At 71.4% G+C, this 53976-nt stretch carries 55 protein-coding genes, 3 pseudogenes and 1 riboswitch (2 of these 59 running past the window's edge); of the genes and pseudogenes, 19 read left to right on the top strand and 39 right to left on the bottom strand.

Annotated features, from left to right (window positions below; translation table 11 throughout):
• Nucleotides 1-74: the 3' end of a GNAT family N-acetyltransferase gene (locus tag ACN6LB_RS03215; protein WP_445024455.1), read on the top strand. The gene continues 1363 nt to the left of window position 1, outside the view; only the last 74 of its 1437 coding nucleotides appear in the window; its start codon lies beyond the left edge, outside the window; its stop codon occupies nucleotides 72-74.
• Nucleotides 75-143: 69 nt separating this feature from the next.
• Here ACN6LB_RS03215 and ACN6LB_RS03210 read toward each other — a convergent pair whose 3' ends face one another.
• A complete protein-coding gene (locus ACN6LB_RS03210; RefSeq protein ID WP_445024454.1) occupies nucleotides 144-1427 on the bottom strand; it encodes a trans-sulfuration enzyme family protein in 1284 nt (427 codons plus the stop codon).
• Nucleotides 1428-1487: 60 nt separating this feature from the next.
• On the opposite strand from ACN6LB_RS03210, the gene ACN6LB_RS03205 reads away from it, so the two are divergent.
• On the top strand, nucleotides 1488-2069 hold the full coding sequence (locus tag ACN6LB_RS03205) for an Lrp/AsnC family transcriptional regulator (RefSeq protein ID WP_356141424.1): 582 nt from the start codon (nucleotides 1488-1490) through the stop codon (nucleotides 2067-2069).
• A 32-nt stretch (nucleotides 2070-2101) separates the two neighbouring features.
• Complete coding sequence (locus ACN6LB_RS03200) at nucleotides 2102-3793, top strand: DUF885 domain-containing protein (protein WP_445024453.1); 1692 nt, start codon at nucleotides 2102-2104, stop codon at nucleotides 3791-3793.
• 55 nt (nucleotides 3794-3848) lie between these two features.
• On the opposite strand, the gene ACN6LB_RS03195 is transcribed toward ACN6LB_RS03200, so the two are convergent.
• Complete coding sequence (locus ACN6LB_RS03195) at nucleotides 3849-4268, bottom strand: GNAT family N-acetyltransferase (protein WP_445024452.1); 420 nt, start codon at nucleotides 4266-4268, stop codon at nucleotides 3849-3851.
• 28 nt (nucleotides 4269-4296) lie between these two features.
• On the opposite strand from ACN6LB_RS03195, the gene ACN6LB_RS03190 reads away from it, so the two are divergent.
• Nucleotides 4297-5208, top strand: coding sequence for an ATP-grasp domain-containing protein (locus ACN6LB_RS03190; protein ID WP_445024451.1), 912 nt, complete (start codon nucleotides 4297-4299; stop codon nucleotides 5206-5208).
• On the opposite strand, the gene ACN6LB_RS03185 is transcribed toward ACN6LB_RS03190, so the two are convergent.
• From ACN6LB_RS03185 to ACN6LB_RS03175, 3 genes are all read right to left on the bottom strand, one after another.
• Nucleotides 5177-6022 carry an SDR family oxidoreductase gene (locus ACN6LB_RS03185; RefSeq protein ID WP_445024450.1) on the bottom strand — a complete coding sequence of 282 codons (846 nt, stop codon included), beginning with the start codon at nucleotides 6020-6022 and terminating at the stop codon, nucleotides 5177-5179. The genes ACN6LB_RS03190 and ACN6LB_RS03185 overlap by 32 nt on opposite strands.
• A 92-nt stretch (nucleotides 6023-6114) precedes the next feature.
• Complete coding sequence (locus tag ACN6LB_RS03180; protein WP_445024449.1) at nucleotides 6115-6630, bottom strand: Imm21 family immunity protein; 516 nt, start codon at nucleotides 6628-6630, stop codon at nucleotides 6115-6117.
• A 54-nt stretch (nucleotides 6631-6684) separates the two neighbouring features.
• Nucleotides 6685-7242: a rhodanese-like domain-containing protein gene (locus ACN6LB_RS03175; RefSeq protein WP_356141436.1), complete on the bottom strand. Its 558-nt coding sequence runs from the start codon at nucleotides 7240-7242 to the stop codon at nucleotides 6685-6687.
• Between the two features lie 161 nt (nucleotides 7243-7403).
• On the opposite strand from ACN6LB_RS03175, the gene ACN6LB_RS03170 reads away from it, so the two are divergent.
• Nucleotides 7404-7850 carry an Lrp/AsnC family transcriptional regulator gene (locus ACN6LB_RS03170; protein ID WP_356141438.1) on the top strand — a complete coding sequence of 149 codons (447 nt, stop codon included), beginning with the start codon at nucleotides 7404-7406 and terminating at the stop codon, nucleotides 7848-7850.
• Between the two features lie 20 nt (nucleotides 7851-7870).
• Here ACN6LB_RS03170 and ACN6LB_RS03165 read toward each other — a convergent pair whose 3' ends face one another.
• The 3 genes and pseudogenes from ACN6LB_RS03165 to ACN6LB_RS03155 form a co-directional block, all read right to left on the bottom strand.
• Entirely contained in the window at nucleotides 7871-10870 is a 3000-nt protein-coding gene (locus tag ACN6LB_RS03165) for an AAA family ATPase (protein WP_445024448.1), read from the bottom strand.
• Nucleotides 10867-12030 carry an exonuclease SbcCD subunit D gene (locus tag ACN6LB_RS03160; RefSeq protein ID WP_445024447.1) on the bottom strand — a complete coding sequence of 388 codons (1164 nt, stop codon included), beginning with the start codon at nucleotides 12028-12030 and terminating at the stop codon, nucleotides 10867-10869. The genes ACN6LB_RS03165 and ACN6LB_RS03160 overlap by 4 nt, the downstream gene beginning before the upstream one ends.
• 203 nt (nucleotides 12031-12233) lie before the next feature.
• Nucleotides 12234-12377: pseudogene (locus tag ACN6LB_RS03155) on the bottom strand (electron transfer flavoprotein subunit alpha/FixB family protein); the annotation flags it as partial.
• 464 nt (nucleotides 12378-12841) lie between these two features.
• On the opposite strand from ACN6LB_RS03155, the gene ACN6LB_RS03150 reads away from it, so the two are divergent.
• Nucleotides 12842-13417, top strand: a complete 576-nt coding sequence (locus ACN6LB_RS03150; RefSeq protein ID WP_445024562.1) for a calcium-binding protein — start codon at nucleotides 12842-12844, stop codon at nucleotides 13415-13417.
• 180 nt (nucleotides 13418-13597) lie between these two features.
• On the opposite strand, the gene ACN6LB_RS03145 is transcribed toward ACN6LB_RS03150, so the two are convergent.
• The 4 genes from ACN6LB_RS03145 to ACN6LB_RS03130 form a co-directional block, all read right to left on the bottom strand.
• Entirely contained in the window at nucleotides 13598-15037 is a 1440-nt protein-coding gene (locus tag ACN6LB_RS03145) for a GH1 family beta-glucosidase (RefSeq protein ID WP_445024446.1), read from the bottom strand.
• A 281-nt stretch (nucleotides 15038-15318) separates the two neighbouring features.
• Nucleotides 15319-16290: an aldo/keto reductase gene (locus tag ACN6LB_RS03140; RefSeq protein ID WP_445024445.1), complete on the bottom strand. Its 972-nt coding sequence runs from the start codon at nucleotides 16288-16290 to the stop codon at nucleotides 15319-15321.
• 154 nt (nucleotides 16291-16444) lie between these two features.
• Nucleotides 16445-17461: a LacI family DNA-binding transcriptional regulator gene (locus ACN6LB_RS03135; protein ID WP_445024444.1), complete on the bottom strand. Its 1017-nt coding sequence runs from the start codon at nucleotides 17459-17461 to the stop codon at nucleotides 16445-16447.
• Nucleotides 17462-17890: 429 nt separating this feature from the next.
• Nucleotides 17891-18232: a hypothetical protein gene (locus ACN6LB_RS03130; protein WP_445024443.1), complete on the bottom strand. Its 342-nt coding sequence runs from the start codon at nucleotides 18230-18232 to the stop codon at nucleotides 17891-17893.
• A 438-nt stretch (nucleotides 18233-18670) separates the two neighbouring features.
• Between ACN6LB_RS03130 and ACN6LB_RS03125 the strand changes: the two genes are divergently transcribed.
• Nucleotides 18671-18856 carry a hypothetical protein gene (locus ACN6LB_RS03125; protein ID WP_445024442.1) on the top strand — a complete coding sequence of 62 codons (186 nt, stop codon included), beginning with the start codon at nucleotides 18671-18673 and terminating at the stop codon, nucleotides 18854-18856.
• 136 nt (nucleotides 18857-18992) lie between these two features.
• Here the strand turns inward: ACN6LB_RS03125 and ACN6LB_RS03120 are convergent, their stop codons facing one another.
• The 8 genes from ACN6LB_RS03120 to ACN6LB_RS03085 form a co-directional block, all read right to left on the bottom strand.
• The gene (locus tag ACN6LB_RS03120) at nucleotides 18993-19619 is read right to left on the bottom strand and encodes a YigZ family protein (protein ID WP_445024441.1); all 627 of its coding nucleotides are present in this window, start codon (nucleotides 19617-19619) and stop codon (nucleotides 18993-18995) included.
• 82 nt (nucleotides 19620-19701) lie between these two features.
• A complete protein-coding gene (locus ACN6LB_RS03115) occupies nucleotides 19702-20247 on the bottom strand; it encodes a SixA phosphatase family protein (protein WP_445024440.1) in 546 nt (181 codons plus the stop codon).
• A complete protein-coding gene (locus tag ACN6LB_RS03110; protein WP_445024439.1) occupies nucleotides 20244-20924 on the bottom strand; it encodes a hypothetical protein in 681 nt (226 codons plus the stop codon). The genes ACN6LB_RS03115 and ACN6LB_RS03110 overlap by 4 nt, the downstream gene beginning before the upstream one ends.
• 95 nt (nucleotides 20925-21019) lie before the next feature.
• Entirely contained in the window at nucleotides 21020-21340 is a 321-nt protein-coding gene (locus ACN6LB_RS03105) for a DUF190 domain-containing protein (RefSeq protein ID WP_445024438.1), read from the bottom strand.
• 79 nt (nucleotides 21341-21419) lie between these two features.
• Nucleotides 21420-22439 carry a phosphotransferase family protein gene (locus ACN6LB_RS03100; protein ID WP_445024437.1) on the bottom strand — a complete coding sequence of 340 codons (1020 nt, stop codon included), beginning with the start codon at nucleotides 22437-22439 and terminating at the stop codon, nucleotides 21420-21422.
• A gap of 93 nt (nucleotides 22440-22532) precedes the next feature.
• On the bottom strand, nucleotides 22533-23441 hold the full coding sequence (locus tag ACN6LB_RS03095; RefSeq protein ID WP_445024436.1) for an ABC transporter ATP-binding protein: 909 nt from the start codon (nucleotides 23439-23441) through the stop codon (nucleotides 22533-22535).
• Entirely contained in the window at nucleotides 23438-24451 is a 1014-nt protein-coding gene (locus ACN6LB_RS03090; RefSeq protein WP_445024435.1) for a FecCD family ABC transporter permease, read from the bottom strand. Before ACN6LB_RS03090 ends, ACN6LB_RS03095 begins: the two co-directional genes overlap by 4 nt.
• Nucleotides 24448-25455, bottom strand: a complete 1008-nt coding sequence (locus ACN6LB_RS03085) for an ABC transporter substrate-binding protein (RefSeq protein ID WP_445024561.1) — start codon at nucleotides 25453-25455, stop codon at nucleotides 24448-24450. The genes ACN6LB_RS03090 and ACN6LB_RS03085 overlap by 4 nt, the downstream gene beginning before the upstream one ends.
• Before the next feature lie 83 nt (nucleotides 25456-25538).
• A riboswitch (cobalamin riboswitch) is annotated at nucleotides 25539-25723 on the bottom strand.
• A gap of 122 nt (nucleotides 25724-25845) precedes the next feature.
• Between ACN6LB_RS03085 and ACN6LB_RS03080 the strand changes: the two genes are divergently transcribed.
• Together ACN6LB_RS03080 and ACN6LB_RS03075 are read left to right on the top strand one after the other, a co-directional pair.
• Entirely contained in the window at nucleotides 25846-26256 is a 411-nt protein-coding gene (locus tag ACN6LB_RS03080; RefSeq protein WP_445024434.1) for a CoA-binding protein, read from the top strand.
• Between the two features lie 78 nt (nucleotides 26257-26334).
• Nucleotides 26335-26775 (top strand): GNAT family N-acetyltransferase, encoded by a 441-nt coding sequence (locus ACN6LB_RS03075; protein ID WP_356141473.1) that lies wholly within the window; start codon nucleotides 26335-26337, stop codon nucleotides 26773-26775.
• Between the two features lie 3 nt (nucleotides 26776-26778).
• Here the strand turns inward: ACN6LB_RS03075 and ACN6LB_RS03070 are convergent, their stop codons facing one another.
• The 3 genes from ACN6LB_RS03070 to ACN6LB_RS03060 all read right to left on the bottom strand — a co-directional run bounded on the left by ACN6LB_RS03070 (nucleotide 26779) and on the right by ACN6LB_RS03060 (nucleotide 28943).
• On the bottom strand, nucleotides 26779-27648 hold the full coding sequence (locus ACN6LB_RS03070; RefSeq protein ID WP_445024433.1) for an alpha/beta fold hydrolase: 870 nt from the start codon (nucleotides 27646-27648) through the stop codon (nucleotides 26779-26781).
• A gap of 124 nt (nucleotides 27649-27772) precedes the next feature.
• Entirely contained in the window at nucleotides 27773-28327 is a 555-nt protein-coding gene (locus ACN6LB_RS03065; RefSeq protein WP_445024432.1) for a YbaK/EbsC family protein, read from the bottom strand.
• A 43-nt stretch (nucleotides 28328-28370) separates the two neighbouring features.
• Entirely contained in the window at nucleotides 28371-28943 is a 573-nt protein-coding gene (locus ACN6LB_RS03060; protein ID WP_356141479.1) for a helix-turn-helix domain-containing protein, read from the bottom strand.
• A gap of 93 nt (nucleotides 28944-29036) precedes the next feature.
• On the opposite strand from ACN6LB_RS03060, the gene ACN6LB_RS03055 reads away from it, so the two are divergent.
• Nucleotides 29037-29894: an EamA family transporter gene (locus tag ACN6LB_RS03055; RefSeq protein ID WP_445024431.1), complete on the top strand. Its 858-nt coding sequence runs from the start codon at nucleotides 29037-29039 to the stop codon at nucleotides 29892-29894.
• Nucleotide 29895: 1 nt separating this feature from the next.
• Here ACN6LB_RS03055 and ACN6LB_RS03050 read toward each other — a convergent pair whose 3' ends face one another.
• On the bottom strand, nucleotides 29896-30693 hold the full coding sequence (locus ACN6LB_RS03050; RefSeq protein WP_445024430.1) for an acyltransferase: 798 nt from the start codon (nucleotides 30691-30693) through the stop codon (nucleotides 29896-29898).
• Nucleotides 30694-30811: 118 nt separating this feature from the next.
• Here ACN6LB_RS03050 and ACN6LB_RS03045 point away from each other — a divergent pair, with 118 nt between their 5' ends.
• Nucleotides 30812-31345 carry a gamma carbonic anhydrase family protein gene (locus ACN6LB_RS03045; RefSeq protein WP_445024429.1) on the top strand — a complete coding sequence of 178 codons (534 nt, stop codon included), beginning with the start codon at nucleotides 30812-30814 and terminating at the stop codon, nucleotides 31343-31345.
• A gap of 80 nt (nucleotides 31346-31425) precedes the next feature.
• Here ACN6LB_RS03045 and ACN6LB_RS03040 read toward each other — a convergent pair whose 3' ends face one another.
• The 4 genes from ACN6LB_RS03040 to ACN6LB_RS03025 form a co-directional block, all read right to left on the bottom strand.
• A complete protein-coding gene (locus ACN6LB_RS03040) occupies nucleotides 31426-32082 on the bottom strand; it encodes a DedA family protein (RefSeq protein WP_356141488.1) in 657 nt (218 codons plus the stop codon).
• Nucleotides 32083-32209: 127 nt separating this feature from the next.
• Nucleotides 32210-33787: a carboxylesterase/lipase family protein gene (locus tag ACN6LB_RS03035; RefSeq protein WP_445024428.1), complete on the bottom strand. Its 1578-nt coding sequence runs from the start codon at nucleotides 33785-33787 to the stop codon at nucleotides 32210-32212.
• A complete protein-coding gene (locus tag ACN6LB_RS03030; protein WP_445024427.1) occupies nucleotides 33784-36261 on the bottom strand; it encodes a beta-glucosidase in 2478 nt (825 codons plus the stop codon). The genes ACN6LB_RS03035 and ACN6LB_RS03030 overlap by 4 nt, the downstream gene beginning before the upstream one ends.
• 427 nt (nucleotides 36262-36688) lie before the next feature.
• A complete protein-coding gene (locus ACN6LB_RS03025) occupies nucleotides 36689-37126 on the bottom strand; it encodes a DUF4442 domain-containing protein (protein ID WP_445024560.1) in 438 nt (145 codons plus the stop codon).
• 86 nt (nucleotides 37127-37212) lie between these two features.
• On the opposite strand from ACN6LB_RS03025, the gene ACN6LB_RS03020 reads away from it, so the two are divergent.
• The 3 genes from ACN6LB_RS03020 (at nucleotide 37213) to ACN6LB_RS03010 (ending at nucleotide 40795) form a co-directional block, all read left to right on the top strand.
• Nucleotides 37213-38193 carry a hypothetical protein gene (locus ACN6LB_RS03020; RefSeq protein WP_445024426.1) on the top strand — a complete coding sequence of 327 codons (981 nt, stop codon included), beginning with the start codon at nucleotides 37213-37215 and terminating at the stop codon, nucleotides 38191-38193.
• 65 nt (nucleotides 38194-38258) lie between these two features.
• A complete protein-coding gene (locus ACN6LB_RS03015) occupies nucleotides 38259-39317 on the top strand; it encodes a hypothetical protein (RefSeq protein ID WP_445024425.1) in 1059 nt (352 codons plus the stop codon).
• Between the two features lie 140 nt (nucleotides 39318-39457).
• Nucleotides 39458-40795: an MFS transporter gene (locus ACN6LB_RS03010; protein ID WP_445024424.1), complete on the top strand. Its 1338-nt coding sequence runs from the start codon at nucleotides 39458-39460 to the stop codon at nucleotides 40793-40795.
• Here the strand turns inward: ACN6LB_RS03010 and ACN6LB_RS03005 are convergent.
• The 3 genes and pseudogenes from ACN6LB_RS03005 to ACN6LB_RS02995 form a co-directional block, all read right to left on the bottom strand.
• Nucleotides 40757-41602 (bottom strand): spermidine synthase, encoded by an 846-nt coding sequence (locus tag ACN6LB_RS03005; RefSeq protein WP_445024423.1) that lies wholly within the window; start codon nucleotides 41600-41602, stop codon nucleotides 40757-40759. The genes ACN6LB_RS03010 and ACN6LB_RS03005 overlap by 39 nt on opposite strands.
• Nucleotides 41603-41723: 121 nt before the next feature.
• Entirely contained in the window at nucleotides 41724-42902 is a 1179-nt protein-coding gene (gene tuf / locus ACN6LB_RS03000; protein WP_356138717.1) for an elongation factor Tu, read from the bottom strand.
• Nucleotides 42903-43282: 380 nt separating this feature from the next.
• Nucleotides 43283-43977, bottom strand: a pseudogene (locus tag ACN6LB_RS02995) (DNA alkylation repair protein).
• 49 nt (nucleotides 43978-44026) lie between these two features.
• Here ACN6LB_RS02995 and ACN6LB_RS02990 point away from each other — a divergent pair.
• Nucleotides 44027-44824 carry a TVP38/TMEM64 family protein gene (locus ACN6LB_RS02990; RefSeq protein ID WP_445024422.1) on the top strand — a complete coding sequence of 266 codons (798 nt, stop codon included), beginning with the start codon at nucleotides 44027-44029 and terminating at the stop codon, nucleotides 44822-44824.
• Between the two features lie 3 nt (nucleotides 44825-44827).
• On the opposite strand, the gene ACN6LB_RS02985 is transcribed toward ACN6LB_RS02990, so the two are convergent.
• The gene (locus tag ACN6LB_RS02985) at nucleotides 44828-45997 is read right to left on the bottom strand and encodes a thiolase family protein (RefSeq protein ID WP_445024421.1); all 1170 of its coding nucleotides are present in this window, start codon (nucleotides 45995-45997) and stop codon (nucleotides 44828-44830) included.
• 122 nt (nucleotides 45998-46119) lie between these two features.
• Between ACN6LB_RS02985 and ACN6LB_RS02980 the strand changes: the two genes are divergently transcribed.
• Entirely contained in the window at nucleotides 46120-46581 is a 462-nt protein-coding gene (locus tag ACN6LB_RS02980) for a winged helix-turn-helix transcriptional regulator (protein WP_356138726.1), read from the top strand.
• Between the two features lie 46 nt (nucleotides 46582-46627).
• Here ACN6LB_RS02980 and ACN6LB_RS02975 read toward each other — a convergent pair whose 3' ends face one another.
• The 3 genes from ACN6LB_RS02975 to ACN6LB_RS02965 all read right to left on the bottom strand — a co-directional run bounded on the left by ACN6LB_RS02975 (nucleotide 46628) and on the right by ACN6LB_RS02965 (nucleotide 49610).
• A complete protein-coding gene (locus tag ACN6LB_RS02975; protein WP_445024559.1) occupies nucleotides 46628-47248 on the bottom strand; it encodes a cupin domain-containing protein in 621 nt (206 codons plus the stop codon).
• 140 nt (nucleotides 47249-47388) lie between these two features.
• Entirely contained in the window at nucleotides 47389-48324 is a 936-nt protein-coding gene (locus ACN6LB_RS02970; RefSeq protein WP_445024420.1) for a PmoA family protein, read from the bottom strand.
• Nucleotides 48321-49610: a Gfo/Idh/MocA family protein gene (locus ACN6LB_RS02965; protein ID WP_445024419.1), complete on the bottom strand. Its 1290-nt coding sequence runs from the start codon at nucleotides 49608-49610 to the stop codon at nucleotides 48321-48323. The genes ACN6LB_RS02970 and ACN6LB_RS02965 overlap by 4 nt, the downstream gene beginning before the upstream one ends.
• 384 nt (nucleotides 49611-49994) lie before the next feature.
• On the opposite strand from ACN6LB_RS02965, the gene ACN6LB_RS02960 reads away from it, so the two are divergent.
• A complete protein-coding gene (locus ACN6LB_RS02960; protein WP_445024418.1) occupies nucleotides 49995-50870 on the top strand; it encodes an undecaprenyl-diphosphate phosphatase in 876 nt (291 codons plus the stop codon).
• A 311-nt stretch (nucleotides 50871-51181) separates the two neighbouring features.
• Here ACN6LB_RS02960 and ACN6LB_RS02955 read toward each other — a convergent pair whose 3' ends face one another.
• The gene (locus tag ACN6LB_RS02955; RefSeq protein ID WP_445024417.1) at nucleotides 51182-51433 is read right to left on the bottom strand and encodes a carbamoyltransferase N-terminal domain-containing protein; all 252 of its coding nucleotides are present in this window, start codon (nucleotides 51431-51433) and stop codon (nucleotides 51182-51184) included.
• Nucleotides 51370-51783 carry a hypothetical protein gene (locus ACN6LB_RS02950; protein ID WP_445024416.1) on the bottom strand — a complete coding sequence of 138 codons (414 nt, stop codon included), beginning with the start codon at nucleotides 51781-51783 and terminating at the stop codon, nucleotides 51370-51372. The genes ACN6LB_RS02955 and ACN6LB_RS02950 overlap by 64 nt, the downstream gene beginning before the upstream one ends.
• Before the next feature lie 291 nt (nucleotides 51784-52074).
• Between ACN6LB_RS02950 and ACN6LB_RS02945 the strand changes: the two genes are divergently transcribed.
• Nucleotides 52075-52467: a hypothetical protein gene (locus tag ACN6LB_RS02945; protein WP_445024558.1), complete on the top strand. Its 393-nt coding sequence runs from the start codon at nucleotides 52075-52077 to the stop codon at nucleotides 52465-52467.
• A 5-nt stretch (nucleotides 52468-52472) separates the two neighbouring features.
• Nucleotides 52473-52910: pseudogene (locus ACN6LB_RS02940) on the top strand (nucleotidyl transferase AbiEii/AbiGii toxin family protein); the annotation flags it as partial.
• A 223-nt stretch (nucleotides 52911-53133) separates the two neighbouring features.
• Here ACN6LB_RS02940 and ACN6LB_RS02935 read toward each other — a convergent pair.
• Together ACN6LB_RS02935 and ACN6LB_RS02930 are read right to left on the bottom strand one after the other, a co-directional pair.
• Nucleotides 53134-53712: an ABC-three component system middle component 2 gene (locus ACN6LB_RS02935; protein WP_445024415.1), complete on the bottom strand. Its 579-nt coding sequence runs from the start codon at nucleotides 53710-53712 to the stop codon at nucleotides 53134-53136.
• Between the two features lie 40 nt (nucleotides 53713-53752).
• Nucleotides 53753-53976 carry the 3' portion of a serine/threonine protein kinase gene (locus ACN6LB_RS02930; RefSeq protein WP_445024414.1) on the bottom strand. 514 nt of this gene lie beyond the right edge of the window, so the window shows 224 of its 738 coding nt (coding positions 515-738); its start codon lies beyond the right edge, outside the window — the gene reads right to left on this strand; the stop codon is at nucleotides 53753-53755.

Below are 53976 nucleotides of genomic sequence, written 5' to 3'. Positions count from 1 at the left end.
GGCTGGACAGCGTCTCCGCCGCCTCGCACCTGTCCTGCGAAGCGCCGTGCGGAGAGCAGGGCGGACGGGAGTAGGCAGACGGCGCGCCGGGGTCCGGGGACCACCACCCCGGACCCCGGCCATCCGTCTCGGCGGCCTCGCCCTCAGAGGCCGGAGGTGCTGAGATCCTCGAACTCGGCCCCAAGGACGGCACCCGGCCCGCCCAACGCGGTGTCCAGGTCCGCCCAGAGATCCTCGACGTCCTCCAAGCCCACGGACAGGCGCAGCAATTGGTCGCTGACTCCCGCGTCGCGACGGTCCCGGGCGTCGACGATGCGGTGGCTGATGGACGCCGGATGCTGGATCAGGCTGTCGACGCTGCCGAGGCTGACGGCCGGGGTGATCAGGCGGACCCCGGCGATGACCTCGTGGGGGTCGCCGACGACCTCGAAGGCGAGCATGCCGCCGCCGATGCGCGGATAGTGGACGCGGGCGACGCGCGGGTCGGCGGCCAGCCGGCCGGCCAGTTCCGCCGCGTTCGCGGAGGCGGCGCGCACCCGGACCGGCAGCGTCGACAGGCCCCGCAGCAACAGGTATCCGGCCAGCGGATGGAGAACTCCCCCGGTCGCGAACCGGACTTGGCGCAGCTGCCGGGCGAACTCCTCGTCGCAGGCGACCACTCCCGCCATCACGTCACCATGTCCGCCCAGGTACTTGGTGGCGCTGTGCAGCACCAGCCGGGCGCCCTGCTCGGCCGGGCGCTGCAGCACCGGCGTGGCGAACGTGTTGTCCGCGAGGAGCGGCACGGAACCGCAGGCGTGTGCGACAGCCCGCAGGTCGAGTTCGGCAAGCGTCGGGTTGGCCGGGGACTCCACCATCACCAGGCCCGTGTCGGGGCGCAGCGCGTCCGCGATGCCGGCCGGGTCGACCCAGGTCACCTCCGAGCCCAGCAGCCCTGCCGTGAGGAGATGGTCGCTGCAGCCGTACAGGGGGCGTACGGCGACGACATGGCGCAGGCCCATCGCGTTGCGTACGAGCAGCACGGCGCTCAGTGCGGCCATGCCGCTCGCGAAGGCGACCGCGCTCTCGGTGCCTTCGAGCCGTGCCAACGCCGTCTCGAAGCGGGCCACTGTCGGGTTGCCGAGGCGGCCGTAGACGGGCGGGCCCTCGGGTTCGGCACCCTCGGCCGCGAACGCGTCGATCCGCGCGGCCTCGCCTCGGCTGTCGTAGGACGGGTAGGTCGTCGACAGGTCGATCGGCGCCGCGTGCAGGCCCTGCCCCGCCAGGTCCTCGCGGCCCGCGTGCACCGCCTCGGTGGCGAGGGCCCGGACGGGGAACGCGCCCCGACCGCTCTGGTCCCGCCGACCGTTCTGGCCGTTCTGGCCGGTTCTGTTCACATCACCCTGTGCGCCATATGCGCCGTATGCGTCATAGCTGCCGGAGTTCATGGGCAGAAGCCTGAACACCGGCCGGGGTTCGAGCGCCGGGTGCCGTGTTACGTTCGGGCCATGGCCGAATCCGTCGTACTCGATCCGGTGGATCTTCATCTTCTACGGCTGCTGCAGAACGACGCGCGGACGACGTACCGCGATCTCGCCGCGCAGGTCGGCGTCGCCGCCTCGACCTGCCTGGACCGGGTGACCCGGCTGCGTCGCGCCGGGGTGATTCTCGGCCATCAGCTGCGGCTCGACCCGGCGAAGCTGGGCCGGGGCCTGGAGGCCCTGCTGTCCGTGCAGGTCAGACCGCATCGGCGCGAGCTCGTCGGGCCGTTCGTCGAGCGGATCAGGGCGCTGCCCGAGTCACGCACCGTCTTCCACATCACCGGTCCCGACGACTACCTCGTCCATGTCGCGGTCGCGGACATGGCGGATCTGCAGCGGCTGGTCCTCGACGAGTTCACCTCGCAGCGCGAAGTGGCCCGGGTCGAGACACGGTTGATCTTCCAGCAGTGGGACTGCGGCCCGCTGCTGCCGCCCGCGCGCGAGGCGCACCGCGCACCGTACGTGCCGTCCTCGGCACCGCATCGCGAGAGCCCCGCATCCACGCGGCCGGACCCGCACGCGGCCATGCCCTCAGCTGAATCCTGCTGACGCGGCCCCCGTCCTCGTATGAGGATGGCCGCATGTCAGAGACGAAGAGCCCGCTGCCCCGCGAGGTCGCCGACACTTATGTCGACGAACTCATCGCCCTCGATCCGATCACCGGCACGTACCTCGGCGTGAAGGAGAGTTCGAGCAGGTTGCCCGACACCTCGCCGGCGGGCCAGGAGGCTCTCTCGGAGCTGGCGCGGGTGACCCTCACGCGGCTCGACGAGGCCGAACGGCAACCGGGCGCGGACAGCGACATCGAGCGCCGGTGCGCGCGGCTGCTGCGCGAGCGGCTCACGGCCGAACTCGCCGTCCACGAGGCGGACGAGGGCCTCCGGGCGGTCAGCAACCTGCACTCGGTCGCCCACTCGGTGCGCTCGATCTTCACTGTGACGCCGGCGAACACGGACGAGGACTGGGCCGCGATCGCCGAGCGGCTGCGCGCGGTGCCGGCAGCGCTGGAGGGCTACCGCGCGTCCCTCGCCCTCGGCCTGGAGCGCAAGCTCCCCGGAGGCCCGCGGGCGACCGCGACGTTCATCGGGCAGCTCACCGAGTGGTCGGACCCGGAGGGCAAGGGGCGCGGCTGGTTCGAGGACTTCGCCTCGGCGGGTCCCGAGGAGCAGCGCGCCGAACTCGACGAGGCAAGCCGCGCGGCGACACGTGCCGTCGTGGAGCTGCGCGACTGGATGCGCGACGTGTACGCACCCGCCATCGAGGGCTCGCCGGACACGGTGGGCCGCGAGCGGTACGCGCGCTGGTCGCGCTACTTCAACGGTACGGACCTCGACCTGGACGAGGCGTACGCGTACGGCTGGGCCGAGTACCACCGTCTCCTCGCCGAGATGAAGGCCGAGGCCGAGAAGGTGCTGCCGGGCGCCGCGACGCCGTGGGTCGCGCTCGCGCACCTCGACGAGCACGGCACGCACATCGAGGGCGTCGACGAGGTCCGCGCATGGCTGCAGGGCCTGATGGACCAGGCGATCGAAAAGCTCGACGGCACGCACTTCGAACTCGCCGAGCGGGTACGGCGGGTGGAGTCCCGCATCGCACCGCCCGGCAGCGCGGCCGCCCCGTACTACACCCCGCCGTCGGAGGACTTCGCGCGCCCCGGCTGTACGTGGCTGCCCACCATGGGCGAGACCCGCTTCCCCGTGTACGACCTGGTCTCGACCTGGTACCACGAGGGCGTTCCCGGCCATCACCTGCAACTCGCGCAGTGGGTGCACGTCGTCGAGGACCTCTCCCGCTACCAGGCCACCGTCGGCCGCGTCAGCGCCAACTGCGAGGGCTGGGCGCTCTACGCGGAGCGGCTGATGGACGAGCTGGGCTTCCTCACGGACGCCGAGCAGCGCCTTGGCTACCTCGACGCACAGATGATGCGCGCGGCCCGTGTGATCGTCGACATCGGCATGCACCTGGAGCTGGAGATCCCGGCCGACTCGCCCTTCCACCCGGGTGAGCGCTGGACCCCCGAGCTGGCCCAGGAGTTCTTCGGCTCCCACAGCAGCCGCCCGGCGGACTTCGTGGAGAGCGAGCTGACCCGCTACCTCTCGATGCCCGGCCAGGCCATCGGCTACAAACTCGGCGAGCGGGCCTGGCTGCTGGGCCGCGAGAACGCGCGACAGCGCCACGGCGACGCCTTCGACGCGAAGGCATGGCACATGGCCGCCCTGTCCCAGGGGTCGCTGGGTCTCGACGACCTGGTGGACGAGCTGTCCCGGCTCTGACGGTACAGCGCGTACCGGCCGGTCGTACGGCTTGTGCGGCGTACGGCGGCTGGGCTCAGGTCAGTTCCATGAGCCCGGCCGCCGTGTCCCGGAATCCGCAGCTCGCGTAGAACGGCTCCCACTCGGCTTCGTAGTCGACGTGCAGCCATTGCGCGCCGCGAGCGCGCGCCTCCTCGGCCGCCGCTCGCACCAGGCGCCGGCCCAGGCCCCGCCGCCGCTCGTCGGGATGGACCGTCGTGTCCAGCACGAAGGCGTGCAGGCCGCCGTCACCGACGACGTTGACGTATCCGACGAGTCTGCCGGCGGCGTCACGGGCCGCGATCCACACCAGGCTGCGCGCCAGCACCGGGCCGAATGACGTGGTCCGGTGCCCCGGCCAGGCGGCGGCGAACAGGTCGTTGAGTTCGCTGTCGTCGAGCGGCGGGCTGACCGCGGTCGTCGTGGCGTGGTCGGGTGCGGGCGTTCCATGGCTCATTCGGGCATCCCACCACGGAGACCACCTCATGATCACCCGATTTCTCCTCTGCGCCGATCCCCTGCGGCCCGTCCGCCCCGACCCGGCCTTCACCGAGGACGCCGCGGCCGTACGAGCGGTGGGTGCCGGGCTCGCCCTGCTCGATCACGACGCTCTGCTCGCCGGAAATGCCGAGGAGGCGGTACGTCGGGTGCCGCGGGACTCGGGCGCCTACTGGTACCGGGGCTGGATGATCCCGGCACTGAAGTACGGGGAGTTGGAGGCGGCCCTGCGGAATCGGGGCTGCGTGCTGCGGACTTCGGCCGCACGGTACCGCAGGGCGCATGAACTGCCGGGCTGGTACGGGGTGTTCGAGGCGCTCACGCCGTCCAGTGTCTGGCTGTCGGCGGCACCCGGTGAGCCGCCGGCACCTGCGCAGCTGGCCGAACTCGCGGCACCGCTCGGCTCGGTGGCCGCAATCGTCAAGGACTACGTCAAGTCCCGCAAGCACGAGTGGGAGGAGGCGTGCTACGTACCCGACGTCTCCGATCCCGCCCGGCTGTCAGCCGTCGTGCGGCGTTTCTTCGCCCTCCAGGAGGACTCGCTCGCCGGTGGCCTGGTGGTGAGGGCGTTCGAACCCTTCGTACGGGGTGGTGAGGCTCGGGTGTGGTGGGTGGACGGTGAGGCCGTCCTCGTCACCGCACACCCCGACACCCCTCACGACCGTCCCGCGCCGGTCCTCGACGCCGTGCGTACGGCGGTCGCCGCGCTCGACTGCCGTTTCGTGACGACCGATCTGGCGCTGCGCGAGGACGGGCTGTGGCGGGTGGTGGAGGTCGGTGACGGGCAGGTGAGCGGGCTGCCGCGGGGCGCGGACGCCGGACGACTCCTCGAAGCGCTCGCCGGCGCCCGCACCGCGGCTTCGGACGTCAGCGACGGAAACCGCCCTCCGAGTCGATGACCTGCCCGGTGACCCATCCCGCCTCGTCCGTGGCGAGCCAGGCGATCAGACGGGCGGGGTCGTCCGGCATCCCCCAGCGGCCGGCGGGGAACATCGCGGCGACGGCCGCGTGGTCGTCGCCGGTCAGGTAGCCCGTGTCCACCGGACCGGGGTTGACGGTGTTCACGGTGATGCCCCGCTCGGCGAGCGTGGTCGCCAGTGACCGGGTGATCGAGGCGAGGGCGCCCTTCTGCAGCGCGTACGCGATCTCGCCGGGCATGCCTCCCGCGATGTCCTGACCGGAGGTCATCATCACGACACGGCCTCCCGGGGTATCCGGCGGCAGTGCGGCGCGCAGCCGGGCGTGGGCCTGGACGAGGAGGAGCACCGAGCGTGCGTCGACCGCCCAGTGTGCGTCGAGCATGGTGGCGTCGATCGTGTCGAGGGTGCCGTCGGATCCGCTGAGCGCGTGGTTGGCGACGAGGATGTCGAGCCGCCCGCCGAGCGCCTCCGCGGCGGTTTCGACCAGCCGGGCCGGGACCGCCGGGTCGGTGAGGTCGCCCGGCCCGTCGACGACCCTGGCCTCGGGGTCGCCCAGCACCTCGCGCACTTCTGCGGCCACGGCCGTCGGGCTGTCGGCGCCCCAGGGCATGGCGACGTCGTGCGGCACATGGTGGTGCAGATACACGCTCGCGCCGTACGCGGCGAGGCGTCGGGCCACGGCGAAGCCGATGCCGCTGCGCCTGCTGGCGCCGGTGACCAGGGCGGTACGCCCGCGCAGCGGAAGCGGGTCGCGGCGGAGCTCTTCGGGGGCAGGGGGCGGGAGTTGGGGCATGGTCGGTCATGATGCCCGGGTGGCGCGGGGCTCCGCACGTCCATTTCCGACAGGGTGGGCTCGCCCGAGCTTCCCGGCCGAGCCGAGCCCGGTCAGTCCGTGAGCCGTCGCAGCTGTACGAGCCCGAGCCAGGTCTCCGGGCGGGGCTCGACGTAGGCCGCACGCACCGCGTACGCGCCCGCGGCCAGCGGAACCCTCAGATGGTCCGTGCGGGTCGAGGCGTGTCCCGGGCGTGCCGCGTCGAACAGGACCACGGCGCCCGGCACACTCCACCGCACCTCCGGCTGCCATGCCGCCGAGGCGAGCGCGGCCGGGACTCCGGACAGCACGTCCGCCTCCGACGCGGCCGCACACCACCGTACGAAGGTGGAGTGCTCCGGCAGGAACGACGTCGAGGCCGGATCGTCGCCGAGGACCAGGGCCCTGCTGTCCCCGACGGGCACGAGACCGATGGAGCCGTCGACCTCGCAGGCCCGGTCGTAGTCGGAGGACAGGTCGTCGCCGTCCGCCCCGGCCCAGAACGGCAGCACGACCTCCGGGACCGCTATGAGCGGTCCGCCGCCCGACTCCACCCACTTGACCGTACCCGCGTCCGCGTATCTCGCCATGGGCCGAAGCTACACGCCGCAAGGACCTTCGACGTCCGGGTCCGGCCGACCGGTTCAGCAGCCGCAGTCCTCGGCGTCCACCGGCGCGGTCAGCGGGTCGGCGTCGCGCCGCTCGCGGCCCTCCCAGGTCTCGAACTCGAAGCCCTCACGCACCCAGTACTCGAAGCCGCCGAGCATCTCCTTGACCTGGAAGCCGAGTTCGGCCAGGGCGAGAGCCGCGCGGGTGCCGCCGTTGCAGCCGGGGCCCCAGCAGTACGTGACGACCGGCACCGACTTGTCGAGGAGTTGCTCGGCCTGCTCGGGGATGAGCGCGGTGGGCAGGTGGACCGCGCCCGGCACATGTCCCTGGTCCCAGGACGCCGTGGAGCGGGAGTCGAGGACGACGAAGCCCGGGTCGCCGCCGGCCGCAAGGGCGCCGGCGACGTCGGACACGTCGGCGTGGAAGGCGAGGCTCGCGGCGAAGTAGGCGGCGGCCGCGGCCGGGGACGCCGGGGCGACGCGCAGCACGGGGTTCACGGCGGTCGTCGTACCGCTCGCGCCGGAGACGGTGCTCGACGTGCTGCTCGCGCCGGTGACGGCGGTCGAGGTGCTGCTCGCGGTGCTCGTGGTCATGGTGGCCTTCCCTCCCGGTCCCGCCGCTCCCGGTGCGTTGTGCCGCACCGGACGTTCGGAACTTCCTGACCAGAAATCTACGTCCGGTGATCCACTTCAAGAAGTGGCGATCCACGGGATCACTCTTGATCGGCCGGGGATTTCCCTGTTATCTCTCGGACATGACCGCGTATTCCCCGGACGCCACCGACTGGCGCATCCTCGATGTCCTCCAGCGCGAGGGCAGGGCCAGTTTCGCCGAGCTGGCCCGTGCCGTCTCGATGTCCCCGAGCGCGGTCACCGAGCGGGTGCGCCGCCTGGAGGAGGCAGGTGTCATCCAGGGGTACGCCGCCGTCGTGGACCCGGAGCGGCTCGGCCTGCCGATCCTCGCCTTCGTCCGGCTGCGCTATCCGACCGGCAACTACAAGCCCTTCCACGATCTCGTCGCCGTGACGCCCGAGGTCCTGGAGGCGCATCACGTGACGGGCGACGACTGCTTCGTCATCAAGGTCGCGGCACGCTCGATGAGCCACCTGGAGGAGGTGTCGGGCAAGCTCGGCGCGCTGGGGTCGGTGACCACGAGCGTCGTCTACTCCTCGCCGCTCCCCCGCCGCCCGCTGGGCCACTGACGCAGACCCTTCCGGCCGCGTCAGCGCACGCCCCGCTGCCGTACGACCGACCCCGTTCGCTCCTTGACGATCTCCAGCTGTGCGTGGATGCGGCGCCGCAGATCGGCGACATGGCTGACGATGCCGACGCTGCGGTCGCGCTCGCGCAGCGAGTCGAGCACGTCGAGGACCTCGTCGAGGGTCTGGTCGTCGAGGCTGCCGAAGCCCTCGTCGATGAAGAGCGTGTCGAGCCGCACACCGCCGGCCTCGTCGGTGACCACGTCCGCGAGGCCGAGGGCCAACGCGAGGGAGGCGAAGAAGGTCTCGCCGCCGGACAGCGTCGCGGTGTCGCGCTCACGGCCGGTCCAGGCGTCGACGACATGAAGCCCGAGGCCGCTGCGCCCGCGGCCGGCACGGTCGGCGGAGTGGACGAGGGTGTAGCGCCCGGACGACATGCGCTGCAGCCGTACGGTCGCGGCGGCGGCGACCTGCTCCAGGCGGGCGGCGAGTACGTAGGACTCCAGGCGCATCCTGCGCTCGTTGTCCGCGGAGGTGCCCGCGGCGAGGGCGGCCAGCCGGGCCACGCGGTCGTACTCCTCGCGCAGCGGGCCCAGCCGTCGTACCGAGGCGGCCGCCTGCGCGGAAAGCCGGTCGAGGTCGGTGCAGCGGCGGGCGGCCGCGTCCTGTCGGGAGGCGGTGTCCTGCAGCCGTCGGGCCGCGGCCTCGGCCGTCCGCTCGGCCTCCGTCAGATCGGCCAGTGGCTGCTGGGCGGCGGCTGCCGTGTCGGCCTCGGCGAGCACCGCGTGCACCGCTGCCTCCTCCGACTGCCAGACGTCCAGGCGTCGTTGGAGATCACGGTGCGCCGCGTCGTCGAGGAGCGCGGCCGACGCGGCCGCCGGTGTGTCGAACCCGGCGCGGAAGGCCGCGTCGGCAAGCCGGGCGTCGGCGTCCTTGAGACGCTCGGCGGTCACTTCGGCGGTCCGGACGGCGTCCGCGGCGTCGGTGAGCCGTGCGGCCTCCCGCTCCAGCTGCGCGGCGCGCGCGGCCACGCTGTCGGCGGCGCCGCGGGCCTGCGTCAACACCTGCTCCAGGGAGGCTCGTTCCCCGTCGATCGCTTCGCGACGGGAGACCCGGGCGGCGGTGCGCAGGGCCGCCTGCTGCCGGGCGGCCACGCGTCGCTCCTGTTCGAGCTCGGCATGGGCTAGGCGCTCACGAGCGGCGTGCAGCCCGGACGCGGCAGTGCGCGCTCGGGCGTGCTCACGCTCCAACTCCTCGACGTGCGCGGCGAGTTGTTCCGTCGAGGCGTCAGCGGCCTCCGCGGTGGCGGCGGCCAGCGCCTCGCGGACGAGGCCGAGCCGCTGCTCGTGCTCGGCGCGCTCCTCGTCGGCGCGCTGGTAGGCGGCGAGTGCCTGCTCCTCCGCCTCCCGATCGATGTGCCCGTCGACCTTCCGTGCGGGCGCGGGATGTTCGGTGGCGCCGCAGACGGTGCAGGCCTCGCCGTCGGTGAGAGAAGCGGCGAGTTCGGCGGCGATGCCCTTGAGGCGCTGTTCCTTCAGGTCCAGCCAGTGGGCGCGGGCGTCCGTGGCGCGTTCGCGTGCCGCTAGCACGCGCGCGTGGGCGTCCTCCGTGTCGCTTGCGAGCTGGTCGCGCAGTCGGGCCGCCGCGAGGCGCGCTCCGGCGGGGTCGCGTTGGACGGCGAGCTGCTCGGCGCGGGCCGCGGCCTCCTGCGCGGACTCGATGTGTGTCCGCAGGCCGGCGCGAGTCTCCTCCCATGCGGCGAGCCAGCCCTCGGCGTCCTGGAGCGCCTCCTCGTCGGCTCGCTCCTGACGGTCCAGGGAGGCCCGCTCGGTGGTGAGTTCGGTGAGGCGGCGCTCGGCGCGGCGCGCCGACTCCAGGCCGCCCAGCTCCTCGGCCGCCCTGCGGGCCGCCGCGGCGAGCCCGGGTGCGCCCGCGTCGCCGAACTCCGGGGACAGCGCGGCACGCGCGCGTACCTCCTCGGCGGCCGCGCTCCGGTGCTCGGCCTCGGCGGTTTCGCGCAGGTCGAGTGCGGGAGCCACCGCCTCGGCCTTACGGGCACGCTCCATCCGCTGCTGCGCCTCCCGGTGGGCGTCGGCCCGCTCCTCCAGGCGTGCGGCGCGCTCCCGCGTCTCGGTGAACCGGCGCTGCAGTCGGGCCAGTTCGCGGACTTCGTCGAGGTCGCGGTCGGCCTCGGTGTGCGCGGCTGCGGCGGCCGTACGGACGCAGTGGGCGACGGTGAGCCGCTCGCGGGCCGTGCTGCGGGCGACGGCGGCCCAGGACAGCACGGTCTCGGCGACGCCGGGGTCGCCGGGCGCGAGGTCGGGCAGCGGTGCCTCGGCCGTGTCCCCTGCGGCCTGCTGCATGCGGTGAGCGTCGGCGAGCAGCGCCGTGTCCCCGTCGCGCACCTCGGTCTCGGCCGCGCGCCGCCGCTCGGCGAGGCGCTTTTCGACCTCGGCGAAGCGGTGGGTGTCGAAGAGCCGCCCGAGCAGCTTGCCGCGGGCCTCGGCGTCGGCCCGCAGGAAGCGGGCGAAGTCGCCCTGGGGCAGCAGCACGACCTGGCAGAACTGCTCGCGGCTCATGCCGAGCAGTTGGGTGATCTCCTCGCCGATCTCCTGATGGGAGCGGCTGAGGTCCTTCCAGGCGCCCGCCGGGGCGTCGTACTCGCGCAGCAGGCTCTGCGCCTTGTCGGTCGTCGTGCCGGTGCCGCGCTTCTTGGGGCGTTCCCAGGGCGGCTGCCGGGTGACCTCCAACCGGCGTCCGGCGACGGTGAGTTCGAGGCGGACCTCGGTGCGCGTCGCGGGGGTCGCGTGGTCGCTGCGCAGGGTCAGGCCCTGACCGCTCTGACGGGCACCGGGCACGGCCCCGTACAGCGCGAAGCAGACCGCGTCCAGGACGGACGTCTTGCCCGCGCCGGTCGGGCCGTGCAGCAGGAAGAGGCCTGCCGCCGACAGTTCGTCGAAGTCGACGGTCTGTGCCCCGCCGAAGGGGCCGAAGGCGTTGATGTCCAGCCGGTGCAGCCTCATCGGCTGACCTCCCGGGCGGCCTCGTCGGCCCGGACGGCGTCGAACGCGTCGCGCAGCACCGCTTGTTCGTGGGCGTCGGGGCCCGCGCCGCGCACATGGGTCACGAAGTCCTCGGCAATCTGCTGGTCGTTGCGGCCCTCCAGGCGCCGGGCGTAGGAGAGGTCCGGGTCGTCGGGGGCGCGGTCCGGGTCGAAGACGAGGCTGATGGCGTGCGGGAAGCGCTCGGCGAGCCTGGCCATGGGCTCGGCGGGGCGCACCGGGTCCGTGAGGGTCGCCTCGACCCAGGCGTCCTCGTGCCGCTCCAGCGCGGGGTCGGCGAGCAGGTCCTCCAGCCGTCCCCTGATGCGGGCCAGCGCTCTCGGCACGGGGCAGTCGACCCGCTCGGCGCTCAGCGAGCCGTCCGGGCCGAGGTCCACGAGCCACATGGACTTGCGGTGGTCGACCTCCGAGAAGGAGTACGCCAACGGGGAGCCCGAGTAGCGCACGCGCTCGGTGATGGTCTGGCTGCCGTGCAGATGCCCGAGCGCGGCGTAGTCGACGCCGTCGAAGACACCGGCGGGCACGGAGTCGACTCCGCCGACGGTGATGTCCCGCTCGCTGTCACTGCTCTCGCCGCCGGTGACGAAGGCATGGGCGAGGACGACGGAACGGGTGCCCGGCGCGCGCAGGGCCAGGTCGGCGCGGACCCGCTCCATGGCGGCGGTGAGCACCGCCTCATGGCCCGCCTTGTCGACTCCGAGCTCGTCCTTCACCAGCGCCGGCTCCAGATACGGCAGTCCGTAGAAGGCCACGTCACCGTGGGCGTCGGTGAGCACGACAGGGGTGCCGCAGGCCGCGGCGTCGGTGCGCAGATGGATGCCGGCCCGGTCGATGAGGCCGGCGCCGACGCCGAGCCGGCGCGCCGAGTCGTGGTTCCCGGAGATCATCATCGTGGGCACGCCGAGGTCGGCCAGCCGGTGCAGGGCGTCGTCGAAGAGCTCGACGGCGGCGAGAGGCGGCACCGCCCTGTCGTACACATCACCCGACACGACCACCGCGTCCACCGCGTGCTCGCGCACGGTCGCGACAAGATGACCGATGAACTCGGCCTGGGCACCGAGCATGTTCACCCGGTGAAACGCCCGGCCGAGATGCCAGTCGGAAGTGTGCAGCACTCTCATGAAACCGCTCTGACCTGCACGTGTACCCCCCGCGATGCCCCAACAACCAGCACCGACCAGCCCGGACGCATCGGTCGGCACCCACCACGCTAGCGCCTGGCGGCACCTGATTTCCCACCGACCTCACACTGCCGGTCGACGCCGGTCGGCAATCCGCTGGAAATGTCCGTCACTCCGTCACCGGAAATGTCCCTCGACTCAGCTCACCCTCGCTTGACCTCCTCGGTCACGGCGGGGAGCACCGTGCGAAGGTCGCCCACGACACCGAAGTCGACCAGATCGAAGATCGGAGCCTCCTCGTCCTTGTTCACCGCGACGATGGTCTTCGAGGTCTGCATGCCGGCGCGGGTTGGCCCGGCTGTGCTCCCCGATCGGCCTGGACCTCGGTGCGCGCACACCCGAGGAGACGGCGGTGTCCATCACCGCGGAGATCATCGCCCACATCAGCGGAGGCTCGGGCCTGCCCCCTGTCCCAGGGCACGGGCCCGATCCACCACACCGTGCCGCGGAGGCGGCTCTCCCCCGCCAGTTGACAGGCGAGGAGGACGGCACGTGCTGGTCGGCGGCCCAGGAGCCGAGGATGCGCAGCCGTTCACGGGCGCACGGTGAATCCCGAGTCCGGATCGGCCAGGATCGCCCGGGCGGCGCCGCCACCCTGCGCACGCGTGGCCAACGGCGACCGCGATGGCCTTCTTCTCGCTCATGTCAGCAAGTGAGGGCAATCCGTTCCGCCTCGTGCGGTCGAAGCAGGGGCAGTACCAGCCATCGCCCCGGCACCGGATGGCCCGGGGCAGATCCGAGAGGACAACGCATGCGGATACGTAGCTCGCTTGCCGCCGCGCTGGCGGTGGCAGCCTTCACCCTCGTCCCCGCCACGACACCCGCTCTGGCCGCTCAGGAGCCGAGGACCCAGGCGGGAGCGACCTGCATGGGCCAGGTCGCGAATGTCGTCGGCACGGAAGGCGACGACTTCGAGACGGGCACCCCGGGCAACGACGTGGTCGCCCTGCTCGGCGGCAACGACACCTACGCCGACGCGGGTGGCAACGACCTGGTGTGCCTGGGCTCCGGAAACGACATCATGGGGGCGGACGTCACGTTCGTCACCAACTCCGACACGGTGGACGCAGGCCCCGGCAACGACCAGGTGTTCGGCTTCGACGGCAGTGACGTCGTCCTCGGCGGCGACGGCGCCGACGAACTGCACGGCGGCAACGGCACGGACGACCTGCGCGGCCAGGCAGGCGACGACGACCTGTTCGGCGAGGGCGCCAACGACGTTCTGCGCGGCAACACGGGTGACGACTCGGCCGACGGTGGACCCGGGACGAACGATCAGTGCGCCGCCGAAGCAGAGGCCGCCTGCGAGGCGGACCCGTCCACCTAGGGGGTGTTGTGAAAGTCCCGCACAGCACCCACGGCGCCCGGCACGCACCCTCGCCGCACCGGCCGAAGACCCAAGTACGTCCAGTACGAGGACCTTCGTCCGGCACGCCGAGGGCACGCACCGAACACCGCGAGCACCGCACAGGACTTTCAAAACACCCCCTAGGGCTGTCGCAAGATGTCAGTGCGAGGACGCCGCCCTCGGCTGCTGGGCGTGATGCTTCCTCAGCAGTTCCTGGTACCACAACGCACTGTCCTTGATGGTGCGGCGCTGGGTCTCGTAGTCGATGTGGACGATGCCGAAGCGCTTGGAGTAGCCGTATCCCCATTCGAAGTTGTCCATCAGTGACCATACGAAGTATCCGCGCAGATCCACGCCGGCGGTCAGTGCCCGGTGGGCTGCGGCGAGGTGGCGACGGATGTAGTCGACGCGTTCGGGGTCGTGGACGGCGTGGCTGCCGTCGGCGCGGGCGGTGAGGTGGTCCTCGAACGCCGCTCCGTTCTCGGTGATGACCAACGGCTGGCCAGGGAACCTGGCGTGCAGGTCCAGGAGGAGTTCCTCCAGGCCGTCGGGGTCGATGTTCCAGCCCATGGCCGTGTGTGGGCCCTCCTGCGCGACGAACTCGACCTGGGGCGAGCCGGGCCAGGGTGATCCGCCCATGTCCTTGTGACCGTCGTTGTTCTGACGAGGCGTCTCACCGTCCCAGAGCCGAACCGTGGTGGTGGCGTAGTAGTTGACGCCGAGCAGGTCCAGGGGCTGGTGTATCCGGGCCAGGTCGCCGTCTTCGACGAACGCCCAGTCGGTGACGGCGGCGGTGTCCTCGATGAGGTCCTGCGGGTAGTGGCCTCGCAGCAGGGGTTCGGTGAAGGCCCGGTTGGCCAGTGCGTCGATGCGTCGTACGGCCTCCTCCCCGCCCTCGCCCTTGCCGCGCAGGACATGGAAGTTGAGGGTGATCGAGTACTGCGGATCGTTGGTGGTGACCGCCCTGAGCTGCTCGACCGCCAGACCGTGGGCGAGGTTGAGGTGATGCACCGCGGTCAGCGCCGCGGCGCCGTCGGTGCGGCCGGGAGCGTGGGCGCCGGAGCCGTAGCCGAGGTAGGCGGAACACCAGGGTTCGTTCAGGGTCGTCCAGACCGCCACCCGGTCGCCGAGGGCTTCGCCGACGATGCGGGCGTAGTCGGCGAAGGCGAATGCGGTCTCGCGGTTCGTCCAGCCGCCCTCGTCCTCGAGGACCTGGGGCAGGTCCCAGTGGTAGAGGGTGGCGATCGGAGTGATTCCCCGGTCGAGCAGGCCGTCGACGAGGCGGCTGTAGAAGTCCAGGCCCTTGGAGTTGGCCGGGCCCCGGCCCGTGGGCTGGATGCGTGGCCAGGCGATGGAGAACCGGTAGGCCCGCAGGCCCAGGGACGCCATGAGGTCGAGGTCGGCGTCGAGACGGTGGTAGTGGTCGGCCGCGATGTCACCGGTGTCGCCGTTCCACGTCTTGCCCGGGGTGTGGGAGAAGGTGTCCCAGATCGAGGGACCGCGCCCGTCCTCGTCGGCGGCGCCCTCGATCTGGTAGGCGGCGGTCGCGGAGCCGAGGAGGAAGTGCGCGGGGAAGGACAGGTGCTGGGCTGTCGGCATGCGGATTTCTCTCTGCTGGGCATCGGCCAGGAATCAAGGAGATGTTAACGTTAACAAGACGCCCAAGCCGTCGGCCCGACGAACCCCGCTTCCCTCCCGCCTGCCTCGGAGTGCGCCCCGTGCCGACCTTCTCCAACGCGGCTTCGGCCCCGAGGGTCCGGGACGCATCGTCGCTGCGGGCCGGCGTCGGGGGGCGCTCCGGCCGGCGAGGAGGACGAGGGCCTGGGCGGAGGCGGAGCCGGGTGTTCAGCCTTGGGCGGCTGCCACGCGGCCCCGTCGAATCAGCCGTAGAAGTTCTTCTGCCAGCGGTGCTTGGCCAGCAGTGACAACTCCTGGACGGTCAGCGGTGGCGCTTCGGTGATCGCCGCGTTGCGTTCCACGTTCGTCAGGGACCGCATCCCGACGATGACAGTAGAGATCGCCTGACCGGCGAGAGCGAACCTCAGGGCCGCGGAGGGAAGTTCGTCGGCGCCGATCCGCAGCTCGGCGAGGATCGCCTCCACACGCTCCTCGACCTCGGCGGGACGGTCGTCCCTGAAGTACCAGTTGCGCCAGTCGCCCTCGGGAAAGGTGACGCCCTTGCGGATCCCTCCCGTAAGGGCCCCTTCGTCAAGGGCGACTCGGACGATCACGCCGACGCCGTACTCCTCACAGGCCGGCAACAGGGCGTCGGACGGCGCCTGTTCGAAGACGTTGTAGATGACCTGGACCGTGTCCAGGACCCCGGTGCGCAGCACCGTGAGCACGTTCTCGGGCTGGTGGTCCTTGACGGAGATCCCGAAGGCCCTGATCTTGCCCTCCTGCTTGAGGGCGTCCACGGTCTCCAGCCAGTCGCCGCGGCCGGTCCACTCGTCCTCCCAGGTGTGCAGCTGGAGGAGGTCGACGTGGTCGCGGCCGAGTTCGCGCAGGCTGGTCTCCAGGCTCTCGCGCAGGTGCGCACCGGGGAAAGCCTCCATGACGTCGATTCCGCTGGGCGCCAGGGAGACGGGCACCTTCGGCCCGGCCTTCGTCGCCACGTGCACGCCGTCCCCGCCGCCCGGCAGTTCCTTGAGTGCGCGGCCGACGACGCGTTCGCTGCGGTCGTAGGCCCGGGCGGTGTCGATGAAGGTGACGCCCAGGTCGATCGCGCGATGCAGGGCGCGTACGCCGGAGTCGTCGTCGGCGCCGACCCAGGCGCCCTGGCCAAGTCCCCAGGCTCCATAGCCGATCTCGGAGACGGTCAGTCCGGTGTGGCCGAGTTCCCGATGACGCATGTGCTGTTCGTACTCCCCGGGTGAGGCCCCTGGTGAGGAGCCGTTCCTGTGTGCTGCCCGACAGCACCACGACTTGCCTGCCCGACGCTACAGACGGTGGTGGTCACGGCGACAGCACGGAGGGACAGCGAAACTTTCGAATCCGTGGCGTGCCTCAGGAGCCCGCTCGGGGCGCGGCGGTGCTGCGCCGTACGACGAGGCGCGGGGCGATCTTCTGGTGCTCGGACGTCTCCCCGCCCAGCACCCGCACCAGCAGCTCGATGGCACGCCCGCCGAGGTGGGCGAAGTCCTGCCGGACCGTGGTCAGGGCGGGGACCAGGTATCCGGCGCCCTTCATGTCGTCGAATCCGACGACCGACACATCCTGCGGCACCTTCACGCCTCGCTCGGCGAAGGCGGCCAGCACTCCCATCGCCATCTGGTCGTTCCCGGCGAAGACCGCGGTGGGCAGGCCGGTGTCGCCCGCGCAGAGTTCACGGGCGAGGCGGAACCCGCTCTCCGCGCTGAAGTCGCCTTCCAGCAGGGGCCCTTCCACTCCCGCGTCGGCGAGTTCGGCCTGCCAGCCGGCGACCCGGGCCCGGGCGTCGAAGGTGCGCAGCGCACCCGTGAGGTGGGCGATGTTCCGGTGCCCGAGGCCGAGGAGGTGGCGAACGGCCAGACGGGCGCCGAGTTCCTGGTCCACCTCGACGAAGCTCAGACCGGGGTCGGGCACGCTGCCGGACATCACCACCACGACCGGCACCCCGATCGCGAGGCGGGACAGTGCCTCCACGGCGACGGGCCGGTCGGCGACCACCGCGATCGCCTCCACCGACTGGTCGGTGAGCCGCTGCAGGGTCTCCACGAGGTCGCCTGTGGTGCTCTCCCCCTGCCGACTGGCCAGACTCACCCAGTAGCCGGCCTGCTTGGCGGCCGTCTCCACGCCCAGGAGGATGCGCGGCAACTCGAACAGGTCCGACCCGACGATCACCACGCCGATCGTCGAGGAACGGCGGCTCTTGAGGGCCCGGGCGACGCTGTTGCGTCGGTAGCCCAGTTTCTGGATCGCCGCCTCGACCCGGGTCCGGGTCTCCGGACGGACCGAGGGGTGGCCGTTGATGACACGGGACACGGTGATGTGCGAGACGCCGGCCTCCCGGGCCACGTCCATCATGCCTGGCGGCCGGTCCATGTCACTCGTCCTCTGCCTAAACCCCAGCAGGCGGCCTCGCGCCCACCGCCGATCCTGCCACAGGCCCTGGGCCCCATCTCGTTACGGCCGGGCAGGCACGAAGACGGCTCAGGAGTCCCCACTGCCCTCAACTGGAGCTCTTCGCCCACCGGTCGTTCATGAGGAGCGACCCCCTGGAAGGGATCAGATTGACCAGCACCGCGAAGTCGACTGCAGACAGACTCGACTCCGTCTGCAGCAAGCGTGCACGAGCTGAGGTGCGGTCGCGGCCCGCCTGCCCTGCGCCGGACCTCCTGCCCCGGCGATGGACCCGCGGCCGGCACCCGTCCAGGGGCGTCCCCGGTGGGAAAGGGGTGACCTCTGCTGACGGGTGGGACTCCTCTGCCCCCGCCGTGGGGGCGGGGGCAGACTCCGGCTGAGCAGAGTGCGTCAGTGCTCGTGACGCGGATGGACGTGGAGATGGACCCACGGCAGAACCGCAGCCAGCATCAGGCATGCGACCTCGAACTGCCAGGGTGACGCCGTCGCGAGAAGTGTCAGCGCCTTCGCCATCAGATAGGGACCGATGACCGATCCGGCAACTCCGGAGAAGGCGTTGAACGTCCGAAGCGCCTGTCCGGACTCCCTGTCCGGCACGGAGACCGTCAAGGCCGGGCCGTCCGGAGTCGTCGTGATCGACACGTAGGCGGAACCGGTGGGTTCCCCGGTGTCGAGTACGAGGACTTCGTCGTCTTCTTCGTTGCTGTGAGTCGGCGGGTCGTTGAGGGGCATGGCCGGACCTTTCCGGCCGGTTCAGAGTGGGTTGTCGTGTTACGTGGGAACCGGCCTGATCGGCTGCACGGCGCCACCTCCATCTCGGGTTGAGGGCGGACACGGACCTCCTGGCGGCCCACCGCTCCCCGAACCCCCGTGGGTCCGCGGCGTCCGCCGGAGCCGCAGCTTTCGCTGCGTCTTTCCCCCGATCGCCTCCTGCGGAGCGCGGTGCCGCAGCCCCGTGTCTGCGGTGCCCGCCCTTCCCAGTGAGGCAGGACCCACGGTAGCAAAGGTGGTGCGTTAACGCACCAATTTGGTGGCGTTCTGTTGCGTTCCATGGCAGACTTGCAGATCAGAACGCCAGCGCGGGCAAGACGAGAAGAGGAAGAGGAGGGGCTGCGCATGGGAGGACAGCCGGTTCGTTCGTTGCGTCATCCTGAGAGTGAGCGGTACTCCGTGACACTCGTTCCACCGGCCGTGCAGGCGGTAGCTGAGCTCACCGAGGCGACCGGGCTCAGCAAGGCGGACGTGATCAACCGCGCGGTGCAGATCTACGCCTATCTGGAAGCGCAGCGGGCGCAGGGGCACGAGATCCTGCTGCGGGATCCGCAAGGGGCCCTGGAACGGGTTCACATCCTCTGAAGGCGGCCCCGTCGGGAGGGCATCAGGCCAAGAGGCGAACCCCGCCTGAACTGGCACTTCGCGAAAGCCCAACGGCTGGGTCCGACATCACCGGCGGATACTCCCGTATCGGTCCGCCGCGTATCCCCGCTGTCCGTCAAGCGTCCCCGTACGCCTCTCCGCCCAGTTGGAACCCGGCCGTCCCGGCCGTCGCGTCCGCCAGCCATGACCTGAAGGACTCCACGTCCGCGTCCGGCAGCCCGATCTCGATGGTGACCGCCTCTGCGTACCGCACGTCCCGCACCTCGCGTCCGCTGGAACGCAGGTCGTTCTGCACCTTGCCCGCGCGCTGATGGTCGACGGTCACCGTGGCGAGCCGGAAACGCCTGCGCGTGATCGTGCCGAGGGTGTCCAGCGCCTCGCCGACCGCGCCGCCGTACGCCCTGATCAGTCCGCCCGCGCCCAGCTTTACGCCGCCGTAGTAACGGGTGACGACGGCGACGACGTACCGCATGTCGCGGCGCAGCAGCATCTGGAGCATCGGGACGCCCGCCGTGCCGCCCGGCTCGCCGTCGTCGCTCGCCCGCTGGACGGCGGCGTCGGCGCCGATGACGTACGCGAAGCAGTTGTGCGTGGCGTCGGAGTGCTGTTTGCGGATTCCCGCGATGAAGTCCTGGGCCTCCTGCTCGGTTCCCGCCGGGGCGAGGGCGCACAGGAAGCGGGAGCGGTTGACCTCGGTCTCGTGCACGCCCGCGCGGGCCACTGTGCGGTACTCGTCCTGCATCGGGCCAGCGTATGCGCTCCACGCGCGCGTGCCGCCCGTCGGCCTTCCCTGGGGGCGCCCCCGGAGGCCCACCGGCTCGTCCTCAGGAGGGCTTCTTCCCCCTCGGCACGGTCATGCCGGTCAGCAGCGCCGTGCCGGGGGCGAGCAGGTCCCATGTGCTGCCGCGCCAGGAGAGGAACGCGGTCGCGGAGGTCGGGAACTTGGTGCGGACGTCGTCGAGCGCGTCGTCGAGGCTGTCCCCGGCCAGTTCGAGCACGAGTTCCTCCAGCCCCGGATTGTGCCCGACCAGCAGCAACGTCCCGACCTGGTCCGGCACTTCGTGCACGGCCTCCAGCAGCTCCGGTACGTCGGCCCCGTACAGCCGCGGATCGAACCGCACGGCCGGCGGGGTGCCCCACTGTGCCGCAGCCAGCTCCCACGTCTGCCGGGCGCGGACGGCGGTGGAGCACAGCGCGAGGTCCGGCAGACAGTCCGCCTCGGCGAGGGCGCGCCCGGCGGCGGGCGCGTCGCGTCGGCCGCGCGGCGCGAGCGGGCGCTCGTGGTCGCTCACGCCCGTGGGCCAGGCGGACTTGGCGTGCCGCAGGACGACGAGTCTGCGCAGCGGGCCGGTTCCGGCGCGGGCGATCACCGCACCGTCCCGATGTCGCGGGTGAGTTCGAGGCCGAGGAGGCGGTCCGCGTAGGCGTACGTCTCGAAGCGGGCCCCTTCCGGAACGTCCTCGGCCCGCTCCACGCGTCGCAGCACGTCCAGTACGGCGGGTACGTCGAGGTCGTCCTCCCAGGCGGCCCGCAGCTCGTGCCGCACTTGCTCGGGGACCGGCTTCGACGGCCGGGTGGCCCAGGTGGCGACAGCCCTGCGCCAATGGCCGAGCGTCTCTCGGGCGTCGTCCAGGCAGGCGCTGTCGAGGTCGACGGGCTCCTGGCGCGGGCGGGCGAGCAGCGCCATGCGCAGCAGGGACGGGTCGGCGGTGCCGGTCACCGGGGCGACCTCCACCCGGATGCCGTCCGGCGCGGGCTCGCCCGGCGCGAGGACGTGCAGCACCGGGCCCGGGCCGAGGATCCCGCCCTCGGCCCGGCGGATGCCGAGTGCGTCGGCCCGCGCCCGCAGCTCCGGAGGCGGATCGGCGACCGTGACGACGGGTGTGCCGCCCAGTTCGAGGGCGCGGGCGAGAACGTCGGCGACCAGAAGCACCCGCAGGGCGGACGTGTCGCCCTGCGCGACATGCGCCACGACACGGGTCAGGCTCCGGCGGGCGTTCACGGCGTCGGTGGGCTCGCCCGTTCGGGCGTCAGTGATACGTAGCACGGGGTGAGCGTAGGCGGGCGGGCGGCGGAGCGCAGGGAGGTGGACGCCATTCCGGACAGAGATCCGGAGTTCGCGGCACTCAGGAGCTCGCCGCCTCACGGCCGATGGATCCGCACCCGGTCAAGGACGGCGACCGCGTACGTCTCGCCCAGAAGGTCCGCCACGCCGGACAGAAAGGACCTGAGCCGTTCCTCGTCGTCGACGATCACGACCGCGCAGGGCCCCTTGGCGGTGAGGTGCGCCGACTTCGGGTGTCCGGCGCCGAAGCCGGTGAGGCCGTGGAAGACGCTCGCGCCCAAGAGGCCTTCGCGCCGGGCCCGGTGGACGAGTTCGACGTAGGCGGGCCGGTGGTGCCAGAGCACGGCCGCGTCGAGATGGACGGTGAGACGGGCGGCGACGATGTCGGAGTCGGCCATGGGATCACCCCTCGGGCGCCGCGCGGACGCCCCCTTCGGACGGTACTGCGCGCACGCCCCGCTCGGGAGGCGCGGGTCGTCAGCCGGCCTGCACCGCGGAGAGGTTGTCCAGCTCGGCGTCCAGGAGCCCGCTCACGTACCGCGTCCGCTCCTGTTGCTCCGGCCCGGAGAATCCTCTGGGTGTCGTCTCGACCAGCATGATGAGGTACAGGTAGCTGCGGTAGAGGGAAAGCCGCAGCCGGGTGGCGGAGTCGAAGACGAGGTGCCCACCGGCCCCGCGGTATCCGCTGAGGTACGGCTCGTCCTGTTCGATGTCCTGGAACAGTCCCAGCGACACCAGCTCCGCCACGGGGTCCCCCCAGAAGGCGCGCTCACCGTCGACGAGGCCGCTGATCCCGGTCCGTCCGCCCGGCGTCCGGTCGACCAGGATGTTGCCGTCCCACAGGTCGAAGTGGACGAGGACCGGGACCACCACCTCGTCGAGGACGTCCGCCCGGGCGCGGATCGTCCGCCTGATCCGCTCGGTGGAGCGGGGCAGGACGGAGGCGAAGGTGTCCGCGTCGGTGAGCACCGCATCGACCATGGACAGAAAGGCGGTTCGCCAGTCCGGGGCCAGGTCACCGAGCTGCGGATAGCCGTATCCGGGGCCGGTGACCTCGTGCAGCGCGGCGACCATGCCGCCGAGTTCGGCACGCATCCGGATCCGGTCGTCGTCAGTGATCCGCTCGCGCTCGGCGAACCAACTGCCGCCCGGCAGTTCGGACATGAGCAGGAAGTCGCTGCCGATCACCTTCCGGGTGAAGTCGGCGTGCACCACCTCGGGCACGGGCGCCTTCCCGGCCGTGGCGCGGTAGAACATCTCCTCGGTGCGCATGATGCCGGGCTCGTGGCTCAGCGTCGGCGCGTCCGGGTGGGGCGCGACCTTGAGGACCAGGCCGGAGTGCTCCGCGGTATCGGCCAGTCGCAGGCGATAGGCGGTGTTGAAGGTCGCGTCCGAGAGTTCCGTGCAGGCGCGTATCAGCGCGGGGTCGATCCCGGACGCCGCGAGCACGTGGTCGAGCTGCTCCCGATCGAGTTGTCGCCGGTGGTGATTGAGCACCGTGTCACCTTCCCGTGAACCAGGTCTACGCCTGAGGAAAGCTATACGGGAGCGCTCCCATGCTCAACCTCCCCGTTCACCGGAGCGCCGCGTTCACCGGAGCGTCCCCAAGTAGCGTACGTACGGCCGGTCTTCGGCACCGGAGACGGTGACGGCGGCGCGCACCCCGTACACCTCGGCGATCAGCTCTTCGCTGAGCACGTCACGCGGCGTGCCACGGGCGACCACGCGGCCCTCGCGCAGGACGACGAGGGCGTCGCAGTACATCGCCGCGAGGTTGAGGTCGTGCAGCGCGACCACGCTGGTGAGCGGGAGGCCGGTGATCAGGGCGAGCAGGTCCAACTGGTGCTGGATGTCCAGGTGGTTGGTCGGCTCGTCCAGGAGGAGTTCGCGCGGTTGCTGGGATAGCGCGCGGGCTATCTGCACCCGCTGCCGCTCACCGCCCGACAGGGTGTGCCAGGACTGCCCGGCCCGGTCGGCCAGGCCGGTGCGCTCCAGGGCGGTGCGGACGGCCTCCTCGTCGGCGGCCGAGGCGGGCGTCCATGCGCGGCGGTGCGGGGTGCGGCCGAGTCGTACGACATCGAGGACGCTCAACTCGACCTGGGTGTCCACCTGTTGTTCGACCACGGCGACGCGGCGGGCGATGTCGCGGCGGTGCAGCTCGGGCAGCGGGCTGCCGTCGAGAGTGACGACCCCCGAGGCCGGGGCGAGCACCCCGGCGAGCAGCCGCAGCAGAGTGGATTTCCCGGAGCCGTTGGGGCCGAGCAGACCGACCGTGGAGCCCTCGGCCGGGGCGAGGCTGACACCGTCGAGGATGAGCCGCCCGTCGACCTCGCGCGAGACGCGGTCGGCCCGGAGCCCGGTGTCCTCGTGCCGCCCGAGATCCGTGATCTGCGGCCCGGAGTTCTTGATCTGCCCTGCGTCGGTGATCTGCCCTGCGTTCGCCCTTGGCTTGGCGTTCGTCGTTTGTCCGGCGTCCGTCGTCTGTCCGGAGTCCGTCATCGCGCGCTCCTGGACCGGTACAGCACCAGTACGAACGCGGGCACCCCGATCAGTGAGGTGACCACGCCCACCGGCACCTCCTGCGGGTCGAGGACCGTACGGGCGAGGGTGTCCACCCACACCAGGAACACCGCCCCGGCCAGCGCGGCGACCGGCAGCAGCCGGGCGTGGCCGGATCCGACCAGGGCGCGGGCCGCGTGCGGCAGGACCAGGCCGACGAAGCCGATCGCGCCGGCCGAGCTGACCAGGACGGCGGTGAGCAGAGCCGTGACGCTCAGCAGCACCAGCCGGGTGCGGGCGACGGACACGCCGAGCGCGGCGGCCGCGTCCTGTCCGAAGGCGAAGGCGTCGAGCGTGCGGGCGTACCCCGCGCAGACCAGCAGGGCGACGCCGAGCACGCACGCGCCCACCCACACGTCCGTCCAGCCGGCGCCGCCGAGTGAGCCGAGCAGCCAGAACAGCACCCCGCGGGTGGTCTCGGCGTCGGCGGCGGTCATGACGACGAAGGAGGTGAGGGCGGAGAAGAGCTGCATGGCGGCGACGCCCGAGAGCACCACGCGGTCGGTGGTGCCGCCGAGCGTGTGGCTGAGCAGCAGGACGAGCGCGAAGGACAGGACCGCTCCGGCGAACGCGCCCGCGGACACCGACACGGCCCCGCCCCCGACGCCGAGGACGACCACGGCGACCGCGCCCGTCGACGCGCCGGACGACACCCCGAGCACGAACGGATCGGCGAGCGGGTTGCGCAGCAGGGACTGCATCACCGCGCCGCACACGGCGAGGCCCGCGCCGCACACGGCCGCGAGCAGCGTGCGCGGCAGCCGGAGCTGCCACACGATTCCGTTCCGGATCGGCGAGACGTCCGTGCTCCCCCACCCGAGGTGGGCCGCGACGACCGACCAGACGTCGCCGACCCGGATCTGCGCGGGTCCGATGGTGATCGCGACGGCGATGGACGCGCACAGCGCGGCGAGCCCGGCCGCCGTCGACAGCAGTCCCTTGACCGTCACCCCGCGAGCCCGAACCGGCGCAGTCCGGCGGCCACTTGCTCCACGCCCTCCACGGTGCGGATGGTCGGGTTCATGGCCTGGCCGCTGAGCAGGACATAGCGCTTGTGCCGGACGGCGGACATGTTTTTGGTGACCGGGTCGGACTCCAGGAAGGCGATCTTCCGGGCGGCCGACTCGGCGGTCTGCGACTTGCGCGTGAGGTCGCCGATGACGAGCACGTCGGGGTCGCGGTCGGCGACCGTCTCCCAGTTGATCTGGGGCCACTCCTCGTGCGTAGCGCCGAAGGTGTTCTTCGTGCCGAGTGCGCGGGTGATGACGCCGGGGGCTCCGCAGCAGCCCGCCATGTAGGGCGACTGGGCGTTGGCAAACCAGTACAGGAGGGTGACGTCCGAGGCGTCGATTCCCGAAGTGGCCTTCGCCATGCGCTGCTTGAGCGAGGCGACGAGCCTCTCGCCCCGCTTCTGCACCCCGAACACCTTGGCCAGGTCCCGTACTTCGCCGTAGACGGTGTCGATGGTCAGCGGTTGCTTGCGCGAGCCGTCCCCGTCACCGGAGTTGTCCTTGCCCGCGCAGTCGGACGGGGAGACGTAGGTGGGGACGCCGACCTTCTCGAACTGGTCCCGGGTGGCCACGCCGCCCTTGCCCAGTGTGGAGACGAAGGAGGCGGCGACGAAGTCCGGTTCGGTGTCCAGGACCCGTTCGAAGGAGGGGTTGTTGTCGGCGAGCCGGGGCACCTTGGCGTTCGCCTTCTCCAGGCCCTTCATCACGGGGTCGGTCCAGGTGGCCGTCCCGGCCATCCGGTCGGCGAGCCCGAGCGAGAGCATGATCTCGGTGGCGCCCTGGTTGAGGGAGACGGCGTGGCGCGGCGGGGCCGCGACTCGGACGGTCCGGCCGCAGTTGTCGAGGGTGACGGCGGTCTTCGCCGAAGCGGTACCGGACGAGCCGGAGCCGCAGCCGGTCAGCAGCAGCGCGCCGGCGATCAGCGGGGCGGCGCGGCGGGTCATACGTGCGGTGGGCACGGGAGTGGGTCCCCAGTCGTCGAGGGCTCAAGCGCGGAGCCCGGTCGTACGGTCTCCCCGGCGGCACTCGACCGGCGGGGCCGCCAGCAGGTCTTCGGACTCGGGGTCACGCGAACGAGGCGCCTTCCCGGACTCTTCGTGGTCCAGTGGCCGATGCCCCGCCCGTCGCCCTCACCGCTGCGCGTCAGCTCCGGATTCGCACCGGATTCCCTGACCCACGTACATGGGTTCGACTGGCCTCGAAAAGTTATCACGGGGCGTGCCGGGAATCGCCTGCCGCCCTGGGCTGTTGCCACCCGCAGAGCCCCTGGAGCGGGGCGAGCCGCAGACGCACCGCAGCCGGACCCGCAGCCGCGGAGACAGAGGAGACACACCATGTACGGCGACCAGGAGACGGTCAGCAGGATCCTCTCGGAGCTCGGCGACACCTGGGCCGTCGTGGGCCTCTCGACCAACCGGGACCGCGCGGCCTACGGCGTCGCCGAGGTGCTGCGCCGGCACGGCAAGCGCGTCGTCCCGGTCCACCCGAAGGCCGAGACGGTCCACGGCGAGCAGGGCTACGCCTCCCTCGCCGACATACCCTTCGAGGTCGACGTCGTCGATGTCTTCGTCAACAGCGACCTGGCCGGCCCGGTGGCCGACGAAGCCGTGGAGATCGGCGCGAACGCCGTCTGGTTCCAGCTGGGGGTCGTCGACGAGGGGGCGTACGAGCGGACGCGCGCCGCGGGGCTGGACATGGTCATGGACCGCTGCCCGGCGATCGAGTACCGCCGACAGGGCATTTAGGACTTCCGAGGGGTGCCTCAACCGGCCGGTACGGAAACGTGGTTGACGGTTCACGAGGCACCCGGGTTTCCTGCTCGGATGCCCACGCTTCGCATCGAGCAGCCGACGGACGAAGCCGGTCTCACGGACTGGCAGTACGTCCACAACACGGTCATCCCGACCCACGTCCTGTCCCTCGACGACGTGCGGGAGCGGACCGGCCGCAACCGCATGGAGGTCGCCCGTCTCGGCGACGTCCTGGTCGGCTGCACGACGGTGCGTCCGCCCGACGACGAGACGCCCGCGGCCACGGTGATCGCCCGCGTGCTCGCGCCGCACCGACGGCAGGGGCTCGGCGCGCAGCTGTACGCGCGCGCTCTGGAACAGGCGCGGGAACTGGGCACTGAGGCGATCGAGACGGTGGTCCTGGCCTCCAACGAGGACGGCCTGCGCTTCGCGCTCCGCAATGGATTCGTCGAGGTCGAACGCTATCTGCTGCCGGGCGACACCATCGAGTGGATCAGCCTGCGGCTGGCCTGAGCCTCAGCCCCGGCCGGCCGGCTCCTCGGCGAGGAACCCTTCGACCGCGTCGGAGAAGAAGTCCGGATCGTCGATCCACGGGAAGTGGCCGGTGCCCGGCTGGACGGTCATCCGCGCCGCGGGGAACAGCCCCGCGATGTCGGCGGCGACGCGCGGCAGCGGGCCGCTGTCCACTTCGCCCGCGAGCAGCAGCGCCCGTCCTTCCCATCCGGCGAGGGCGGCGAGCGCGGTGCGAGTTGCGTCCGGTGTGAAGGCGCCCGAGGACGCGTACAGGCTCGCTGCCTCCTCGTTGCTCTGCTCCGCGTCGGCCGCGGCGTGGGCCCGCGCGGCCTCGTCCCACCGCCCGTAGAAGAAGGGTGCGGCGGTGTCGTAGTCCGCGTCGGAGGCCGTGCCGGCCCAGGTCCTTTCGTAGGCACCCAAGGCCGCCTCGAACCACGGCTCGCCCTTGCGCAGGGCGGCCGCTTCGAGGCGGTGCTCCACTGTGAAGTCGACGCCCAGGGCGCGCGCCCGGGCGGTGATCAGTGCCAGACTCCGCACGCGCCGCGGGTAGCGGGCCGTGTAGAGCAGCGCGAGGTCGCCTGCCGCCGAGTGGGCCAGCAGATCGACGCGCTCCAGCCCGAGGTGCACGCGCAGGGCCTCCACGTCGGCCACCTGACGATCGCAGCGGTACGTCGCCGGGTCCTCGGGTACGCCGGAATCGCCGGTGCCCCGCAGATCGAGCCGGATCAGTCGGCGTCGCCGGGCGAGCCCCCCGAGGTCGCCCAGATAGGCGGAGGCGCGCATCGGCCCGCCCGGCAGGCAGAGCAGCGGCTCGCCCTCACCGTCGAGGTGATAGGCGAGTTCGGTCCCGTCGGAGGCGGTGAAGCTGGGCATGCCGCCATCCTGACGACCTCCGGACGATCACGGCAAGCGGTTTGCGCGGCGTGCGGCAGGCGGCGCGCGGCAAAGGGCGCGAGGATCCGGTGACCGACACCCGGCACTCAGCGGCTGACGGCGGTCAGGTGCCGAGCCCCTCCAGCACCACCGCGTTGGGCAGCTCCGCAAAAGCCTTGCCCGGCACGAGCAGCTTCCCCCTGCGCCGCCCGCTTCCCACCAGTACATAGGCCAGGTCGACGACCGCGGAGTCCACCAACACGGGCCAGTCGCCCGGCAGTCCGAGGGGCGTGATGCCGCCGTACTCCATCCCGGTTTCCCCGGTCGCCGTGTCCATCGGTGCGAACGAGGCCTTGCGGGCGCCGAGTTGGCGGCGTACGGCGCCGTTGACATCGACGCGGGTACCGGAGAGGACCACGCACGCGGCCAGTGTCGTGTCGCCTCCGCGCTTGCCCGCGACCACCACGCAGTTGGCGGACTGGCCGAGGAGCTCCTGGCCGTAGTGCTCCAGGAAGACCGAGGTGTCGGCCCACTCCGGCTCGGTGTCGACGTACACGATCTGCTCGGCGGGGACGCTGCCGCGCCAGTGGCGTACGGCGTCGGCGACCGGGCGGGTGAGCCGGTCGAGGCATTCGGGTGCGGGTGTGGCGTGGTCGAAGTGTCCGATGGGTGCGCGCATGACCGCACGCTAACAGCCGCGCCGGCGCCTCCCGCTGGGCGTCTCAGCGGACGAGCGGCACCGACACCGTCATGATCATCTCGACCGGCTCGTCGCCCGAATTCCCGTACACATGAGGGGTGTTGGCCTCGAACGAGACGCTCGCGCCCGTCGGTACGAGGTGGTCCACGCCGTCGACGGTGAGGGTCAGTTCGCCCGTGGTGACGTGGACGAGTTCGACGGTGCCGTTGGGGTGGGGGTCGGAAGGGCTGTGGTCGCCGGGCATCAGCCGCCAGTCCCACATCTCCAGCGGGCCGGGGGCCTCGGTGCCGGCGAGGAGGCGGTTGTAGCTGCCCGCGTCGGTGTGCCACAGCCGTACGGCCTGGTCGGCCGGGACGATCCGGACCTTGGGGCCCTGCTCGTAGTCGAGGAGGGTGGTGATGCTGATGCCGAGCGCGTCGCCGATCTTGACGACGGTGCCGATGCTGGGGTTGGTCCTGGCCTGCTCGATCTGGATGAGCATGCCGCGGCTGACCCCGGCGCGGGCGGCGAGGGCATCCAGCGTGAAGCCCCGTTCCGTGCGCCAACGTTTGACGTTGCGCGCCAGGGACTGGGTCAGCAGGTCGAGATCCGACACATTCCGTCCAATATTCTGGATGACAGAGTTCAATCGAGTGAACTATGGTGTGGTGCACCTGATTGTTCACTGAACTGTACTGCGAGGCACCTCATGACAGCACTCTTCGCCCTGGCCACCAGCCTCCTGTGGGGCCTGGCCGACTTCGGCGGAGGACTGCTGACCCGGCGCACCCCGGCGCTCACCGTGGTCGTCGTCTCGCAGACCATCGCGGCGGCCGTCCTCGGAGTGATCGTCGTCGCCACCGGCGGCTGGAGCGAGGCCGGTCCGCAGCTCTGGTTCGCGGTGGCCGCCGGTCTGGTCGGTCCGGTCGCGATGCTCGCCTTCTACAAGGCGCTCGCCCTCGGCCCGATGGGCGTCGTCTCGCCGCTCGGTTCCCTGGGCGTGGCCGTCCCGGTCGGCGTGGGTCTGGTGCTCGGCGAGCGCCCGGGGCTGATGCAGTTCGCGGGGATCGCGGTCGCCGTCGCGGGTGTCGTACTGGCGGGCGGCCCGCAGCTCAAGGGCGCCCCCGTGCAGCGGCAGGCGGTGCTGCTCACCTTGCTCGCGGCGTTCGGCTTCGGCGCGGTGATGTCGCTGATCGCGGAGGCCTCGACGACCGTCACCGGCCTGTTCCTGGCGCTCTTCGTGCAGCGCGTGACCAACGCGGTGGTGGGCGGTAGTGCGCTCTACGTCTCCGTGCGGCGCGGCGCCCCGGCCCTCCCCGAGGGCGGCTTCCCCTGGGGTTCCGTCCCCGCGCTCGCCTTCATCGGCCTCGCCGATGTCGCGGCGAACGGCACGTACTCGGTGGCCGCGCAGCACGGCCCGGTCACGGTGGCCGCCGTGCTCGCCTCGCTCTATCCGGTGGTCACGGCACTGGCCGCGCGCGGCTTCCTCAGTGAGCGGCTGCGCGGCATCCAGGCCGCGGGCGCGGGCCTCGCCCTGCTCGGCACCGTGCTGCTCGCGACCGGCTGAGTCAGGACTCGGGGGCAGGCTCCGAGAGCCGGGAGACAGCTTCCTCGTCGAGCTCCGCGAGCCGGGCCGCGCTCTCCTCGTCCAGCTCCGACAGCGCGAGCAGCTGCTCCGGCGTGACCCCGTCCGGGATCGGCACCGGCGCCGGTGTCCGCAGCGGGGGCTGCCAGCCGGTCACCGCGTCCCAGTGCCGTACGACCCGGGCCGGCGCCCCCGCGACGACCGAGTGGTCGGGAACGACGCCCCGGACGACCGCCCCGGCGGCCACCACCACGTTCCGCCCGATCCGGGCCCCCGGCAGGATCACCGCGCCGGTGCCGATCCAGCAGCCCGGTCCGATCTCCACCGGCTCCATCCGCGGCCACTGCTTGCCGATGGGCACGTGCGGGTCGTCGTAGGAGTGGTTCGTGGACGTCACATAGACGTATGGGCCGAAGTAGCAGTCGCTGCCGATGGTGACCGACGTGTCGGCGATGACATGGCTGCCGCGGCCGAGGACGACTCCGTCACCGATGCGCAGGATCGGCTCGGGGCCGAGGTCGAGGTCGGGCATCAGTCCGGCCGTCAAAGTGACCTGTTCGGCGACGATGCAGTGGGAGCCGAGGTGGATCCACGGTTCACCGAAGACCGTGCCGAGCGGGAAGGCGAGCCTGGTACCTGTTCCCATGGCGCCGAAGCGGAGGCGTCCGGGGTGCTCGGCCGTGACCGCGCCCGTCCGCTGCGCCCAGGCCCAGCCCGCGTGGACGGCGCGCTGCGCGAGGCGCCGCCGCCATGATGAGAACGTGTTCCTGCTCTTGGGCACCCGCTCACGGTACTCAGCGTGACGTGGGTCGATGACGGCGGGCCGCTGTGATCTTCACCCCACCACGGCCGGGCGGCATGCAATACCGTGCCGTTGAACCCATGACGAGGAGACGGCAATGACGCACAAGGCGCTGATCGCGGGCATCGGCGGCAAGGATCCGCAGGTGGATCAGGAGGCGTTCGCCGCCCCGACGTCCGTGGTGATCGGCGAGGTGACCCTGCACGCGGGCGCGAGCGTCTGGTACGGCGCGGTGCTGCGCGCCGACTGCGGTCCGATCGTCATCGGCGCCGACAGCAACATCCAGGACAACTGCACGCTGCACGTCGACCCGGGCTTCCCCATTTCGGTCGGGGCGCGCGTCTCCGTCGGGCACAACGCCGTGGTGCACGGCGCCACGGTCGAGGACGACTGCCTGATCGGCATGGGCGCCACCGTGCTCAACGGCGCGGTGATCGGCGCCGGTTCACTGGTGGCCGCGCAGGCACTGGTGCCGCAGGGCATGCAGGTGCCCCCGGGCTCGCTCGTCGCGGGCGTACCCGCCAAGGTGAAGCGGCCACTGACGGACGAGGAGCGCGAGGGCATCTCGCTGAACGGCACGATGTACGCGGAGCTGGCGAAGGCCCACCGCGCGGTGCACGAGGAGCAGTGAGCGCCGGGTTCGCAACGGTCTCGGCGCCCACGCTGCTGTGACCGTACAGGCAGCGCGTCGTCGGGGGACGGGCCGGTGACTCAGTCGGCTGCGGGCGCGGCGACGGGCTGCGGCTCGGCCGCCTCGCTCTCCGCCGTGACCTGCTTGGCCTTCCGCTTCACGACCAGCATGGAGACGAGCCCGATGAGGAGCGCCACCACCAGCCCCAGCCACGAGAAGCGCTTGAGCCAGGACTCGGCGACCACGCCGACGTAGTAGATGACCGCTGTGGTGCCGCCCGCCCAGATGATGCCGCCCAGGACGTTGGCGATCAGGAACTTCCAGTACGGCATCCGCAGCACACCGGCGAGCGGGCCCGCGAAGATCCGCAGCAGCGCGACGAAGCGGCCGAAGAAGACGGCCCACATGCCCCACTTCTGGAAGGAGCGCTCGGCGGTCGCGATGTGCCCCGCACTGAAGTGCTTGGGGAACTTGCCGCCGAGCCAGGCCAGCAGCGGGCGTCCGCCCTTGCGGCCGATGGCGTACCCGATCGAGTCGCCGACGATGGCACCCAGGCTGGCACAGGCGCCGAGGATCACCGGGTTGATGCCGGAGTGCTGCGAGGAGAGCAGCGCCGCCGAGACCAGGATGATCTCCCCGGGCAGCGGGATGCCCAGGCTCTCCAGACCGATGACCAGGCCCACCAGCGCGTAGATGCTGATCGCCGGCACCGTCTCCAGCCATTCCTGGACGTGCAAGGCCGCTTCCTCCCGTTGAGCTGTGCAGGAGCCGGGCGCGATCCGTGCACGCGCTGTGCGCCGACACGCGGAACATGATCGCCCGGCGTGCGCTCCCCCCTGGGCGCACGCCGGGCAGCCTACCCGTTCAGCTCCGCGGAGCGGAGTCCCAGAGGTCGCACTGGTGCTCGTGGTGGACAGAGGTGCTGACGGTGTTCCCGCCCGCGGAGGCGGTCTTCAGGGAGAGGACGCGCCCGGGCCGGTCCGGCATGGCGGGCTGGCCGTCGGCGCGCGGAGCGCCGCCGCGGACGAAGCTGCCCCAGTACTGCACCAGCTGCCGCGACAGCACCCGCTGCTCCGCGTTCAGCGGGGTGGCGAGCCCGAAGTGCTTGAAGAGGTACTGCACCTCGTTGACATGGGTCGCGCCGAAATCGAAGTCCGTGTGCAGGTTGCGCAGGGACGCGAAGGGCGGCGAGGTGCGGTCGGCGAACTCGTACGAGTAGACCGGGCCGCGGTGGGCGAGCACGCCGTCGAGGCGCAGTGCCGTGCACGCCATCAGGTAGTCGCCGAACGCCGTGCCGTACGCGATGGTCGGGGACGGGTAGGCGGACAGCGGGTAGCGCCGTAGCACCCGCTCGCCGAGGTCCGCGCCGAAGACGGCCTTGAGCACGGACGGATAGCGGTCGGCCGGGAGCGGTGTACCTGCCCCGTCGAACGCGCTGAACGCGAACAGCCGGCCCTCGTCCTCGTTCGCCCCGTTCAGTACGGGGACGTGCGCGGCGGCCCCTGCGGCGTACGCCTCGGACGGCTGCCGGGGCAGGAAGGTGCCGCCGACGACCGGTCCCCAGTCGAAGTCGGACTGGGTCGCGAGGATCTCCGCGGACGACTTGCCGCGCAGGCACGCCGGGGCGGTTTTCCGGTCGGGGCAGCCCGCCTTCCGCGCGAAGTCCGCACCGTCGGCGACGGCCTGGGCGTGCTCGCGTGCGGCGCAGTCCCCGTAGGCGCCGCTCTCGATGATTCCGGCGCGGTACAGGCCCTTCGAGGTCGGCGAGGCCATCTGGGTGCAGACCGAACGGCCGCCCGCGGACTCGCCGGCGATGGTCACGCGGCCCGGATCGCCGCCGAAGCGGCCGATGTTGGTGCGCACCCAGCGCAGGGCGGCCTGCTGGTCGAGCATGCCGAAGTTGCCGGAGACGCCGTCGCGTGTCTCGTCGTCGAGTCCGTCGGTGGCGAGGAACCCCATCGCGCCGAGGCGGTAGTTGACGGTGACGACGACCGCGCCGGTCTGCCGCGCGAAGGTGTCGGGCACGACGTCCTCGCCCGCGCCCGCGGTGAGGCCCCCGCCGTGCAGCCAGACCATCACCGGACGGCTACCGGCGCCCGGGGGAACGTACACATTGAGGTCGAGGCAGTCCTCGGTGTGGCTGGGCTGCTCGTAGCCGGGGTCCCAACTCGACGTCTGTACGCAGCGGTTGCCGAAGTCCTGTGCGGTGCGCACTCCTTGCCACGGTTCGACGGGGCGGGGGTTCCTCCAGCGCAGGTTCCCGACGGGCGGCTGCGCGTACGGGATGCCGAGGAACTGCCGCCCCTCGATGGTGGTTTCACCGCGTACGAGGCCCGCGTCGGTGCGTACGACGGGGTCGCTGTGCTTCGCGGCCTGTGCGGGTACGGAGGCGGCGAGGACGGTGGCGAGGGCTATGAGTGCGATGGCGAGTCGGCGGATCACGCGAACACCTCCGCGTTCGTGCGAAGCCGCAGATCGCGCGAGGACGCTCCGACCCATACGGTGCGCCGCCCGGTGCCGAGCACCCAGCGGTGCCGTTTGACGTCCCAGGACGAGAGGGTGCTCTGCGACACGCGCACGGTGATCCGGCGCCGCTCCCCCGCCCGCAGGGAGAGCCTCTCGTAGCCTCCCAAGACCCGTACAGGCTGGTCGAGTCGGAGATCCGGCGACGGGCCGACATAGAGCTGCGCCACCTCGATGCCGTCGCGTCTCCCGGTGTTGCGGACGCTGAAGGACACGTCGAGGCCGCCCTTGTGCCGGCGCACCCGCAGGTCGTCGTAGGAGAAGGAGGTGTACGAGAGTCCGTGGCCGAAGGGGAACAGCGGGCGCACACCTTCGGCGTCGTACCAGCGGTATCCGGCGTGGATGCCCTCCGAGTACTGCTCGGTGCCGTCGACGCCGGGGTAGCGGCCGGGATCACCGGCGACGGGGTGGTGCGCGTCGTCGGCCGCGAAGGACTGGGTGAGCCGCCCGCCCGGGTCGCAGTCGCCGAACAGGACGGCGGCGGTGGCGGCCGCGCCCTCCTGGCCCGGGTAGTACATCTGGAGCACGGCGGCCGTGCGGTGCAGCCACGGCATCGAGATGGACGACGAGGTGTTGAGGACGACGGTGGTGCGGGGGTTGGCCGCCGTCACCGCCTCGATCAGCGGGGTCTGGTGACCGGGGAGCGCGATCGTCGTGCGGTCGAGTCCCTCGGTGGCGTCCTCGTAGGCGAACAGGACGACACTGTGGGCGGCGCGCGCGGCCTTCACCGCCTGGGCGACGTCCTGTGCGCGGGTCGCACCGGTGATGCGGCGCAGCCGGAACAGCTGTCCGCCGTCGCCGCCCTTCGCGGTGATCTGCAGCGTGTGGGCACCCTTGGCGAGGTCGAGCACCTTGCGGCGCACGGCCAGTCCGTCGGGGGCCGCGGAGACGAGGCCGCCGGAGAAGTACTCGCCGTATCCGGGCAGTACGGGAAAGAGGTCCTCGCCGTCGAGGAGCACCTTGGGGCGTTCGCCCGAGTAGTGGATGACAAGGGTCCACTCGTCGGCGTCCTCGGCCGTGAGCGTCCCGTCGTACGTCCAGGTCCTGCCCGCGCCGACATCCTGGCCCTCGGTCGGGAAGGCGGGGCTCAGCGCACCCGCGGGGATCGTCTTGCCGAAGACGTCCTCGCCGAGGGCGTACGAGACGTGCGCGCCCTGTCCCGCGCGGGAGGTGAGGGCGTCGAGCGGGCTGTCGGCATGGTCGGGCACGACGTGGGCGCTGCCGCCGCCGCTGACGAACGGGAGGGCGCCGGTGGGGCCGACGACGGCGATGCTGCGGGCGGCGGCTCCGGTCAGCGGCAGCGCGTGGTGCTCGTTGCGCAGCAGGGTGGCGCCCGCCTTCGCGACCTCCAGGGCCACGGCCGCGCCCGCCTTCGGGTCGCGCTCCGGGCGGGGCGGGACGCTGCCGTCGAGGAGGCCGAAGCGGTCCATCACCGCGAGGATGCGGCGCACGGCACGGTCGACGTACCTCACCGGAACGCTGCCGTCCTGGACGGCCTTCTTCAGCGCGGCGTCGAAGTGGATCCCGCCCGGCATCTCCATGTCGAGCCCCGCGGTGATCGCCGCGACCGTGCTGTGGGCGGCGAACCAGTCGGTCATCACCCAGCCCTCGAAGCCCCACTGCTCCCGCAGGATGCCGGTGAGCAGCTTCTTGTTCTCGCAGGCGAAGGTGCCGTTGACCTTGTTGTACGCGCCCATGACCGCGCCGGTACGGGCGGCGACGGCCGCGGCGAAGCCACGCAGTTCGACCTCGTGCATCGTCCGCTCGTCGACCCGCACGTCGATGGACATGCGGTCCTTCTCCTGGTTGTTCATGGCGAAGTGCTTGACGGTGGCGATGAGCCCCTCGCCCTGGATGCCCTTGATCTCGGCGGCGACCAGGTCGGAGGCGAGCAGCGGGTCCTCGCTGAACGTCTCGAAGTTGCGGCCGCCGTACGGGGTGCGGATGAGGTTGACCATCGGGGAGAGGAGGACGTCCTGGCCCAGGGCGCGGCCCTCGCGGCCGATGACCCGGCCGTAGCGGCGGGCGAGGCCCGGGTCGAACGCGGAGGCGAGCAGGACGGGGGCGGGCAGCGCGGTGGCGTGCCGGGTGACGCGGACGCCGGCCGGTCCGTCGGCGAGGCGGAGCGGGGGAATGGCGAGACGGGGCACGCCGGGCACGTATCCGGCCTGACCGAGCGAGTCGGGGTCGGTGGCGCCGTGCAACAGGGAGATCTTCTCGTCGAGGGTGAGTTTGCCGACCAAACCCTCGACACGTGGACCCATGGAGGGGTTCTGTCTGTCGAGGGCCGCCGCGTGCGCGGGGGGCGTGAGGCCGGAGGTGGCCGCCGCGGCGACCGCGATCGCGCCGCCCAGCAGGCGCAGGGCCGATCGCCGGGACACAGTGTCGGACATGAGCCGTCACTCCTTCGGTGCGCGGGCACGTCGTTGTGGGACCGCATGTACACGTGCCAACGGCAGCCGCGTTCGGCCCTTGAACGCACTATGCGCCGGAGCCGACTTGACGAGCCATCAGGCACCACGGGTACGGCGCGAAAACTATGACCGCTGGTGACTCGTGTCAATGAAGTGAACAGAAAACAGTGCGGGGGCGACAAGACCCGAAGGGGTGCGGCGGGTTGTCGTGGACGACGAAGGGCGCGGCAGGCAGGCGTCGCCGGCGGAGGCGAGGCGGCGATCAGCGGTCGCCGTAGCGGCGTGCGCAGGGCCGCCACGGGAAGGTCCGGCAGCCCGGCGCCGACACAACGCCGCGCACCCCGGGCTCGGGCTCGGGGTGCGGCGTCCGAGGGCAGGGCTCGGGCTCGGGGCCAAGGCCCGGGGCTCAGCCGTTCGGGCGGAGTGTCCAGACGACGGTCATCTCGCCGGTCACGGCGCCGTCCGCGCGCTGGATGGCGATGGCGACGGGGAACTCGGGGCGCAAGCCTGCGTCGAGTTCGGCGACGACCTCGGCGGCCGGGCGGCCGAGCGTCGCGGTGGCTGTCACGGGGCCCATCGCGAGCTTCTTGTAGGCGATCTCGGCGCTGACGGCGAGCGGTACGGCACGCGAGAGCTGGTCACCGAACGCGGCAAGGACGATGGCACCGCTGGCCGACTCGCCCAGCGTGAACATCGCTCCGGCATGCGGGCCGCCGACGTGGTTGTGGAACTCGCCCTGGTCGGGCAGCGCCACCACGGCCCTCTCCGGGCTGGTCTCCACGAACTCGAGGTTCAGGGTCCGAGCCATGGGAACTGTGGCGGCAAGCATCTCGCCGATCGACATCTGGTCTGCGCTCATGCGCCGAATGTTACCCACGAGTAGCAATTTTTGACCAGCACCGGTACGTGATCGTCGTATCGTTGCGCCCCATGTGGCCAGGAGAGCAGCCGCCCGGGGGCGAGCAGAACGCGAAGCATCCGCAGAACGCCGGAGTCGGCGGTCAGCCGAATCCCTACCAGCAGCCGGGATACCAGCAGCAGAATCCATATGCCCAGCAGCAACCGCCCGCGCCGTGGAACGCCCCGACCGTGACGGCGGGCGCACCTGTTCCCCCGCCGGGCGACGGCGGACGCCGGACGAAGATCGTCGCGATCACCGCGGCCGCGGCCGTCGTGATCGCCGCGGGCGTGACCGGCTACGCGGTGCTCGGCGGCGGGAAGGACGACGGGGCCGATCCCGAGCCGACCAAGTCCGCGTCCCAGCAGTCGAGTCCGACCAGCAATCCGCGCCGGTCCGACGGCGACGTGAAGCCGACGATCGCGGGCTGGAAGACCGTTCTGAACCCCGATCGCGGTATCGCTTTCGACGTACCCGCCGAGTGGGCGCTGAGGTCGACCGGCTGGGTCACGTACGTGTCGAAGGAGGACGACCCGCAGGACAAGCCGCTGATCGCGATGAAGGCCCCCGCCATCCTCAAGGAGAAGTGGTGCGGCTCCGACGAGGACAAGAACGGCAGCACCGACTACACGGAGCTCGCCGACGCCGGCACCCGGGGCAACGACGGAGCGAAGAGCCCCGAGGACGCCGCCCGCGAGGACGCGCGGACCTGGGTCTACGGCGCGTACACCCAGCCCGACAAGAAACTGGTCAAGTCCGCTGCGGTGAAGTCGTACACGACGAATTCCGGCATCAAGGGCGCTTTGGCCACCGCCTCGTCGTCCGGTGTGAAGAAACAGCAAAAGTGTGACAGCGACGGGAAGGCCACCACCTTCGCCTTCAAGAACCCCTCGGGCGACATCGTGTCGTGGTCGTTCGTCGGTGCCAAGGGCGTATCCGAGGAGGTACCGGACACGACCGTGCAGAAGATCCTCGGCACCATACGTCTGTACGACGTTCCGTCAGACTCCTGACCGGTACATGTCTGACGAGGTCCAGTGACCGAAACGTGTCACACGCGGCACTACTCTTACTGCCCATGTGGCCAGGACAGCAGCCGCCCGGGGGCGAGCAGAACCCGCAGGACCAGAATCCCTACCAGCAGCCGGGGTACCAGCAGCCGAACCCGTACCAGCAGCCCGGGTACCAGCAGCCGGGTTACCAGCAGCCCAACACGTATGGGCAGCAGCCACAGTGGGGAGCCCCGGGGGAGCCGCTCGGGGCGCCCCAGGCGCCCGGTGGCGGCACCGGCGGGGGCAGCGGCGGGGGCGGCGGCGGGAACAAGACGAAGATCACCGCGATCGTCGCGGCCTCGGCCGTGGTGATCGCGGCCGGCGTCACCGGCTATCTCGTCCTGGGCGGCGACAAGGACAAGGAGGCGGGCGGCGACCCGTCCAAGTCCGCCAAGCCGTCGGTCTCCACGTCCGCGAGCCCCAGCTCCAGCTCCAGCGGTGACGACAACCCGCGCGGCAGCGACGAGGAGGAGAAGCCGACGATCGCCGGCTGGAAGGTCGTCGTGAATCCCAAGTGGGGTACGGCGTTCGACGTTCCGGCGGACTGGGAGGTGCTGTCGTCCGGCACCTTCATCGGCTTCGACGACAAGAACAAGGACGACACCTCCACGATCATCGGCATGTCCGCGCCCGCCTTCCTCAAGGAGGAGTGGTGCACGTCCGACGAGGACAAGGACGGCCACAAGGAGAGCTCGGCGCTGGCCGCCGCGGGCTCCAAGGGGCAGAGCGGCGCCAAGAACACCAGCGACATCGCGCGCAACGACTCGGCGTGGTGGGTCTTCGGCGGGTACACGGACCAGAAGAACGCCTCGAAGAAGCTGCTCACCATCGGCAAGCCGAAGGCGTACACGACGGCCTCGGGCGTCGAGGGCAGCGTCGCGACGACGTACTCCTCGGGTGTCCCCAAGAAGGGCAAGTGCGACTCCGACGGCAAGGCGACCACGTTCGCCTTCAAGAACTCCGACGGTGACTTCGTGTCCTGGACGTTCTACGGGGCCAAGGGCGTCAGCGAGGAAGTGCCGGACGCCACGGTCAAGAAGATCCTCAGCACGGTCCGTCTGCACGGTGACCCCAAGGAGTCCTGAACCGCGCGCCGAGAACTCCCGGGTGCGGCCGGTGCGGTCCGGCCGGGGGCCCCGGCGGCGTTCGGACGGGCCGCGGGAGCCCTTCCTGAATTCGTAGAAAGCGTTTGGCAAGTCGGGCGGTCGGCGGCGATAGTCACCCGGTGACTCCAGCCGCCGCCTCCGACCGCCCCTCCCACCGCCCGTCCTGGGCGGGCCGCAACTACACCCTGCTCACCGCCGCCGCGATCGCCACGAATCTGGGCAGCCAGGGCGCGCTGATCGCCTCGGCGTTCGCCGTGCTCGACGCGGGCGGCGACGGAGGGGACGTCGGCCTGGTGGCGGCGGCGCGGACGCTGCCCCTGGTGCTGTTCCTGCTGATCGGCGGCGCCGTCGCGGACCGGCTGCCGCGCCATCGGGTGATGGTCGCGGCCAACACCCTCAACTGCCTCTCGCAGGCTGCCTTCGCGGCCCTCGTCATCAGCGGGGAGGCGCAGCTGTGGCAGATGATGCTGCTCAGCGGCCTCGGCGGCACCGGCCAGGCGTTCTTCAACCCGGCGGCCGAGGGCATGCTGATGTCCTCCGTCGAGGGGGAGCAGGCGAGCCGCGCCTTCGCAGTGTTCCGGATGGCGACCCAGGGCGCCGGCCTCGGCGGAGCGGCCCTGGGCGGCGCGCTGGTGGCCGTGATCGGCCCCGGCTGGGTGCTCGCCGTCGACGCGGCCGCGTTCGCCCTCGCCGCGGCCCTGCGGTCCTTCCTCGACGTCAGTCACATACCGCCGCGCGCCCCGGGCGGCGGTCTGCTCGCCGATCTCCGCGACGGCTGGCAGGAGTTCATCGGGCGGACGTGGCTGTGGTCGATCGTCGCGCAGTTCGCCGTCGTGGTGGCGGTCGTCGGCGCCGCCGAATCGGTCTACGGCCCCCTCGTCGCCCGCGACAGTCTCGGCGGCCCGGGCCCTTGGGGTCTGGCCCTCGGTGCGTTCGGTGTCGGAACCGTCGGCGGCGCCCTGCTGATGATGCGCTGGAAACCGCGCCGCCTGCTGCTCGCCGGCACCCTGTGCGTCTTCCCGCTCGCCCTCCCGGCCGCCGCGCTCGCCCTGCCCGTACCGGTCGGCGCGCTGTACGCCGTGATGTTCGTCAGCGGCCTGGCGATCGAGGTGTTCGGCGTTTCGTGGATGACGGCGCTGCATCAGGAGATCCCCGAGGACATGCTCTCGCGCGTCTCGGCGTACGACTGGTTCGGCTCGATCGCGATGACGCCGCTGGCGCTGGCGCTGGCGGGCCCGGCGGAGGAGGCCTTCGGGCGTACCGCTTCGCTGTGGGGCTGCGCCACGCTGGTCGTGGTGGTCACGGCGGCGGTGCTGTGCGTGCCGGACGTACGGAACCTGACGCGTCGGACCAGAGCGGTGACCAAGCGGACTCCGCTTCCCGAGGTCGAGGGCGGACCGGCCGCCGACAAGCGCGGGTCAGCCGATGGTGAAGGAGCCGTCGGGGGGCTCGGGTGAGGGGACCGCGTTCTCGTCGTGCACGGGTGTGGCAGCGCCCATGAACTCCCGCAGTGCGGCGCCGTGTTCGACGCGCGCGGGAAAGGCGTCGGAGGCGGTGCGGCGGGCCAGGACAGCCGTGTCGAGGGGGCGGTGGGAGGCCAGCAGCACCGCGTTGCCGAAGCGACGCCCGCGCAGCACACCCGGTTCGGCGATGACGGCCAGCTCCTCGAACACCGTGGAGAACGTGGCGAGTTGGGAGCGCAGGAAGGCGAAGGGCGCGGCGTCGGCGAGGTTGGCCAGGTAGACGCCGTCGGGGCGCAGGACCCGTTCGGCGGCGGCCGCGTACGCCACGGTGGTCAGGTGCGCGGGGACGCGCGAGCCGCCGAAGACGTCCGCGATCAGGATGTCGGCCGAGTCCGCGGGGGCGGCTTCCAGCCAGGTGCGGGCGTCCGCGGGATGCAGCGTGATGCCCGCGTCGTCCGCCACGGGAAGGTGCTCGGCGACGAGGGCGAGCAGCCCGCGGTCGGCTTCGACGACGTCCTGCCGCGAGCCGGGCCGGGTCGCCGCGACATAGCGGGGCAGCGTCAGCGCGCCCCCGCCGAGATGCAGCACGTCCAGGGCTCGGCCCGGCTCCGCGACCGTGTCCAGGACATGCCCCAGCCGCCGCGCGTACTCGAACTCCAGATGCGTCGGCGCGTCCAGGTCGACGTACGACTGCGGCGCTCCGTCGACCGTCAGCAGCCACGCGCGCTTGCGGTCCACGTCCGGCATCAGCTTGGCGGTCCCGTGATCCACGGCCCGTGTCACGGGTATCGGCTCGTCCACCCGTCCATTGTGGGGGAACGGCGGGGCACCGGTCGCCCGGCACCGAGTGCGGGGGACCGCGTGAACGGCCACAGCCGCCCCGCGATCCCCCGCACTCCTCAGCCCCCGCTCCTCGGAGCCGTCAGCCGACGGCCGTGACCGTCCCCGCGCCGACGGTGCGCCCGCCCTCGCGGATGGCGAAACCGAGGCCGGCCTCCAACGGCACGTCGCGGCCGAGCTCCACCGTCATCGTGACGGTGTCGCCGGGGCGGGCGACCGCCGTCTCACCGAGGTCGACATCGCCCACCACGTCCGCCGTGCGGATGTAGAACTGCGGCCGGTACCCGGTGGAGACCGGTGTCGTACGGCCGCCCTCACGGGTCGACAGGACGTACACCTGCGCCGAGAAGCGCCGACTGGGTACGACGCTGTCGGGTGCCGCGACGACGTGTCCGCGCCGCACCGCGTCGCGGGGCACGCCCCGCAGCAGCAGCGCCACGTTGTCGCCGGCCTGCGCCTCGTCCATCGGCTTGCCGAAGGTCTCCAGGCCGGTGACGACCGTGTCGACACCGGCGCCGAGCACTTCGACCCGGTCGCCGACCCGGATCGTGCCGCGCTCGACGGCACCCGTGACCACCGTCCCGCGGCCGGTGATCGTGAGCACGTTCTCGACCGGCAACAGGAACGGCGCGTCCAGATACCGCTCGGGCATCGGTACGTACGTGTCCACCGCGTCCAGCAGCGCGTCGATCGCCGCGGTCCAACGGGCGTCGCCCTCCAGCGCCTTGAGCCCGGAGACCCGGACGACCGGTACGGAGTCGCCCCCGTACCCGTGCGCGGTGAGCAGTTCGCGGACCTCCAGCTCGACGAGGTCGCTGAGCTCCTCGTCGCCCGCGTCGGCCTTGTTGAGGGCGACGACGATGTGGTCGACGCCCACCTGGCGGGCGAGCAGCACGTGCTCGGCGGTCTGCGGCATGATCCCGTCCAGCGCGGACACGACGAGGATGGCCCCGTCGAGCTGGGCCGCGCCCGTGACCATGTTCTTGACGTAGTCGGCGTGGCCCGGCATGTCCACGTGCGCGTAGTGCCGGGTGTCTGTCTCGTACTCGACGTGCGCGATGTTGATGGTGATGCCGCGGGCGCTCTCCTCCGGCGCACGGTCGATGCGGTCGAACGGTACGTATCGGGTGCTGCCGCCGGAGCCCCGCTCGGCGAGGACCTTGGTGATGGCGGCGGTCAGGGTGGTCTTCCCGTGGTCGACGTGACCCATGGTGCCGATGTTCAGGTGTGGTTTGGTGCGCACGTAAGCCGTCTTGGGCATGGCTGTACCTCGAAGCCTCTTCAGCGTCAGCGGAACTGTGACTGAGTGATGGCCCCGGCGCGAAGCGGCCGGGACGGGGACCCCAAGGACTTGCCGACCCTCCCCCTGCGGGGTCCGCCGGACGATCCGGGAAGGGTCAGCTTCGGGCGCCGTCGACGGCGGCCGCGATGATCGGGACGGCAGCCTTCGGCGCATCCGCGACTGCGGATGCTGCGAGGAGGAAGGCGTACCGGAACATGACGCGATCATCGCCGACGGACCTGCCCACGTCGAATGGTTTTTCGCACCGCTGAGCGGGTGTTTCGGGTGGTGCGCCAGGGGCTGGTGTTGTGATGAGTGAAGGTTGACGCGTGGAGTGTCAGGGATCGGCGTGTGAAGCGTCAGGGTCCGATGTTCTTGAGCGCCTCACGCACCGACAGCGGCGAGAGGCGTCCCCGCTGCTGCGCGACGAAGCCGCGTACCGCGTCCGGATCCGTCTTGGCGTACTCGCGCAGACACCAGCCGATCGCCCGTAGGCGAAGAGCCGCTCCGTGTCCGTCGCGTCCTTGTAGCGGAGCTGGTGGAGCAGGGCGGTGCGGGCCACCCACAGGTCGTCGTCCTCGATCCACGCGTCCATGTCGGCCTTCAGCGCGGGATCGGCGGTCACCAGGCCCCCCACTACGTGGCAGGCGAGCAGGTCGACGGTGTCCCACCAGGAGACCGTGGAGACGAGATGGCGTGCCACCGGCAGAAAACCGGACGACAGCCGCTTCACGTGGCGGCGCAGGTAGTCCACGGCGAAGTACTGGTACTCGCGCTCCGGCAGCTGCCAGCAGCGCAGCGCGAGCGCCGTGCAGTCCGCCTCGCCGGGGCGGGGTGTGCCGTCCACGACGACGCGCGACAGGGCACGGCGCTCGGGCGTGGTCAGACCGAGGAAGGGCGCGATGTCCTTCATGTACGCCTGCATCGACGCGGCCCGCCGCGGATCGGCAGCGGCGGCGTAGGTGGCGGTGAGCCGCTCCAGCACGGTGTCGGCGAGAGCACTGTCCGGCATCTCGAACCGCACACCCGACGTACCCGAAGCTGTGACGCCCATGAGACGAACCATACGGCGCCCACACACATTGGTCGGTTAGTGTCACCGGATGCTCGATGCCACCACCCGCTCTGGGGGCACCGCCACGACCGTCCCCACGGCCGCCACCACGCAGCTCGCCATCTCCGCGGAACTCGACCTCGTCGCGGAGTTCGCCGTCGCCACGCGCACGGGCCTGACCGCCCGCTGCACCAGAGCCCTGCTGTCGCCGTGGTCGAGACTGTCGCTGCTCGTGGTGCTGCTCGCGGCGGCCGCGTCGGGCGTGCTGCTGTTCCATCCGCAGCGTGTGCTCTCCGACGGCTGGCCACCGCAGCTCGGCGGAGGCGCGGCGGCCGCGGTGTTCGCGGTGGCGTACGGGCTGTGCACGGTCGCGTTCGTGCCCCGGCCGCTCCTCAACCTCGCCGCGGGCGCCCTGTTCGGCTCCCAGCTGGGCCTCGGAACCGCCCTCGCGGGCACGGTGCTCGGGGCGGGCGTCGCCTTCGGGCTCGGCCGTATCCTCGGGCAGGACGCGCTGCGCCCGCTGCTGCGCGGCCGCTGGCTGAAGGCCGCGGACGGGCAGCTCAGCCGCCACGGCTTCCGCTCGATGATGGTGGCCCGCCTCTTCCCCGGCGTGCCCTTCTGGGCAGCCAACTACTGCGCGGCCGTCTCCCGCATGGGCTGGCTGCCGTTCCTCCTGGCCACGGCCCTGGGGTCGATCCCGAACACGGCCGCGTACGCCGTCGCCGGCGCCCGGGCCTCGGCGCCGACGTCACCCGCCTTCCTGATCGCGATGGGCTTCATCGCGCTGCCGGCCCTGATCGGGGCGGTGGTGGCCTGGCGGAAGCGCCACCACCTGCGCGGCCACTGACTGCTACACCGCTTCCAGCACCATCGCGTTGGCGAGTCCGCCCGCCTCGCACATCGTCTGCAGGGCGTAGCGGGCCCCGCGTGCGCGCATCGCGTGGACGAGGGTGGTGGTCAGCCGGGTGCCGCTCGCGCCGAGCGGGTGGCCGAGGGCTATGGCGCCGCCGTGCACGTTGACCTTGGCCAGGTCGGCGCCGGTCTCCTGCTGCCAGGACAGGACGACGCTGGAGAACGCCTCGTTCACCTCGAAGAGGTCGATGTCGTCGATGGTGAGGCCCGCCTTGCGGAGCACCTTCTCGGTGGCGGGGATGACTCCGGTCAGCATGAGCACGGGGTCGGATCCGGTGACGGCGAAGCTGTGCAGCCGGGCGATCGGGCGCAGGCCCAGGCGGTCCGCGGTCTCGCTCGACATGATGAGTACGGCTGAGGCGCCGTCGTTGATCGGGCTCGCGTTGCCCGCCGTGACGGACCAGTCGATCTGCGGGAAGCGCTCGCCGAAGGCCGGGTCGTAGTAGGCGGGCTTGAGGCCGGCGAGTATCTCGGTGGTGCTGGCGGGCCGGACGCACTCGTCGCGTGTCACGCCCTCCAGGGGGGCGACCTCGGCGTCGAACAGCCCGTTGTTCCAGGCCGCGGCCGCCTTCTGGTGCGAGCTGACCGCGAAGGCGTCCATCCGCTCGCGGGAGATGCCCCACTTGGCGGCGATGAGCTCGGCACTGACGCCCTGCGGTACCAGGCCCTCCGGGTAGCGCTCGGCGACGCCGGGTCCGAACGGGTCCTTGCCCGCGGGCACGTTCGACCACATCGGTACGCGGCTCATCGACTCCACACCGCAGGCCACGACGATGTCGTACGCGCCGGACTGGACGCCCTGCGCCGCGAAGTGCACGGCTTGCTGGGAGGAGCCGCACTGGCGGTCCACCGTGGTCGCGGGCACCGTGTCGGGGAAGCCCGCGGACAGCACGGCGTAGCGGGTGGTGTTCATGGCCTGCTCGCCGACCTGGTCGACCGTGCCGCCGATGACGTCGTCGATGAGGGCCGGGTCGATCCCGGAGCGCTCGACGAGGCTGCGCAGGGTGTGGGCGAGGAGTTCGACGGGGTGGACATGGGCGAGGGTGCCGTTCGGCTTGCCCTTGCCGATGGGAGTGCGTACGGCTTCGACGATCACAGCGTCACGCATGGGATGCCTCTCAGGTCCGTGCAGGTCCGTTCCGGCTATCAAGTTTGGATTCCAAACCCGCTAAGTGACCCGACAGTAACATGGTGAGTTGGAAGAGCCAACCCACCCCCTAGACTGATGTCATGAAGGACGCCCGCCCCTGCTCCATCGCCGCGACGCTCGCCCTCGTCGGCGAGAAGTACTCCCTGCTGGTCCTGCGCGAGGTGACGCTCGGCGCCACCCGCTTCGACCAGCTCGTACGCAACATCGGCGCCCCGCGCGACGTACTGACCGCCCGCCTGAAACGGCTCGTCGAGGCCGGCATCCTGGAAAAGGTCGAGTACAGCGAGCGCCCCACTCGCTACGAGTACCGGCCCACCCCGGCAGGCCTGGAGCTGGAGCCGGTGCTGCTCACACTGATGGCATGGGGCGACCGGCATCTCCAGGAGGGGGACTTCCGGCCGATGGTCCTGGAGCACACCTGCGGGCACGAGCTGGTCCCCCAGGTCGTCTGCCCCGAATGCGGCCAGAAGGTCGAACACCACGACCTGACCGCCCACCCGCAGTCCCCGGGCTGGACAGCTACGGGGCCGGCGGCGGCGTAGGGCTCTCGGTCAGGAGGCCGGCACCCACGTCGCAGCGGTGGCACGTCTACGGATGGAACGTCCCCTGGTAGACGTCCAGTCGGCCGCACATCCCGAACCGGCCGTGCGTGGAAGGCTGTTCGGCCCGTACGACGGCGTCCGCGAGGTGGGAGGTGTCGCCTCGCTCCAGACGGTCGAGCTGCTCGCCCGTGGCCGCGGCGGCGGCCTCGGCGCCTTGGTGCCACCGCTCGCGCCAGGCTCCGAGCCGGGGCCGCACCAGCGCGGCCGCGGCCCGGTGGAAGGCGGCGAGCGGCTCGGGACCCTCGGCCTCGCGCAGCGCGCGGTAACCCTCCAGGGCGAGGTCGCGCCGGGCTCGCGCGAGCCGCTCCTGCTCCGCCTCGGGTGCGTCGGCCGGGATGACGGTGGCGGCCGCGTAGGTCTCCGGGTCGGTCAGGTACGGCGGCGGCAGCGTGAGCACGGCGTCGCCCGCCTCGGGGAGCCCGTTGTTCTGCATGAGGACCGTGATGCGCAGGTCGTCCTCGTTGACCAGCCGGTGGATGGTGCCGGGGGTGAACCAGGCGACCGTGCCGGGCGCGAGCGGCGTGACCTCGTAGCCGGAGGCGGTCAGCGTCTGCACCGCCCCGCGCCCGCCGGTGACGACGTACGCCTCCGAACAGGTCAGGTGCATATGGGGAGTTCCCCCGCACGCACCGTCCGCGGCGGGCCAGTCGTACACGCACAGGTGCGACACGGCGACGGCGCCCGGCAGCCCGGCGAAACCGCGGGGTGCCTCGGGGCCGCCCTGCGCGGCTGTTCCGGCGTGCCGGCTCACCACGGATGCGCCTCCAGGTACTTGGCGACCTCCTCGCGCTCCCAGGCGCCCTCCGCCACGACCACGCGGTAGCGGCGGGTGAGCGTGTCGCCGGGTGCGAGTTCCAGTTCGTCGAAGAAGGCGAGCGAGGGGGCGACGGCGGCGAACGGTTCGTTGCGCACGAACCAGTGGGCCGGGTGGGCGCCCGCCGCCCCGGTGTGGTCGTTCTCGGGGGCGTGCGCGAAGACAAGCGTGGCGTGCCCGTCGGCGCCGTCGTGCTCTGCCGAGTAGGCGAGCCACGGCGCCTGCTGCCCCATCAGCTCCGGGCCCTCGGACTCGGGGCCGATGACCCGGCCGTCCCGGAAGCCGCGCGGGCCGCGCCAGAACAGGCCCGTGTAGCCTGCCATCTCCCGGCCCGCCGTCGTCGGGCTGCCAAAGCGCAGCGGCTCGTCACGCCGATTGGTGACCGCGGAGGTCCAGGTCAGCGCCCAGGATCCCGACTCCGGATCCACGTCGTGCACCTCGATGCGGCGCTCCTCCTCGGCCCAGAGATCACCGTTGTGCGGATGCCACGTGAGGCGTTCGGCGATGACGGCGCGGCCGTCGGCCGCTTCCACCTCGTCGAAAGCGATGTGCGCCATCGACCCGACACGCTCTGGGAGTTCGAGATATCCCTTTCCGTGAACGTATGTGTTGCCGCCCCACAGGTTCTGGCCGGAGAGGTGCGAGACCGTCATCTGCAGGCCCTTGTGCCAACGGTGGTCGTTGGGCCGGTAGTCCGTGACCACGTTGTCCGAGAGCGTCCGCAGCGGATGCAGATACGGCTTCGGGGCCTCCCAAGCGGCTTCCGGGCGGTACACGTAGCTCAGCAGCTCGACGCCGGTGGTGACATCGCTGATCGTGATGCGCTCGCCGTGGGTGTGAACGATGCGCAGACCGTCGCGACCGGTCATGCCGGCACCTCCTCCCCGCTCACGGACACGGAGGGTCCGGTGGCCTCTGACGTCACGGGCGCCCAGCCCGGCGCACCTCCGTGCAGGGCGTCGTAGTACGAGTCCCCGGGACCGATGTCCCCGGCGCGCACGGTCGTGTCCGTGAACGCCGACTTGTAGAGGGCGGTGATGAGCTCCAGGCTGGTGCGGCCGTCGGCGCCGCTGCTGCGCGGCCGCTCGCCGACGCGCATGCTCGCGACCAGCTCCCGCAGCTGCGCGAGGTGCGAGCTCGGCACATCCGCGCCGAAGTCGCGCCAGGCCGCCACGTCCGCCTCCGGCACTCCCGGCGCCGGGGTGATGCGCCAGTGCTCGTTGCTGTGTCCGTAGAGGTGGGTCAGCTCGACGGTGGCGCGTTCGCAGTCGATGCGGATGCGGCTCACCTCGTCCGGGCTCAGGACGCTGTTGACGACGGTGCCCAGGGCGCCGTTCGCGAAGCGGACCAGGGCCGTCGAGACATCCTCCGTCTCCACGTCGTGCACCAGACGCCCGGCCATGGCCCGCACCTCGCTCCACGGCCCCAGCAGATCGAGCAGCAGGTCCATCTGGTGGATGCCGTGCCCCATCGCGGGCCCGCCGCCCTCGGTCTCCCAGCGGCCGCGCCAGGGCACGGCGTAATAGGCGGTGTCGCGGTACCAGGTGGTCTGACAGTGCACGACGAGCGGGCGGCCCATGGCCCCCTCGGCGATCAGGCGCTTCACGTGCCGGGCGCCGGAGCCGAAGCGGTGCTGGAAGACGATCGACGCGTACGGACCGCCGTCCAGGCCCTCCTCGGCCTCGATGGCGTCGAAGTCCGCGAGCGTCGGCACGGGCGGCTTCTCGCACCACACCCAGGCGCCGGCGCGCAGCGCGGCGACGGTCTGCGCGCGGTGCAGGGTCGGCGGCGTGCAGATGGTGACCAGGTCCGGGCGCTGCTCTTCGAGCATGCGGTCCAGGTCGGTGTACGCGTGCGGGATGCCCGCGTCCGCGCAGAGCGCCTTCACCGCGTCGCCGTCGATGTCGACCGCGGCGACGATCTCCGTCTCGCCCTCGTCGGCGAGCGCGGCGAGCGCGGGCAGGTGCGAGCCGCGCGCGATGGCGCCCGCGCCGATGATGGCGGCCCGGATGCGGCGGCCCTCGAACGGCGCCGCGGGACGGCCGCCCGTCGCGGCCTCGGGGACGTTCGCCGAAGTCGCGGGTCCGTTGGCGGCGGTCTCCGGGCGGGTCGCGGCGGCCTTCTCGGTGCCGGGTGCGTTGCGGGGTGTGCTCATGGACGTGATCAACGCTCCATCGGACGTGAGGACGTGACGTCAGACGTCGGCCAACGCGTGATGACTCCGGGGACCCCAGCGACAGCAAGCGCTTTCTCTTCTGCAGCAACGTATGCGGCGCTCCGGCGCTGGTCAACACCATGGCCGCGCCGGCTGCGCGTCGCCGGGCCCGCCTGCCCCGTGTCCGCCGGCCAAACCCCTGTGGCGGGGCTGTCACACCAGGGCGCTACGCTGCCCACAACACACTTGATCACCGCGCGCGCGGTCCGCCGCGCCCGCCCGCACGTATCCGTCACCTCCGTCGCCTGCGTCGGCGTCCTCAGCCACCCCTTTCGCCGCTTTCCGTCGCCCCTTCCACGATCAGCACTTGGATCCCGTAACTTCATGTCTTGGTTTGAATCCCTCATCCTCGGACTCGTCCAGGGGCTGACCGAGTTCCTTCCCGTCTCCTCCAGTGCGCATCTGCGGCTGACCGCGGCGTTCGCGGGCTGGAAGGACCCGGGTGCGGCGTTCACGGCGATCACGCAGCTCGGCACGGAGGCCGCGGTGCTGATCTACTTCCGCAAGGACGTCGGGCGGATTCTCGCGGCGTGGTCCCGCTCACTCACGAACAAGGCGATGCGGAGCGATCACGACGCCCAGATGGGCTGGCTGGTGATCGTCGGCTCGATTCCGATCGGTCTGCTCGGGGTGACGCTCAAGGACCAGATCGAGGGCCCGTTCCGCGATCTGCGGATCACCGCGACGATGCTGATCGTCATGGGCGTGGTCATCGGCATCGCCGACCGGCTCGCGGCCCGCGACGAGACCGGCGGCAGACACCGCGCGGCCAAGCAGCGCAAGACACTTGAGGACCTCAACACCAAGGACGGCCTGCTCTACGGCATCTGCCAGGCAATGGCGTTGATCCCGGGCGTCTCCCGGTCCGGCGCCACCATCAGCGGCGGCCTGTTCATGGGCTACTCCCGCGAGGCGGCGGCCCGTTACTCCTTCCTCCTCGCCATGCCGGCCGTACTCGCCTCGGGCGCCTTCGAGTTGAAGGACGCCGCGGAGGAGGGGCACATCTCCTGGGGCCCGACCGTCTTCGCCACGATCATCGCGTTCGCGGTCGGTTACGCCGTTATCGCATGGTTCATGAAGTTCATCTCGACGAAGAGCTTCATGCCGTTCGTCTACTACCGCATCGCGCTCGGCATCGTCATCATCGTCCTGGTCAGCATGGGTTGGCTGAGTCCTCACGCGGCCGAGTCGGCGGGCTGATCCGGTAGGCACATGTAGCGCTATCTAGCATTTTCTAGCGCCTGACTGCATCAACACGCCATGATCATCTCCCACTCGTCTCCCACCTGGGAGACCGGGAGACGATCAGCCAGAAGTGCGCACCTGCAAAGTCGGGAGCAGAAAGGGAGGGCCCGCACAGCAGCAGCTGTGCGGGCCGTTCTGCGTGGCGGCCGGCCCGGGTCATTCGAGGCTGAGGCGCGCCAGCAGGCCCTGGACACGGCCGGCGAGCGCCTTCTCCGGGTCCGGGCTGATGGTGGCAAGTGCCACTGCGGCCGTCACGATGACGTCGCTCAGCTCCTTCTCGACGAGCCGCCAGCGCGGGCGGTGAGGAAGTCGAGGGTGTAGCGGTCGGGGTTGCCGTAGCCGGCCAGGCCCATGAGCTTGCCGGAGCTGGTCCAGTTGCCGAGTCCGAGGTGTTCGGCGACGGTCTCGTAGAACCAGCCCAGCGACTGGCTGAACGGGAACTGGCGCAGGACCTTCAGTCCGTCGGCGGTGCCGTGGGCGAGGGTGGCGGAGACGCCGTCGCCGGAGCCGTCGACCACCAGGACGGCGGTCTCGTCGAAGCCGCTGGGTGGAAGGCGGAGGCGGCGTGCGCGAGGTGGTGCTCGACCACGGTGACCTGCCGGGGCCGGTGGTGGTCGAACAGGGCGGGGTCGAGGAGTTCGGCGATCAGCTCGGCGTCCGTGCAAATGTCGCTCGGCGTAGGCCAGGCCGGGTTGAAGGCGATGGCGATCTCGTCAACGTCGGCCAGGGTGATGCCGGCCTCGGACAGGCAGTAGGCCGCGGCCACCGCGCAGGAGCGGGAGTCCTTGTGGTGCTTGCCGGGCATGGACCAGACACCGCTGGCCTGGGAGGCGATGCCGAGCGCGACCATCACCTCGGCGAGTCCCATGCCGTGGCCGGGACAGGGAGCCCGGCCACGGTAAGTACGTCGGTGCAGCCGGCCTCCTTCCCGGCAACCCAGGCGCGGATCTGGGCCTTGGTTGCCGTCCCGCCCAGCGGTAATCGCGGAGCCAACTCAGCCCTCTACCGCATTGCCCTCGTCCGCATGTCCAGAGACGCCCGCGCCAACGAGGTTGCCGCGGCGGCGGACCGTTCCGACTTTCCTGCCGGTGGATGTCGGCCGGTGATCGGCCGCGTCCAGCTGCTCGGCGAGCGGGAAGCTGCCGCCATAATGGGAGGCATGCCCTCCAGCGCGCACCACCCCGCACCCGCGTCGAAGAACCTCTCGGGCACGGACGCCGAGGACCTCGCGCTGTACCGGGAGAAGTTCCGGTGCCGTCTGCCGGAGGCGCTGGACGAGTTGCACGGCCCGACCCAGGGGGTCGTCGAGCTGCCGCTGCACATGGCCTGGTCCGGGATGACCTCGTACGACCTGGGCAAGCCGCGGCAGCGCATGGGCCTGTACCGCACTGTCCTGCATGAGGGTCTGCACGACGACCTGCCCCGCTACCTCAACCAGGACCTGCTCCTCCAGCTGTGGCCGGTGCTGCGCACCCTCGTCGGCCGCACCGTGCGCGCCGTATGGGAGGACGCCTTCCCCGAGCTCGCCTCGCGCACCCGGGCGGTCGCGTGACGGACATGCCGGAGCTGCACGCGCGGCTCCTGGCGGATGTGATCGCCCTCGGCTCCCCGTATCCCCTGGTCCTCACCGGCGGGTATGCCGTGCGGGCGCACCGCCTCGTGAACCGCCCCAGCCAGGACCTCGATGTCGCCACCGAGAACCCGGCGCCCATGGCCGACATCGCCGCCACGCTCCGCGCCGGCCTGGAAGCCCGCGGCTGGAAAGTGCACGCGCTGGAGACCGCCCCGCTGTCCGCCCGCTTCACCGTGACCGACCCGGCCACCGGGCAGGAATGCGAAGTCGACATCCTCAAGGAGATCTTCTGGCGGCCGGTCGCCCAGAGCCCGTACGGGCCCGTCCTCGCGGAGGAGGACGTGATCGGGACCAAGGTCCGCGCCCTCGCCGACCGCGGAGCGCCCCGTGACCTGATCGACGTGTTCGCAGCCTCTCGCCGTTGAAACACCGCCGATAGCACCTCAGGATGCCGTGGATGACGCTTCCCACCGAGGCCGTAGGCGATGAACTCCAACACCGCGGTCTTGCCCGAACTGAATGCACCGGCCACCACGGACAGGTCCCGCACCCGCTGGTCCTGCGTGAAATCGACGTCATAGTTCCGGCTGACGCCAGCAAGGCGCAGGTGCCGGATCCGGATGCCAGGCAGAGGCTGCATGATGGTCATCCCTCCCAGGGCATGTCAGGTGGCTGCGGCCCCGGTCCCAGCACGCTGAGGAGCGCGGCACCGGGCCCGCCCTCTCTATCCGGCCGCAGCCACCGTGCAGTCTGTTCCCGCAGCGCCTTGTCGCAGAGCTTGCGAAGGCGACGCACGACGATGGACGCCGCAGGGGTGAACGACGCGGCGTAGGTGGCGGTGAAGCGAGCCCCGAGTTCCCGACCGCGGTTGCTGATCGAATATGCGATTGCGCCGTTGCGGTTGTGGACCTCGCAACACCCGTAAGCCACGAGCAATCCGAGATCGTGCTGGATGCGCTCGCGTCGACTGGTGCAGCGCTGCGAGGAGGACGCGTACGAGAGCACCTGCGGATCGAACCCGGCCAGCCTGAGCATATTGCCCTCCCGGCCGTCGGAATCGACGACGAGGAAGGGATTCGCCGACAGGAAGTCGTAGTACCCGATCCACTCCAGGCTCGCCCCCTTCGCGTCATGTCCGGCGACAGCGTCGAGAAGAAGCAGCAGCTGCGCCAGCCGGAAGGCCACCTCGTCCTCCGGCATCATCACCGGCCGGTGTGCTTCCACAGCGAACTCCTCGTAGGCCTGACAGGACAGGCGACGACGGTCAGCCGTCGGAGTGCTCGGCGGCGATCTGCCGCCAGTGTTTGACCCATCCCGCCTTGCGGTTGTCCACGAGCCGGTGGACCAGCCCCCAGCTGTGCACCAGCTCCAGGCGGAGTGACTTCGGCAGTTGGTCGTGCTCGTTGCGTACATCCCGCCAGACACGGGTGTGGAGAGCCCGAAGCGCGTCCTCGGCCGCGCATTCGTTGAACTGCATCTCCCATAGAC

The sequence above is a fragment of the Streptomyces sp. SAS_270 genome (assembly GCF_052543295.1).
Note: the sequence above shows the minus strand (reverse complement) of the source record. Positions and strands in the feature narration are given on the sequence as shown.

What these genes read in the sequence shown, in the direction of transcription:
- ACN6LB_RS03210 (WP_445024454.1), bottom strand. Translation starts at nt 1,427, where the DNA reads ATGAACTCCGGCAGCTATGACGCATACGGCGCATATGGCGCACAGGGT.
- ACN6LB_RS03205 (WP_356141424.1), top strand. Translation starts at nt 1,488, where the DNA reads ATGGCCGAATCCGTCGTACTCGATCCGGTGGATCTTCATCTTCTACGG.
- ACN6LB_RS03200 (WP_445024453.1), top strand. Translation starts at nt 2,102, where the DNA reads ATGTCAGAGACGAAGAGCCCGCTGCCCCGCGAGGTCGCCGACACTTAT.
- ACN6LB_RS03195 (WP_445024452.1), bottom strand. Translation starts at nt 4,268, where the DNA reads ATGAGCCATGGAACGCCCGCACCCGACCACGCCACGACGACCGCGGTC.
- ACN6LB_RS03190 (WP_445024451.1), top strand. Translation starts at nt 4,297, where the DNA reads ATGATCACCCGATTTCTCCTCTGCGCCGATCCCCTGCGGCCCGTCCGC.
- ACN6LB_RS03185 (WP_445024450.1), bottom strand. Translation starts at nt 6,022, where the DNA reads ATGCCCCAACTCCCGCCCCCTGCCCCCGAAGAGCTCCGCCGCGACCCG.
- ACN6LB_RS03180 (WP_445024449.1), bottom strand. Translation starts at nt 6,630, where the DNA reads ATGGCGAGATACGCGGACGCGGGTACGGTCAAGTGGGTGGAGTCGGGC.
- ACN6LB_RS03175 (WP_356141436.1), bottom strand. Translation starts at nt 7,242, where the DNA reads ATGACCACGAGCACCGCGAGCAGCACCTCGACCGCCGTCACCGGCGCG.
- ACN6LB_RS03170 (WP_356141438.1), top strand. Translation starts at nt 7,404, where the DNA reads ATGACCGCGTATTCCCCGGACGCCACCGACTGGCGCATCCTCGATGTC.
- ACN6LB_RS03165 (WP_445024448.1), bottom strand. Translation starts at nt 10,870, where the DNA reads ATGAGGCTGCACCGGCTGGACATCAACGCCTTCGGCCCCTTCGGCGGG.
- ACN6LB_RS03160 (WP_445024447.1), bottom strand. Translation starts at nt 12,030, where the DNA reads ATGAGAGTGCTGCACACTTCCGACTGGCATCTCGGCCGGGCGTTTCAC.
- ACN6LB_RS03150 (WP_445024562.1), top strand. Translation starts at nt 12,842, where the DNA reads ATGCGGATACGTAGCTCGCTTGCCGCCGCGCTGGCGGTGGCAGCCTTC.
- ACN6LB_RS03145 (WP_445024446.1), bottom strand. Translation starts at nt 15,037, where the DNA reads ATGCCGACAGCCCAGCACCTGTCCTTCCCCGCGCACTTCCTCCTCGGC.
- ACN6LB_RS03140 (WP_445024445.1), bottom strand. Translation starts at nt 16,290, where the DNA reads ATGCGTCATCGGGAACTCGGCCACACCGGACTGACCGTCTCCGAGATC.
- ACN6LB_RS03135 (WP_445024444.1), bottom strand. Translation starts at nt 17,461, where the DNA reads ATGGACCGGCCGCCAGGCATGATGGACGTGGCCCGGGAGGCCGGCGTC.
- ACN6LB_RS03130 (WP_445024443.1), bottom strand. Translation starts at nt 18,232, where the DNA reads ATGCCCCTCAACGACCCGCCGACTCACAGCAACGAAGAAGACGACGAA.
- ACN6LB_RS03120 (WP_445024441.1), bottom strand. Translation starts at nt 19,619, where the DNA reads ATGCAGGACGAGTACCGCACAGTGGCCCGCGCGGGCGTGCACGAGACC.
- ACN6LB_RS03105 (WP_445024438.1), bottom strand. Translation starts at nt 21,340, where the DNA reads ATGGCCGACTCCGACATCGTCGCCGCCCGTCTCACCGTCCATCTCGAC.
- ACN6LB_RS03095 (WP_445024436.1), bottom strand. Translation starts at nt 23,441, where the DNA reads ATGACGGACTCCGGACAGACGACGGACGCCGGACAAACGACGAACGCC.
- ACN6LB_RS03085 (WP_445024561.1), bottom strand. Translation starts at nt 25,455, where the DNA reads ATGACCCGCCGCGCCGCCCCGCTGATCGCCGGCGCGCTGCTGCTGACC.
- ACN6LB_RS03080 (WP_445024434.1), top strand. Translation starts at nt 25,846, where the DNA reads ATGTACGGCGACCAGGAGACGGTCAGCAGGATCCTCTCGGAGCTCGGC.
- ACN6LB_RS03075 (WP_356141473.1), top strand. Translation starts at nt 26,335, where the DNA reads ATGCCCACGCTTCGCATCGAGCAGCCGACGGACGAAGCCGGTCTCACG.
- ACN6LB_RS03070 (WP_445024433.1), bottom strand. Translation starts at nt 27,648, where the DNA reads ATGCCCAGCTTCACCGCCTCCGACGGGACCGAACTCGCCTATCACCTC.
- ACN6LB_RS03065 (WP_445024432.1), bottom strand. Translation starts at nt 28,327, where the DNA reads ATGCGCGCACCCATCGGACACTTCGACCACGCCACACCCGCACCCGAA.
- ACN6LB_RS03055 (WP_445024431.1), top strand. Translation starts at nt 29,037, where the DNA reads ATGACAGCACTCTTCGCCCTGGCCACCAGCCTCCTGTGGGGCCTGGCC.
- ACN6LB_RS03045 (WP_445024429.1), top strand. Translation starts at nt 30,812, where the DNA reads ATGACGCACAAGGCGCTGATCGCGGGCATCGGCGGCAAGGATCCGCAG.
- ACN6LB_RS03030 (WP_445024427.1), bottom strand. Translation starts at nt 36,261, where the DNA reads ATGTCCGACACTGTGTCCCGGCGATCGGCCCTGCGCCTGCTGGGCGGC.
- ACN6LB_RS03025 (WP_445024560.1), bottom strand. Translation starts at nt 37,126, where the DNA reads ATGTCGATCGGCGAGATGCTTGCCGCCACAGTTCCCATGGCTCGGACC.
- ACN6LB_RS03020 (WP_445024426.1), top strand. Translation starts at nt 37,213, where the DNA reads ATGTGGCCAGGAGAGCAGCCGCCCGGGGGCGAGCAGAACGCGAAGCAT.
- ACN6LB_RS03015 (WP_445024425.1), top strand. Translation starts at nt 38,259, where the DNA reads ATGTGGCCAGGACAGCAGCCGCCCGGGGGCGAGCAGAACCCGCAGGAC.
- tuf (WP_356138717.1), bottom strand. Translation starts at nt 42,902, where the DNA reads ATGCCCAAGACGGCTTACGTGCGCACCAAACCACACCTGAACATCGGC.
- ACN6LB_RS02990 (WP_445024422.1), top strand. Translation starts at nt 44,027, where the DNA reads ATGCTCGATGCCACCACCCGCTCTGGGGGCACCGCCACGACCGTCCCC.
- ACN6LB_RS02985 (WP_445024421.1), bottom strand. Translation starts at nt 45,997, where the DNA reads ATGCGTGACGCTGTGATCGTCGAAGCCGTACGCACTCCCATCGGCAAG.
- ACN6LB_RS02980 (WP_356138726.1), top strand. Translation starts at nt 46,120, where the DNA reads ATGAAGGACGCCCGCCCCTGCTCCATCGCCGCGACGCTCGCCCTCGTC.
- ACN6LB_RS02975 (WP_445024559.1), bottom strand. Translation starts at nt 47,248, where the DNA reads ATGCACCTGACCTGTTCGGAGGCGTACGTCGTCACCGGCGGGCGCGGG.
- ACN6LB_RS02970 (WP_445024420.1), bottom strand. Translation starts at nt 48,324, where the DNA reads ATGACCGGTCGCGACGGTCTGCGCATCGTTCACACCCACGGCGAGCGC.
- ACN6LB_RS02965 (WP_445024419.1), bottom strand. Translation starts at nt 49,610, where the DNA reads ATGAGCACACCCCGCAACGCACCCGGCACCGAGAAGGCCGCCGCGACC.
- ACN6LB_RS02960 (WP_445024418.1), top strand. Translation starts at nt 49,995, where the DNA reads ATGTCTTGGTTTGAATCCCTCATCCTCGGACTCGTCCAGGGGCTGACC.
- ACN6LB_RS02950 (WP_445024416.1), bottom strand. Translation starts at nt 51,783, where the DNA reads ATGGGACTCGCCGAGGTGATGGTCGCGCTCGGCATCGCCTCCCAGGCC.
- ACN6LB_RS02945 (WP_445024558.1), top strand. Translation starts at nt 52,075, where the DNA reads ATGCCCTCCAGCGCGCACCACCCCGCACCCGCGTCGAAGAACCTCTCG.